Source organism: Mesorhizobium sp. M0166, from assembly GCF_040322255.1.
Classification (GTDB): Bacteria; Pseudomonadota; Alphaproteobacteria; order Rhizobiales; family Rhizobiaceae; genus Mesorhizobium.
Window position 1 is genome coordinate 57,672 of record NZ_JAMYTD010000023.1, and the last position, 44,222, is coordinate 101,893.

Sequence of the window (44,222 nt, forward strand, 5' to 3'; positions counted from 1 at the left end):
ATCGACCGCAAGCCGGTGCGCAAATACATTGCGCGCGGGCTCGAGGCTCCGGCCTACCCTGCCCCCTGAGTCACGACGAATATAACGCCGCTGCGGGGCTGGGGCCCTAGGGCAGACGCGTGGGGCCTTGTACCGCTGTTAGTGCACCTGAGGATGGCTGAATTCCTGGTTCCTGCCCCATCGAGCGGCGGATGGCGCGCGTGCGGGTGAACAGGTCGAACAGCTTATCGCCTTCGCCCCAGCGGATCGCCCGCTGGAGGGAGGCGAGATCCTCCGAAAATCGAGCCAGCATTTCGAGGATCGCCTCACGGTTGTGCAGGCATACGTCGGGCCACATGGTGGGATCCGAGCCGGCGAGGCGAGTGAAATCGCGGAAGCCGGAAGCCGAATATTTGACGATCTCGCATTTTGTCACCGCCTCCAAGTCGTCCGCCATACCGACGATGTTGTAGGCGATGATGTGCGGCAGGTGCGAGACGATCGCTAGCGTCATGTCATGGTGCTGCGGGTCCATCGTGTCTATGCTGGAGCCGCAACGGCGCCAGAATTGGCAGAGCTTCTCTAGCGCGGCGGGGTCGGTGCCTTCCAGCGGTGTCAAGATGCACCAGCGGTTCTCGAACAGTTCGGCAAAACCCGCGTCAGGGCCTGACATCTCCGTGCCGGTCAGCGGATGGCCGGGGATGAAGTGTACGCCCTCCGGTACGAAGCGCTGCATCTGAGCGATCACGGAGGCTTTGGTGGAACCGACATCGGTAAGGATAGCGCCCTTCTTAAGCACCGGTGCGATCTCCTCAACAACGGCGCCGGAGGCACCGACGGGCACGGAGACGATGACAAGGCCGGCCCCGCGCACCGCCTCCTTCGCTTCGGCTGTATAGTCGTCGCCGAGCTTCAGGTCCTCAGCCCGCTTCAGGGTCTCGGCGCTACGAGTTGTGATGGCGATATGGCCGCCCAGCCGCTCGCGGGAGATGACTCGCGCCAGTGAAGAGCCTATCAGACCGATGCCGACCAAAGCGATCTTTTCAAACAGGGGTTTTGACATAACTATCTTTTCAGGAATGCGGTGTGCGGCGACTAAGCCGCGATGGCTGCTTCGGTTCCGACCGTCATCCGCAACGCATTGGGAATGCGCTAGCCTGCAACCCGCCGCAGCATATAGCCGCCTGCCTTGAATAATCGTCGACCCCTTGCGGGCATGCGGATTGATCTTTGTCAGGCCTGCGATCCCGTCAGAAAACCCCGTCCCCTCTCCCGCTCTCGATGGCACCAATGTTCGGAGATGGTCACCTTTTGCCTGGTGCCACCTACGCCTGCGCGAACCGGTAAGGGCTGGCTCATTATTGCTGTTCGCCAATGGTCGGAAATGGTGTTATCGACCAACTGATTAAGTCGGCGGCACGCTCAAGTATCCCCTCGGTCCGAGCACGGCTGGGTGAAACGGCCATAACATGTCCTATATAGTCTCGGTAATCACCTTTCCTGACGATCGGCGCCTTGGGATCAACACACAATTTGACCTCGACGACACCTTGTACGGCAGCCGCCCGCCTGTCGCCATCGATCCAATCGAGGATGCCATCGCGATCAGGAAGTAGGCCCCGCCACCCCGCGACATTGGAATGCCTTCTGTGTAAATCCCATTCCTGGCCAATGACAAGCTTGATGTGCTCGGTGATGAGATCGATACCGTAAGCCAGCTGAACCGGTTTAGGTCCGCCACCAAGACGCGGATTGACTTCAATGACGACTGGGCCACGCTTCGTCCACCGGAGTTCAATGCACGTTGGCCCCCAGCCAAGGGCGAGCGCTGGCAAACAGCTCAGCGAAACATCGACAATACTTCTATACTCCTCGTCGGTCAGTAGGGCCGGAAATGTGCCCCCCCGAAAGACGAAATGCGGTGGGGGGCCGAAGTTGGCGGCCCCAATCCCAATGGCCTCATTTCCCATTATATGAGCTATATAGAAAGGGCCTTGCGCGAATTCTTCCACCAGCATTCGAGGCGAAGACCGCCATATGTGTTTCCCGCCTAACAGATAGGTCGTATGTTCGGCCAACTCATCGACGTTGCGGCACAATCGGACACCCATGCTGCCGACGCCTACGGCTGGCTTAAGAACAACGGGCAGGCCGATGTCCGCAGCAGCGCTTTCCACGTCCGGCGCATTGGCTGCCATGCGATAAGCAGGTACTGGAACGCCAGCCTGCGCGAGGAGTTGACGTTGAGCGAACTTGTCGCAGCATCGTTCGATGGACGCGGGGTTGGGTCCTGGCAGATGGAAGTGTCGGCAGAGCTTGCCAACTGTCGCATAGACCAACTCGTCGGAGCTCGTAATGCCAGCAATTGCATAGGTCGCATGTAGCCGGGAACACTCGTCGATCAGCGCATCGAGATTGTCTGTATCGATACGGATTGCCTCAAGGCCTTCCGCCGCAAGATAGTCTTGTTTAGTCGGATCAGCCGACAGCGTAATTGGATGAAGGCCAAGACGCTGGGCTGCTTTCACGTATAGCAGACCGTTGCTCCTTGTCCCTTCAAGCAGGATGAGCGCTCTTCTTGTCATGGGCTGTTAACTCCGGCGTTAGTTCTGAGCAGCGGTCCAAGGGGTAAAGCTGGCATTGGCCTTTTACGGAATGTACCACTGTCGGGTGTCTGCAGTTGCGAAGACTTGTGAATTTGTTTTGTAGGATCTGTTGCACGACTGAATGGGCCGATTTCTTCAGTGGTCATGCTGTATAGCAGGGCGTGGCCCAAGCCTGTCCGACACCGCCGGCTCGCCCAACGCTGTCCTGTTGGCAATCTGCGGCGCCCTGGGCCATGGAGTCTATTCTCCGGCATAGCTGCTCGGCCGCTTCAGGCCGGATTCTCGATGCGCTGTATCAGGGTAGAAGGAGGCAGCAACAATGCGCGCCCTGAGGGTTGTCGAGATCGAGCGGCTAAAAGCTTGGTGCGGTCCGCCGGCGCTCGCCGCCTCCGATAAGGAGGTCGTCACCGGCGTTGGTTCTCTGTTCCGCATATTCATCTGGCGCCAGGATTAAACGACTACGCAAGCGGAACTGGTCACGGCAGAGCGATTCCGTCCGGGTGAGCCAAAAGACGCCGCACAGCACCCTTTCGGGATCTTTCGGCTGCTGGCCAACGATGGACCGGCTCCCTCAAAATTGACTTTGTATCCAATCTACACTCGCTTGACTTTTTCGATGCTAAGTGATTCGATCAACCACGCATTTCACACTAGCTCGCACAGGAGTTGGAACCGTGATGACGTCTCTCCGCACATCGATCTATCTCGGCATCGTTGCGCGTTTGCCCTCCCTGGCACTGCTACAGCGCGCGCGCAAAAGCCAGACGGCCGCGCCACTGCGCGTTGGTTCGGCTCGGTCTCGACCTTGAACTACGTCAGGAGTAATGCCGAATATTGGGGGTTGGGGAACCTCATTCTCAAGCCACTGCTCATCCTGACAAAAGACGGGAAGGTGGGGTCCTGGCTGGCTGAATCTTGGAGGCAGCCAAACCCGACGACATACGTCTACAGACTGCCAAAGGACGTCCGGTTTTCCAGTGGCAACGAGCTGACGGCCGCCGACGTGGCTTTCTCGTTGAACTTCTATCGGGAGCCCGGGTCCACCAACGCGTACAACTTCCCGGCAACCCTTAAGGATATCACCGCTATCGACCGGTACACGGTGCAGATCTCGCTCAGCGAGCCGGACGCAGCTTGGGCAGTAGCGCCCGCGGGGCCGCAGCTCGGCATGTTCGAGAAGGCGTTCTATGAGCAACATGAGGCCTCGTTCGGGCAGCCCGAGACCGGTGTTGTCGGCACCGGACCGTGGCAGCTCAGCAGTTTCAACCCAACCAGCGGCGCGGAGCTGACAGTCAACCCGCACTACTGGAGGGGCCTCGTCCCGATCCAGAGCATTTCTTGGAAGTTCTTCTCCAGTGAGAGCAGCGAGGCCCTCGCATTCCGCGCCGGTGAGATAGATGTTGCCTTCCCTTCGGACAGGCGTTCGTTCGCCGCGACGTCCGGCATCAATCTCAAAACCGCACCAGGAGTGGCGAATCAAGCGCAGTTCACGATGAACACGCTTGTTGATCGGTGGGATGATGTGCACCTGCGCCGCGCGGTCGCCTATCCGTTGGCCAAACCGGTGCTGATCAGCGCGTACGGTGGTTATGCCCAGCCGGTGAACACCTTAATTCCGCCGACGATGCTGCTCCAACTCGGGAGTCAGAAGGAGGTCGCCGCGGCACTGAGCTCCGTATCTGACTACTCGTACGACCTGGGCAAGGCGAAGGAAGGAAATCCAACATGCCTCGCACATATGTTTCAAGGAGAGTTAGTGTGCCGATCCAGACGCCCAACAATCCAATGACGGATCTCAAAGCCCCTTTGTTGCCGTCTCATCGCGTCGACCCGGCACTGCTGGACCAGGCACGTGGGGAAATGCAGCGCGATGGAGTTCCGGGAATCGCACTCGGTGTCTACCATGACGGCTGCGCCGCGACCGCTGGCCTGGGTGTAACGAACGTGTTGCATCCGCAGCCAGTCGGCGGCGACACGTTGTTCCAGATCGCGTCAATCACCAAAACGTTCACCGCCACTGCCGTCTTGCAGCTCGTAGAGCAGGGGCGACTCAGCTTGAACGACCCGGTCCGCGCCCACCTGCCGCAGTTCACCGTCGCAGACGCAGATGTTTCAGCTGCCGTGACCATCCGCGATTGCTTGACCCACAGCTGCGGTTGGGAGGGAGACTTTTACGAGGACCCCGGCTGGGGCGATGACGCGCTGGCCGCCATGGTCGCGCGGATGCGCAAGCTGGTCCAGGTGACGCCACTGGGTCGGATGTGGTCGTACAACAATGCTGCCTTTTACGTTCTCGGGCGGATCCTTGAGGTGCTGCACGGTCGACCCTTTGAAGACGTGCTCGCCGAAGCCCTGCTCACACCTCTCGGTATCGACGGCACCTGCTTCTTCGCGCATGATCTGATCCATCGCAACTTCGCCGTAGGACATGCCGAGTTCGAGGGGCAGACAGTGATCGCACGGCCGTGGGCGATGCCCCGCTGCGGCAATCCCATTGGCGGCCTGATTGCAAGCGCCGACCACCTTATGCGCTACGCGCAGTTCCAGTTGGAGGGGGCGGCGGTGCTCAGCGACGCCATGCGGTTGGCCGCCTTCGAGCCGGCCGGTCCCTCGAGCGACACCCCCGCGATCGGCTTGGGCTGGTGGCTTGACGACACCACCGGAGAACGTGTCGTAAGCCACAGCGGTGGGGCCAACGGCCAACCCTGCCTTCTCGCGATGATCCCGTCACGGCGGTTTGCCTTGACCGTGCTGACCAACGGCAGCAACGGGTGGATCACAGCCCGGCGGCTCTTGAAGTGGGCGATGCGGACCTACTTCGACCTCGCCTCGCCCGAGCCTCAAGCTCAGACGGACTCCGATGCGGACTCCTGGCTGGGGACCTACGAGGCCCGCCTAGAACGTCGCGTGCTGCGCCGCGAGGGAGAGCGGCTCGTGCTCGATCTAACGGACGAGGAGTGGCTCGACGGTATGAATCCGCCTCCCATTTCGCGGTGCGGTCTGGAGGTCCAGCCGGCTGGTCGGGACACGATGCTTATCCAGCCAGGCAAGCGCGCGGAGCAGATCGGAAACTTCTTGCGCGATACGAATGGCGAGATCCGTTGGATGCGCATCGCCCACCGGGCCGCACTACGCAAGTGAACCCTGGGCACGCCTCGGCGCCCCCTACTGCGAGCCAGACATCACATCTCGACCGTTCAGGTTCAAGGTTCAAAGAGGCCATTGCTTTTGAGAAGCGCACAACATCGACGAACAGAAGTGCATCTTTGCAGGTCGCGGGAAAGCGAACTATTGGCCTATGATGAACTACTTAATCACACCCGATCAATATTTCATGACCTCGCCAGCAGCACGATCAATGAGATAAAATCGCTCGAGCGAGTTGGCTTTTTCTATGAGCGTCGGGTCGCCACGACGCCGGCAGATTTCCTTCAACCAGCCATACATATCCTCGCAGTGGACCTTGTGGAAAAAGTGAAGCTTCGCAAGAATCGCGACGATCTCTCGATAATTGGCCTCACTGATAATCTCAGATAATCCCAGAATGGATGCGAGCGCTTCATTGGTCCACTCCTTGCGGATGTCGACCCTGGCATTTCTTGCCAATGGCTCTTCGACATTTCTTGCAACCTCGTCCAGAGGGCGAGTCCCCTCGATGTCGACCACAAGATGTAATCGTGGTGTTGGTGAGAAACATCCCGCGCTGTGCGACAGGCTTGCATCAAGGAACCAGATCTCACCTAGTCTCATGTGGAATATATTATTCTCCTCTGTATTTGCACACCTCTCATTAGTGTCTATAACTAAGTGCAATCTAATAAACTTCCCGTCTAGTTCTAAGTAATCGCGGTGAGGAATTATACAAGCATTTTCTGATATGCGGATGGTCCGCGCGTAACGTATAGAGTCCCTATCAAAGTGATTTTCTAACAATTCATTGAGATAGGGCAAGGATTGGCCGAGAGGTGTTGCCACTGCTGGGCTCTCGTGGACGACCACTCTCTCCTCCTCCTGCTTCCCCGACCGATTGCGGAGCATGCAGAATTCCCACCGCCCGCACGCGAAATCCGAATATTCGGTCGAGAACTTGGACTTCGCCAAGACGGCCAAATCATCTGCCAGTCGCCTTTGGTCAAGCTGGACCACACCCAATAGCTGCGTTGTCATTATCTAGCCTCCGAATTTGCTCACTTCGAAAATCAGGCAGCCTCTGTGCGACTTATCCTATGGGATATGCGCGTTGTGCCTCGTTCCTGGCCTCTTCCTTAAGGAAGCCATATGGCTCATTCTGCATGGCGCGAACCAATATGGACTCCATGTCTTTCACGCTGACGAGCCTTGCGTAGGTTCCACCCAGCTCGAAGTCACGCCTGACGTCCTTCAATTCATGATCGTCGCGAGCGACGTCACGCGCAAGAAACCTATACTCGGGCCTTCCCACAACATCGCGAACATAGATCGATGATGAGACGTTCAGCGGCCCGGTCCCGAAATCAACGATACCGTCGATGTCGGTCGTCTTCATGTACGGCACATGCGCCAACAATTCGCAGCGGTGCACATGGGTAGCGACCGGGGTACCTAGGCCCATGACAAAGCCTCCAAGCTGGCTGATCAATCCAAAAATCGAGTCGTCACCGAACGGACTACATTTCCACCAGTCGGCTTCACACAATTCCTGCGTTCTCGGGCCGGTCACGACCATTGAGTAAGCGGGATGTTTGGTGCGCCCAGCAGGAAGTTCTCGCATCAGGAGATCTGCCAACACCCCTGCTTCTGATTTGGTTTGCTTCCAATGAAAACGCTGCGTAGTGCAGTAGCTCAAAGTGAACGCTGGGAGAATAACGGTAGACGATGCGGAGATGCGCTCTATCCCTTCAAGAAGGATGGTCGCCGCCTCCTTGGCAGTCACATTTCTTAAAGCTGCAAGCGATGAATGCAGTACGACCACGCTCGGGTCCTGATTTTCAATGTATTCGACTATTTGTTCCAACTCGTCCTTAAGTTCGGCCTGCTGTCCGCCCTTGCCTGTAGTGCTCGCATGAGATTCGCTGCGATCTACGGATTGAATTCGCGTTGACCACTCCCTGAGCGACAGATCTTGCTCTTGATAGACGTCCTCGCCAAACATGAGGTTTGCCTCGGCCAACTCGAGTTGGATGTCGAGGAAGTTCAATGAATCTATCTCGCACTCTCGAGCCATTATGTCGGGAAAGACCCATATTCCCTTGGCGGCGTGTACCGCTCGCAGCAAGTGATCCAACGGTGATCCAGCCGACTGTTCAGTCTGCGGTGTGGTAGGTTTGATGTTACCCCGGAGCGCCTCCTTGGCAATTTTCTGAAGAGCGCGCTGATTGAGTTTTCCATTGGCGGTAAAAGGGAACCCGGCTAGAGGCACGACAAGCCTCGGAACACGATCATCCGGCAGGACATCCGTCAGTCGCCGATGAACTTTCATCACGTCGGCGTCCGCAGGCGTCACCATGCAGACCAGATCCTGGCCCTGATCGTCGCCTTTATCCACTACGACCACCGCTGAGTCGATGCATAGGCCTGTCCCGTCGATAGCGCTGGTAATCTCCCCTTTTTCCAGCCGGGTTCCTCGATACTTGATCTGATCGTCGTTTCTTCCAATAAATCGCAATCCGCTATCTACGGACGCCACGACATAGTCTCCCGTGCGGTACAGAATTTCTTTGCCGTTAGCAGTCGAGAATGGCACGAAGCGAAGTTTCGACTGCGCTTCATCCGCAACGTAGCGTTGGGACGCCTGCACGCCTCCCACCCAGAGCTCGCCCTCAACGTCAAAACCAACGTTGGCTTTGTTTTCGTCAAGAACATAGAAATCAACGTTGAGCGCTGGTTTTCCGATAAACATCGGCAGGTCTGCATCACCACGACGGCAATAGTGATAGCTCACGGCAACACAGCACTCGGTTGGGCCGTAGCTGTTTATTAGCGTCGCGCTGGGAAGCACCTTGTAAAATCGCCGCCGAACAGAATCGGGCAGGGATTCGCCATTGCAAACAATGAACTTTAGATCGACTAACCGTTGCGCTAAATAAGGGAGCCGTTCGAGAGTTCCAAGGAAGCGTCGCAGCAACGTTGGAACCATCTGAATGACGTTCGTACGGCTTTGAACTAGGAATTCGATTGTTTGAACGATCTGCGCATTTAGTTGCGTGGTAGGTAAAACGATTGTGCCGCCGGTCGCGAATGGTACGAAGAACTCCGGAATCGAGACATCGAATGCTGGCCGTGTAAGCTGCGAGATGCTGGTGCACTCCGAGAAGTCGACCATGTCGATGTACCAGTCGACCAAATTTAGAAGAGCTCCGTGGGAAACCGGCACCCCTTTCGGGATTCCAGTGCTCCCGGAGGTGTGCATGATGTATGCTATGTCTGAGAAGCCCGAGTTGATGCCCTCGCCCATCGGAATGCCCTCAACGCGCATCAAACCACTTGGATCCGAACTAACGGTCGCTTTGGCGTTCGTATTGCGGATTATGTGGTCCAACCGGGCGTTGGAATCCGATGGATCAACAGGCACGTAGGCAACACCCAGCATTTGGGTAGCAAGAATGACGGTGACAAGATCAACCGATCGCGGGAGGTTGACTACTACCGCATCGCCAGGGCGGATGCCGATGGCTTCGAACCGCCCAATAAGACTTGACGCGGACGTCCCCAACTCCCGATAGCTTACGTCGCCGCGCTCATTCGTACGCACGGCAATGTTCGATGGAAATTTGTCCAAAGTCCTAGCGATAATATCTGGCAATTTGTCCTGACCAAAGCGTGACGACCGGCTCGGACCGGATAGGGTCGGGATCAGGCTTTGCATCGTGTGCGTCTCCATTACAATTTCCGTTCAGCCCTGAGGCTTTCAGGTATCAACTTGGGAGCTTTGCTCGGTGACGAGGTCTGGTCGAAGTCAAGGCCGCGAGAGGGCGGCCAATCTCATTTTTCGCTCAGCATCACGACATGGGACCTTCAACAATCGTGCCAAATAAGCCTGAGAGAGCCGAAAAAATGTATCCGCCTAGTTCAATGGTTTACGGCGGGAACAGCCCGAACGCTGTCGTGTCGTGGCCGATAGATCCGACAGCAGTTGTCGGTTACCCGACGTCTTCCGACAATGGGATACTTCGCGATGTATCTGGAGATCGCTTTATCAGATTCGCTATGCGAACCCACGCAGCCAGCAGCCGTCTCAGGAGAAGTCACGCCTATGCCGCCGGATCACGGACTGGACCGCCTGATGGCATCACAATTCAGGAGGCTGCCTGCGGGAGCGCGCGGGAGTTTGGCTCTGGTTTCCCGAGCCTCCGTGCGAATATGCAAAAGAAAGAGCCGAAGATGTTTCGCCCCGCCAATAAGTCGTCGAGCTCGAAATTCGTGGCTTACGAAGTCCCCGCATCCTAGATAAGATGGCCCTTGCGCCAGCTTGCTGCGCGGCACGAAAAACCGCGTTGATCGTATTTCGGCTCGGCCTCTGCACGGACCTTATGATTCTTTAGCCGTTGGCTTTGGGTACGCGTTTGCCAATTTGAGGCGCGCGCCTGTTCGGTTGAGAACATCCACTTGAAGGGACGCCACTGGTGTTCCGCAGGTGCTCCCAGGCAGCAGTCTCTGGAACGAGGCGATCGTAGCTTTCAAATCCGACGATCGAGGCACCGGCCGCCCAGAACGCCGATTTCGATCTCGACCATGTTGAGGCAGTTGGCGTGCGGGTCGACAGATTGTCGAGCACCATCCTGACGCGTTCGGCTTGGGGGGGTAATGTCGACGAGGTCGCGCATGCAGCGGGCGGAGTCGTCGGCCGCGCGCCGATCGGTAATCTTCACCTTGCGCGAAGCCGCTCGCGAGCGCGCCGTTAATAGCGCTGTAGCTGCTACGCGGGAGCGGCGAGGGTGTGGCATCCTTTGGCGCTGTCGAACCTACCAAAGGAGCGCCCCCATGTCGGAAGCATTTGACGCGACCCGGTCCCTCGCCCCTTCGACCAAGGTACGACGTTGGTTGTTGTGGTCGAGATGAGCCAATCGAAGTGGCTGGTCGCAGCGATTGTTCCAGGACTTGAGCGCCGAACGCTCAAGAGACTTGATCCTGATCCGCAGATACAGCTGAAGCTGTTGCATTGCTGGCGCAAACGAAGCCGAGCAGTCAGGACAACTGATTAAGCGGATCACGGTTGCCTACGAGGCTGGACGCGACGACTTCTGGCTGGCGCGCTGGCTGCAGGGCCGGGCCGTCGAGGCTCATGTGACCCATCCCTCGAGCGTCGCAGTGTCGCGCGAACACCGGCGCGCCAAGACCGATCGCCTCGACACCGAGCTTTTGATGCGCGCCTTTCTCGGCTGGTTGCGCGGCGAGTGGCGCCACTGCAGTATGGCGGAGATTCCCACAGTCGATGAGGAGGACGCACGGCGGCCGAACCGCGAGCGGGACAGCCTAGTGCGAGCGAACGCAGATTGTGAACCGCATCAAGGCAATCCTCGCCCGCTTTGGCATTCGCGCCTTCAAACCTATTTTGCGCAATGCCAAGCAGCTGGAATCTCTGCGCACCGTGGAAGGCACTTTGGTGCCAGAGAACACGCGCGCCGAACTGAGCCGCAACTATACCGAATGCGGCTGCTACACGAACAGATCCGCGAGATCGAACGCGAGCGCTTGCGCCCCGCTTCCACGGTACCTGCGGCGGAGCAAGGGGCGCATGCGATGGTTCGTCTCCTCGCGCGGGTCATCGGGATTGGCGTCGAGACGGCAGACATGCTGGTCCATGAGATTTTGTCGCGCGACTTACGCGATCGAAGAGCAAGCCCGGGACGCGGGTCTCACCGGGCGCGGCAAACGCCGGCGCGAGAAAGGGCTCGCACGGGCCGGCAATGCGCGCGTTCGCCACGGCATGATCCTGCTGGGGTGGCGCTTTCTACAATACCAAAAGGACAGCGCCATTGCCCAATGGTTTACGGCGCGCACCGCCGATGGTCGCGGCGGCACGCGCAAGACAATGATCGTGGCACTGGGGCGCAAACTGTTGATAGCACTATGGCGACTGGTCACGACTGGTGAAATCCCGACAGGCGTCGTTTTGGCGCTCCATGATGCCAGAGGAGGGAGACAGCCGATCCGGCGGACCGGAAGAGGTCTGCTGGCAAGGATTTTCCGAGGTCGCGGTGCCATCGCGGGCTCACGTGAACTTGTCGTATCGGTCATTTTCTTTGAAGCCAGAGTATACTAGTTTAGCCAGTTTTGACGCTCGGTTATATTGTGTGTTTGACGAGATTCCCCGCCTCTTCAGCGCCGCCAGACGCCAGTGCGATATCATTCTTATCTGCGTTGCAAAAACAGCGTTTAAACTCTACTCATTAAAAGCAGCATCAAATGGACATCTGGTAAGATTTTCTACGCCGTTCTCGGTGATAAGGACCTGCTCTTCAAGCTTCACGCCCTCATGCCCCCCCAGGGCGCCGATGTACGCCTCAACGCAAAGCGTCATTCCCGGCTCGAGCACATAGTCGAATGCTCCCGGGATGAAATCTTCCGGATACCGGATGGCCGGATATTCGTCGCAAAGGCCGATGCCGTGCATCATAATACTGTAGCGCTGGTCTACAAATTCCTGGGGGAGCTTGTGACCCCATTGCGTAAGTTCGGTGAACGAGACGCCGGGCTTAAGCAGGGCCATGTTTGTCGTCACGTGCTCATAGGCTATAGCATGCAGCCTTCGCTGTTCGTCACTCGGCCGGCCGTCGCCACAGTACCAGGTTCGGGAGAAATCGGCGCACATGCCGTAAGGCCCGACCATGTCGGTATCGAAGGCGACAAGATCTCCTGAGGCAACGCGACGTGGCCCGGCTTCCTGCATCCACGGATTTGTACGAGGGCCGGACGTTAGAAGCCGCGTCTCGATCCATTCGCCGCCGCGGGCGATGTTCTCAGCATGAAGAACCGACCACAGTTCGGTTTCGGCTATCCCTGGCCGGAGCTGCTCTCGCATCTTGGTAACCGCGACTTCGCAAGTAGCTAGCGAGCATCGCATCGCATTGATTTCATCGATCCCCTTGATCGCTCTAGCGTGTTCCATAAGCTGGATACCATTGCAGACTTCAATCCCGAGGGCGTCCAGCGCGCGTATGCCCGAAATTTCAATCCTGTCGACGGCAAGACGACGATTTTTGCCGCCAAAGCGGCGCATCAGTTCGTCAACCTGTCCAGCGAACTCCTTTGCGATGGCCTCTCCCTTGTCGCCGGCGGCGAAGTAGAAAAAGCCCGCCCCGCCTTCCCGGATCTCATTGATGAGCGGGAAGTAGCTCGACAGGTGACTGCAGCGGTGAAAGTCCCAGAGAACGACATACCCGTCCGCCGATACGAAAACGGCTCGAGACGGATTGTGCATGGTCCAGATTTGCATATTCGAGGAATCAGTCGCATATCGAATATTCAGCGGATCGAAGCACAGTACGCTGGCGTAGTCCCGCTGACGTAGCTGCTGAATGATGCGGCCGAGCCGCGTTTTCCGCATCCGCTCCAGATTCGGCGGCGTCAGACCCAGCGCGGACCACTCGGCAAACGCGATATCGGTCGGACCGATCTCCACTCGATCATTGTTATCGATACTTCCGTCCGGCTTCAGAGCACTCGCCCCTCGTGTCGGATCAATTTTTCGGTTCACGATAGAAAAAGAGGACACTTTGAAGGTTTCCCAATTGCATGAACGCCGACCGTTCGCCGGCAGGATTACGCGCCAACTTTAAGTTACCGAAGGCGGAAAAAACTCGCCATGTGAATTCAGCTGACCAATCTGCTGGCCAGCAGCTATAGCCATGTCACTTCGATACCGGCGAGACTTCCAAAATAGCCACAAATCGTAGCCTCCTGAAGCGATTCAATTGATTCCTGATCCAAGGGTTTATGCCCGCTGGCGCGGGCAAGACTTTGCTCCCACTGGAAAGGCCAGCGACAGCCAATCCCGGCTGTTCGTCGTCGCTGTCACTCCGGCGTCATCCAATACCACGGGTAGGCCCTGGGCAGAGACAGCCGGGCTTGCAATGGCGCTGTCGGAAAGGTCTCCATGCCGGTCAGCGGAGCTCTTCATGATAGTTCGCGCTTCGATTGGGTTGATCTGGTTTGGGGCCAGTCGTGGCCATTAGGACCGGAGCGGTGCCAAACGGGTTTCGCATTTTCCAAATGCGGGAAAGTGTCGACATACTTTCCGAATTTGTAGGCTCCGCAAGTGATCGGCTTGTATCGTGCCGGGTTCGCCTCTGAGACGCAGCTCTCCAGGGGCGCGAAAACAGCGTCATGGTCGGCGTCGATGAAAAACGGGATCGAATAGCGTTCCCGCCCGGAGGTGTTCACCACCCGATGCAGGTTGGCCACATAAAGGTCGTTGGTTAGCTTCTGCACGAGGTCCCCAATGTTGACGACGAAAGTGCCCGGGATCGGCCTCCCCTCGACCCAAACACCATTCCGGTTCATCACCTGAAGCCCGCCGACGCTATCCTGCGCGAGGATGGCCACATTGCCAAAATCGGTATGCGCGCCGATACCGATCATCTTCTCGTCCACGACTCCGGTCTGCGGCGGATAGTGTTGCAAGCGTTGGATCGTGATTGGATCCTTCATTCGCGGCTCGAAGAAGTCTGATGGAAGATCAAGGCTGAGTGCTATGCCGCTCAGAATCCTCTTCGAAAGCTCCTTCATTGCTTCGTAATAGGCCAACACGGTCTCTTGGAAACTGGGTAGCGTGACCGGCCACTGGTTGGGCCCAAAGAACGGCCCTTCGACACTCCGCCGCTCGGAGCCGATGTCGAAGCACTCTTTAAAATCCTTGGTTTTGCACGGATCGGTGTTCTCGCCGAAGAACTCAATATAACCGCGTAACGCGACGCCGGAATTGCTGATGTGCAACTTCATCTTCTCGTCGATTGGCAGGTTGAAGAACGCCTGAGCCTGTGCAAAGGTCTCGTCCACCAATTCCACAGATACACCGTGATTCTTGATATACATGAAACCGGCATTGGTCAGCGCCCATCGAATTTCCTTGGCCACGCTTCGTGCGTCGCTTCCATCGAGCAGCGGGCCCACATCGATGATTGGGAGTTTGTCGAAAGGCTGACGGTGGGAGCGAAGCCTATCGTCGAGCTGCAGTTTCGATTTGGTCATTGAACTTCATCCGCTTTTCAGAGTCAGAATTCCTGGCCCAGTAGTTGACAACTGAGTTTGGTTCTTGCCGGCTCGCATGTTCGCAAAGCGGCACACAAATCGCCGCTACCTAACGAAATCCGGCAGCGACTATTGATCTCAATGAACGTAACTGTGGCGTTGCGAATAAGCAAGTTAAACTTCATTTAAGATAAATAGAACTTTATATTTCTACTATTGCAGAAATTTTAAACTTTTCTTATATTACAGTTGACGTTCGTGCATAGTTATAACGTACCTCTGCACAGTCGAGTTTCTTGCCTTGCGTCCGCGAAAATTTTTCGACAAGGCGGACATCACGCTGCGCACGGAGTTCGCTTGATCGACCGCAGCCGGCAAAGGGGGTAAAGAGCTCCTGTGGTTGCCGCCCGTAATGCAAGAAGTTTCCAACCCTTCGATGTGATCGAGAGCAGTCTTAATGTCAGGCCGTTGCTTGCGGCGTTTCCAGAAGCCGCTGGCCGGTACGGTGATCCGCCGATCAGGTCCAAATCTCATCTGCGAGCACGTTGGCTCTTTGGCTCAAGCTGGTTTTCCTGATCCAGAGCTGTTCGATCGATTAACGTTTTTGTCAGTCACGACCGACTGTCTCCTGCTCGAATCTTTGGCCGCCGTTCCTTCCACGGCCTGGCTTCCTCAAGATCGCGTGCGACGCGAACTAAAGTAGACTCATCTCCAAAGCGGCCGACGATTTGAATGCCGATCGGCAACCCTTGGCTACTTTCGCCCAAGGGCAAGGATACCGCAGGTTGCCCAGTGATATTGAAAATGGGCAGGAAGCAGCCCTTGTAGCTACGGCGCACCCACTCTTCCAGGGAAAGCGTTGTATCGGTAAGAGCCCAAGTGCCGCCATGCGCATGAGGCAGGATTGAACAGGTAGGGGTCAACAGAATGTCTAAGGCATCGATCGCCTTCCCCACCTGCAGCTTCATTTGCTTCCTGGCCTCTTCAAGCTCCCGGGACATCGACAGAACACGTTCACAATCGGCCAATAAACGCTTTCCACGTTCGTAATATTTCAGATTGATCGGCTCCAAGGTATCCGGGCCAATAGTGCGGCCCATGGCCCGCGCTTCAGCTTCGCGCGAACTCGCGCCTAGATCGTGGGCGAGGAAAACCATTTTGATGTACTCATCGAAGTCAAACGGTGGCTTGATCTCAGTCACTTGGTGACCCATCTCCTCCAGAAGTGAGGCGGTCGAATCCACCACTTCCAGGATCTCCGGCTCCACGGGGATCCAGCCCCACGTAGTCCTTGCGACCCCCACCCGCAGCATACCTGTGCGCTGCGAGAGTTCCTCAATATACGGACGCGTTGGCTGGACGATTATGAACTCATCGCCGGCACGGGGGCCGGAAAACGCATCCAACGCTGCAGCCATATCGCGCACGGTTCGACTGTAAACGAAATCTCGGCTCCTCGAGGTGTCGCGATTGTCGCCGGAGATGCGCCCCCGGGAGGGAAGAAGCCCCAGAACTCCACCCCACGCCGCGGGCACTCGTAGCGACCCGGCGGCGTCGTTGCAATGTGCCACCGGAGTGATACCGGCAGTCACCGCCGCTGCAGCGCCCCCGGATGAACCGCCTGCCGTGCGCTTCAAATTCCAGGGGTTGCGGGTAAAACCATGCAGAAAACTTTCGGTCGCTCCGCATGCGCCAAACTCCGGTACAGCCGTTCTTCCGACAGTCCGAAGGCCTGCCTTACGGGCGAGATCAAAAAAGACGCTGTCATTTGGAGCGCGATAGCCCTTGAAAAGTCGGCTTCCCTGCTCTTGGAGACGGCCGGCTTCGGTGGGCCCGAGATCCTTGCGAAGGAACGGCACGCCTTGAAAAAAACCTGTATCCGCGCCTGGAACAGTTTCAGCGTCCTCATAGAATTCAAGAACCGCGTTGACACGAGGGTTGACATCATTGTGAGCCTCGCGGGCTAAGCGTATCAGTTCTCCTGAAGTCACCTGCCGGGTCTTCAAAAAAGACGCCAGACCCGTAGCATCGTATTGTACGTATTCACTGAGATTCATTTTGATATCCCCAGAAGCGTGCGAATGCAGCGGTTTGCTTTAAGATTGAGACTGCGCCGTGCCAAAAGAGAGCGGGATGCAGCCCTTCCATATGCTGCCAGTCATCCAGCCTCTCCTTGAGGATTAGTAGTTGCGAAGTTGCCGAGGAGGCAAACGGAAGTACCTAGGCACGGAATCGAAGTGACGCCAGCGGCGAGGCATACGAGGCGCCTTGGGTATCAGCCAGCGGTAATTTTGAAGTGGCTGCAATGGCCCGACTCGGCGTTGAAACGAAAGTAGGTCCGGCTCGGCGGCGTGAGGATGCGGGATCGGCCTGGCGGAAAGCGACGTTTTGGTGATTGCAATCATCGGAAACAGGCCCAGCTCGTACTATCAGACATGTTGATGCATCGGGCATGCCAACAGAAGGATTCGTTCGAAAACAACGAATTCGCGAGTGGCATTCTCGCCTGGCGCCGAACAATTGTCCAATTTCAGTCATGACGGGCCCCTATGCGGGCCGGTATCTGACAATCAGAGGAAAACGATCTGACGCGGCACTTTCGCCTAATTGACTGTTCAGCGTGGCGAGGCGCATTTTGCGAAGGGGCCACACGTGCCATGAAGATTGCCAACACGGCCGGGCGCAGCCTCCAGGATTGCGGCGAGCTCGGCTCGCTGGCCGCCGGGCTGGTGATCCAGCCGATCGGCCCGCGGCCGGGGCAGAATCTGCGCATTGAGGCCGAGCAGTCGGCCATTGAGGCCGAGCAGGCGGGATTGCTTTACACGGACGCTTCAAGGAGAACCCCGATCTCCCCTTGTGAAGGCTGCGGAAGGAAAGTGCGCGGGAATGGTTTTCCTCAGCAACCGAGCACATACGGAACAACGGCAGCATCTCCTGGCAAGTCACTTAAGCCGAGACGTCTCATTTCTGGAGCCACATACTTGGCCATCACAAACGGACCACGCAGATTGACCGCTATAAGTCGGTCCAAATCGTCGACCGTCTGTTCGTCGATGGACCTCTGCATGATGATGCCAGCATTGTTGACCAGTACATCGATCCTGCCAAACTTCTCAAGGACCTCGTCAACAAACACACGAATCCACGAATCGACGGCACATTCCTGACGTCAAGACACATGAACGCGAGCCTCTCGAAGTCGACGGGAGGAGAGCGCTCGTCCACAACAGGTCGCCGACGAGCCATCGCCCCTTCATCAGCGCCCCTTTCGGCAGTTGCCCACCCTAATACCTTGATTGCCCCCAGTGACGACGGCAACTTTTGATAGCCGCTTACCCAAAAATTCCTCCTATCCTGCAGTGAAGCCGCCATCTATCGGAAGAGCAGCCCCTGTGATGTGCCTGGCTGCCTCGCTCGCGAGGTACAGCGTCAAGCTAGCGATTTCTTTGGGAGTGGCCAGGCGACCCTGGGGTATCAAATCAACATTCTTTTTTAGGATCTCCTCGGAGCTAATCAGCTTACCATAGGCAGACACCAGCATGGGCGTCTCAACGGCGCCAGGGCAGACCGCATTGATTCTGATTTGCTCGTTCGCATGGTCAAGGGCCATGGCGCGCGTCAGCAGAACGACCGCGCCCTTCGACGCACAATAGGCGGCAAGCCCGGAGCAGCCAACCAGCCCAACAGTCGATGCTATGTTGACAATGCTGCCACCGCCGGTTCTCGTCATAGCCTTGACCGCAGCGCGGCTAAAGTAGAACACGCCATTAACATTTGTCTCGAATGTCCGAAGCCAATCATCATCAGTGGTCTCGACGGCGCTCCCACGCCGTATGATGCCTGCGCTGTTGACCAAGACGCTGACCTTTCCGAACCACTCTATGCTTGAAGCAATCACCTGATCGGCGAAGGCGGAGTCAGTCACATCGCCTAGCAGCAATTCGGCCGGACAATTGAGTTTCTGAACCGACGCTAGAGTTCGTGCGCCCCGCTCTCGATCGCGGCCGACCAATACGAGTGACGCCTTGGTTGCGGCGAAGGCCTTTACGACGGCCTCCCCTATCCCCGATGTTGCGCCAGTAACAATAACGACCTTCCTAGAATGCGTCATAGTGATTGCCCATTCGAAGTCATGTTTGACCAACCTGAGGGAATGTTTGCGCCCATAGCGAGCGCGCTAGCGCGCCCAGCAACTGGCCCAGCAGCGCCAGACATGAGCCACACACAAACTTACTCGCGTGAAAGGTGTGGACAATTTCAAAGCGCTGGCAGAGGAATACTTGCTCCTACGTCGAGCCGCCTTTCCTATCCAGTCGACGCCACGACGGGCGCCTCCTTCAGGAGATAAAAAACATCGTTGATCACGAACCCGTCGAGACTTGCGGCCCGGGCATAAGCTAGCAAGTCGCTTGCACGATTGATGAAGCCGGTACCGTTGAAGTTCAGCGATGTATTGCAAAGAACACCGACCCCGCTTTTCGCCTTGAACGAGGTAAGCAGCTGAAACATGCGAGTATTCTCCGCCCGCGAAACTGTCTGGGCCCGCGCTGTGCCGTCCACATGCGTGACGGCCTCCAACCGGCTATCGAGAACCCTCTGGAAAAAAAGCATGTAGGGGGACGGACGTGCTAAGTCGAAGTGGAGCCCAACGTCCTCCTCCAGGCAAACCGGTGCGATCGGGCGGAAACCCTCCCGGTTCTTAATGCGGTTTAGGCGCTCGTGGATTGCCTTTGAAAAAGGTGCTGCGAGAATTGATCGGTTTCCGAGCGCCCGCGGCCCGATTTCGCAGTTCCCCTGCACCCAGCCAATCACTTTGCCGCTGAGCAGCGCCGAGGCTACTTGGTCGTAGTCGAGTGAATGGACCTCGAGCTCGCTCCGGTCGATCTCATCAAGTATGAAAGGTTGGCCTGAATAGACGTTCCATTTGATCTTCGCTTTGCCCGTGAAATGCCGCATCGCATCGACGGCGGTCCCGATGGCCGAGCCCGTATCATTGGCGCATGGCGGAATAAAAACGTCGGAAAAAAGATTCGTTTCGAGCCAGCGGCGATTCCATTCGCAATTCAATCCGCACCCGCCGGAAATCAGCAGAGGGTAGCCCTTTGTGAGGTTCTTTTTCGCAAAGGCGTGAAACGAATCGAAAATGGCGTCCGAAACTCGCCTGGCTACGTTTGTGAACTTCTGATGGGTCACGCCAATATTGTAGTAGGGTGAATTCCGCAAATCCTCCTTGCCAAGGGGGTAAACGTCGCTTGGGAGCAGGAAATCGATTAGCGCCTGCTCGTCTCGGTCAGCCGGTCCGGTCTCCCCGTAAGCACAAAGGGCCATTAGTTTGCCGGCGTCGCCTATGCGCGTTGGTCCTTTGGGAGAACTGAATTTCGGATCGGCTAGCGCATAAAGGAAAGCATATTTCTCACCAGGATTCGCCATCACTTTTCCCTGATGTACCACCTGCAGCTGCTCATCAATTTCATAGAAATCGCCGCACCAGCCTTCCCAGATCAGCACGTAACAGGGTGTCCCGGCGGGGAACGGCGACATTCCGTAGGAGCTCCAGAGATGCGAGCGCTCGTGCGTCGAATAGTAGAAATGCACTTTACGGCCGAAAATGTGGCGTTTGCAGACAACCTCTGATTGCTTGTCTATGCCGTAGTAGCCCACACTAGCTGAGATGTGGCCCGGGAACTTCGGCCATCCACTAACAGCAAATACATCCGGAATGCTGTCCAGACGGCCTGCGGCGTCAAGGACCGTCGTCGGGTTAATATTGGAATATCTCGGAAAGCTATCCTTCTCAGCCTCGTATGAATAAATTAGCTCGCCCGCCGATGCATCCAACGCTGCAATTGTGCCATCATGACCCGGTTTGAACGACATTATTCGCATGTTTTATTACTCCGGAGAATTCCTCGTTAGCCGCCATCGGAACAACGCAAGCAAACGGCGCGTTAGTTCGTGGTGATGACGATCCTCATTAGCGGCGCGACCTCTTCGCACCCCTTGTAATATGAAGCCGATGTTGGTTTCTGAGTTTTATCCAATCATCCACCTCAGATCCGAATGCTGTTTATTATCCCGCAGGGAAGGTTTGTAAATGCATACTCGATAAGGATTTTTAAAGTATTTATAAAGAGATATTGTTCTTCTGTGACTATTCGTTACGGCTCCGCCTGTCCGTTGCGGCGGTGTTCGCATCTATGGTGCGGAAGAAATGACGGTTGGCAATTTTCAATTGCGTGAATCGGAGGCCCGGGTTGACTGGGCCGGACCGATACAGGTTCTGCCGCAAAGCGCCTATCCGGGGGCTGTGACAGATGCGAGCCCGGCGGGAGTTTGACGGTCAGAACGGGTAGTGTTGATCACAGCGGGACGACACCGGTGTGCCGTCACCAAAGGACTGAGAGTCCCATGGCGGAAACCAGTATCGCTCGTTCGCTCAAACCGGAATCGCCAGCGACTATTAGCTCTGCGACGCATGACCCGTCACCCGCTGCGAGGCGTCGACATCTTCGCCAACGTGGTGAAGGTGCGCTCGGACCCACGGGGCGCTATCTCGTCATCGACAAGTCGTTTCATCGACAATCGCAGCTGCGCTAGGTCGATTCGAAACGAGCGATTATCGCAGGTGACGGCACTACGACCGCCACCCTGCTTCCCAAGACGACAGTCAACATCCGGTTTCTGGACGCGGCCGCCGTGTCAGCTACGAGGAAATGGCACAGCTGATCCTGGGCATCGATCCCAGAACATGGCGAAAGGCGGCCAGAAGCCGTCTCGACCGCGGGAACTGGCTCATTATGACCGCCTACAAGGAATTGTTCGCTAGCTGACGTGGCAGGCAATTCAGCACCTCGTCAACCCAGGAAGCTCGTGTAGCCGCCGTTCATGAGCGCCCTGCCACGACGAATGGCGCGACGGATGCGGTCACGCAAGTTTCGTAGATCCGCCCAATCGGCCTGGACACGCGCCTGGCCGACCAGCACTTCGGCAATGTCGCGATACGAGGCTCCGGCGAGCGAGCCGTCAAGGGCGCGAAGAACAAGTGTTCCCCCTCAACGTGCGGTCAAGAATGCCTGCATCCCATCGAAAATTCCGAGAATGGCTTCGCGGACCACGGATTCCCCCAAAGATCCCAGCGCTTTCAGAGATTCGATCGCGTCGGCAATATCCAGCTTGACGGCGAGGTCGAGTTCGATTTCGCGCGCCTTTGCCATATTTCCAAGCTTTCCGGAGCCGCTTCGGCACCAAGCCGATCGGGTTCCGCCTCGACCGTCGCGCCCGAAAGACGGTTCAGGTGGGTCGTCCAGCTCTCCAGTGAGTTACATAGATCGTCGCCGGCGCTGAGCGATTCGGTGACAGGACAAATTTCGACGAGGTCGGTGCTCCTGGTATGCGGATCTATTCGGAAGATTTCAGCAAATCCGCCGGCTCGACCTCCAACACTCGGTTTTGCTACTGTGTCGATGCTGGCCGCATAAACCGAGCGCTCAAGTGCGCTGATATAGGTTCGGTAACACCAGCTTCATGCGCCGGCTGCCCCTCAGCAAAACTGGGAACGTATCGCGGAACATGGTCGGTCCGGTCGACGGCAACAGGCGTACGCAGCGTCGACGCCATCGCCGCGCAGCAACAGATAGTGCGGCTTGAGCGCATCGAAACGGTCGGTCTCATACCCGCCGCTGGTCCGTACGTCCCAGTCGAGCCGCTCCTTGAAGACGCGATGGCGCAGACGGTGCATGGCATGCAGGTCGTCAGCAAAATCGTCGTAGCTATCGGGTGCAAACAGCATGATCATGTGGGCCTCCTTGCAAGAATGCCCCTTGCATCGGAGACCAGGCGTGAAGCCGCGTCTACCTGTGCAGCCGCACAGGTAGAAAGCGGGTTGGCCAGCCGAGAATTGCCGTCGCAAGCTGGGTTAGGGCGTTGACGGTAGCTTTCTTCAAGCGTTCTCGGCGGGAGAACGACGGGTCCAAATGTTGTGCGCAATTCACCGGTTGCCAGGCGGATCTGCCGCGCCAACCACTGCAGGCCTATTCGCGATGCGCCGGCGAACCGCACACGACACGGTCCTCGCCGAGCTGCCCACGGCACGCATGTGAAACCAGGTCCCCTGCCCGGAGAACGCCGCATAAGCAGAAAGCGCTGGAGGCGAACAGCCTCGCTAAGACCTGTGCGGCTGCACTGCTAACTGCGAAGTGTCAGTGATACGGAGAATTCGAGCCGCCCAGCAACACGTTGGCTTGCCTGGTTGTTTCCACTCAGAGCTTTTCGCGGACATTGTCGAGGCGGAAGGCGGCGTTGCGGCGGACGATAGCGAGGATGCGGCCAATCGCGCAGACTTGCGCTTCGCAGCCTGCAGGCACTCGAATTCGCGAGGTGCCAATTGTATCCCGTTGACGATCTAATCGGCCGAGAGCTGGCGGCGAGCATAAATGTGAAAGCAGCTCGCCATGACAACTTCAGCCGCTGGATGGTCATGATCGTATCGAATCCCTGATGATGGTCGCCCCCGCGATGCTGGTGAGCCTTATGGTATTGGGCATCACCAATCCCTGGATGATTCTCGCACGCAGCTTTCTCGACGGTTGCGATCGCGCTGAGCGTCCGGCCTGGCGAGCCTCAATCGGCGATATTCTAGAGCGCCGCCACTTGCCGGCGGCCGTGACGCTCCTCATCGTCGGGTTCAAGCAGTATCGGTCCGGCCGCTTGGGGGGATCATCATGGCCGCCTTTGGGCCTGTCGCCAGCGTTCGCGCTCACCACGCTTGGCCTCGTCGCTCCTCTCACCGCCTTGTGGCGTAAAAAGTGGAAGGTCCAGGCTTCATCTCTGCCGCGCTAAGCGCGCATGGTCTGCGTTTCACGGCTAGGCGAACAGTCTCGCTAAGACACCCTGTGCGGCTGCACTGCTAACTGCGAAATGTCAGTGACGCGAATGATCCGACGGCCAGCATCGCGATCGCTCGGTTGATTGTTTCCACCTCGAGCTTCTCGCGGACATTGTCGAGATGAAAGGAGGCTATTCGCCGTACAATTCCGAGGATGCGGCCGATTGCCCACGGAGACTTGCCTTTCGCAGCCCACTGCAGGCACTCGTATTCGCGAGCGTCAATTGTATCCCGTTGATGATCCGATTAGCCGAGAGCTTGCGGCGCGCATAAATATGAAAGCAGCTCGCCATGCACCGCAATATCTGCTCATGGCCCTGAGCGAATATTTCTTACTTGCTTTTGAACATTCAGCAAACCGCGGGCGTTGTCGAGCGCATCCGGGTCGCCCAACGTCCCGGTAGCGATCGCGTAACAGAAAGGTCAGCGCGCCGCGCCTTGCCCTTGACGGGCCACCGTGCGCGCCGGCAGGATGCAATGATCGAGCGCACGATCAGGCGGCCTTCGGCATGATGTCTTGTCGCGTCCAGCGGAACTCTGTGCCGTCGCGCCACATGCGATGCATGATCACTGCCAGCCGGCGAGCCAATGCGACAATTGCCTTCTCTCGGCCGCGCCGCCTGGCCACATTCATCGCCCACTCGCTCAGCCACGACCCATTTCGTCACGCGCTAGCAGCGTCTGCGCGGCTTCGTAAAGTAGCTTTCGCATCATGCCGTCGCCGCAGCGGGATCCGGCCGATGCGGCGGCTTTCGCCCAGCGTAGTCCCAAGAGCGGGCCGTCCGCCTTCGAATTGCGGAAGCGGGCCGGAATGTCGATGGTCGCCGTATAGGCCAGCGCCACCACCGGACCGACGCCAGGTATCGTCGTCAGCCGCCGGCAGACTGCATCATCGCGGGCGATGGCAAGCAGCTTGCGGTGAAGCGCGGCAAACTTCTCGCGAAGCCTGCTGCGCGCCTCGAGCAGCGGTTCGGGCAGAATCGGTGAGCTCGCGGATGGGGTGCTCGAACTTGACGGCCGACCATCCCAACCTTGAGACCGAAGTTGCGCAACAGCCCGCGGATGTCGTTTTCGGTGGCGATCGCCTTATCCTGCAAGAGTTTGCGCGCCATCAGCCGGGCCCGGCGCTTCTGGCTTGTCAGTGTCTTAATATGGACCGGGCGAAACGGATTGACCCGCATCAGCTGGGCAATGCTACGGGCGTCAATGCGGTCGGATTTGTTCAGCTGCGCCTCCAGGAAGGCCTTGCTGTGGCGGTTTTCGATGCATACCACCGGCAGGCCGGCTTCGGTCAAGCGGCTGAACAGCCATTGCGACAATGGCCCGGCTTCGAGCCCGATCCGATCAGAGGTCCAGGCGGGATCCGAGAGCACCCGCACAAGATCCTCGGGATGGCTCTCCACCTTCATCTCCCGGCAGAGATCGCGGTCTCTTTCACCGCGACGTCAATTCGGCATAGTGCTGCGCTTCTCCCTGATGCTTGTGGCTGCGGGCATGCAGACCACGTTTAACCATCAGCTCGAAGCGCAGCACCTTCCACCTATCCACCATGGGTCGTCGCCCGAAGACAAGGCTGAAGCCGAATACTCCATCTCGGATGGGCACAGCCCCTGATCCCGAAGCGGGCGGGCGAGCGCGTCAAGACCAGCCGGCGGGACCCGGTCACCCTGGCGCGACTGCATCGGGCGGGCGAACTGATCGGTGTGTGGGCGCCCGACGTGGTCCAAGAGGCTGTCCGCGATCTGGTCCGGGCCCGCGAAGCCGCAGCCGACGACCTGCGCTGGAAACGAAGCTTTGTCACGAGGGAGGTGCAGCGCATTCTTGCCCAATGCGATGATGCGAACAGGTGACAATGCGGCTGTTGCTTCTTCGGGTTCTCCTTCCAGCGATTTGACTGCCGTGGCTGCAGAATTTCTTGGTAGGCTCGAGGCGGTAGCCGCGCGACGGCTAAATGACCAGGCGTGTGAGATCGCTTCGCGGCCCCGGCCAGCCAATTATCGGCTCGGGCATCCAGTTCTCAGAGATTGCCCGAGAGAAGAAGCGCGTGGGCCGGTCCAGTTGCGGGCCGACGCGTCTCGAGAGACGTTTTGAAATACCGCGGTCCACGCTGCATTGGTGGCAGCGGCATTATGATGTGGTTGCCTTTCGCAGAGGCTCCCGCGAGCATGTATTTCCCCTGGCTCAGTTCATCGACGGCAGGCCTGTGCCCGGAATCAGGCAGGTCCTTTCCTCGATCTCCGATCCCAGATTGGCTTGGCTGTGCCTGATCAGCCCCTCGCCACTGCTCAAGGGTCGCATTCCTATCGAATCGCTCAGAGAAGGCATGAACGCAGAAGTCGTTGCATCCGCCCAGGCAATTTCTCTGATTGGACCTATCCGACGATTGGCAGGATGCCGATGGCTATCCGCGTTTTTGTACGTGCTCACAAAGCATATGTACCAGTTGTGCGATTTGCGCAAATGTATAGTTGTCCAATTCGTGCAAGTAACACCGGGAATTTAGTGACATTAATACAACTGATACTTCTATAATTGGTCGTAAAATGGAATTTGAACTTGCAATGATTCGCCCGGTGAATAGCGTTCGAGCCGGGAAGGATGCTCTGCGATGCGCATCTTTTTCGATCGTGGGGACAGGGAGCGGTTCGTCCATCGACGTCCTCGCTCCTTTCAAATCATTGAATGGAGATCAAGTATGAACATCAAGAGCCTTCTTCTCGGCTCCGCTGCGGCCCTGATCGCAGTTTCCGGCACCCGCGCCGCCGATGCGGTGACCGTCGCTGAGCCGGAACCGGCTGAATACGTCAAGATCTGCGACGTGTACGGCTTGGGCTACTTCTACATCCCCGGCACCGAAACCTGCCTGCGCATCGGCGGCTATGTCCGTTACGACATCAGCGCTGGGGACGTTGGTTCCTACGACGGGGCGCGGACCCACGACGTCCAAGACGGTAGCGACCAGGGCACCTGGCGCAAGAACGCCCGCTTTGACCTACGGACTTGGACCGGCCAGGAAACCGAACTCGGTACTTTGAAGACATACACTGAGACCCAATTCAATTTCGGTAACCGCAACGCTTATTCGGGTCCTGACAGCCCCCAGAACTATGCCTTCAATAGGAGCATCACCCTGAACTTCGCCTGGATCCAACTCGGTGGCCTTCGCGTCGGCAAGGACGAATCGGCCTTCGATACGTTTATCGGCTATGCCGGCAACGTCATCCAGGACACGCTGGTCCCGTACGGCGATTTCGACACCAACGTCGTCCAGTACTACTTCGACGCCGGCAATGGCTTCTCCGCCGTGGTATCGCTCGAAGAGGGTTCTGGTGTCGTCGGCACGATCGACAGCTACGTTCCGCATCTTGTCGGCGGCGTGAAGTACACGCAGGGCTGGGGCGCCATCAGCGGCGTCGTGGCTTACGACAGCAACTACGAAGAGGTAGCCGGCAAGGTCCGCTTGGATGTGAACGCCACCAACGAACTGTCGCTGTTCATTATGGCTGGCTATGGTACCGACGACAACCTAACCGATGGGACCTACGCTATTCCTGCCGGTGGCCGCGGCTTCTACAAGCAATGGGGTGGCAACTGGGCCGTCTGGGGCGGCGGCACCTACAAATTCAACGAGAAGACCTCTTTCAACCTTCAGGCGGCGTATGACGAGTGGAAGAACCTCGGCATTGCCGCCAATATCGCCTACGATCTCGTCCCTGGTCTGACGATCACGGCCGAAGTCGACTATCTCCACGCTGGCAAGTTCGGGGATGTGGACTTCTCTAACTGGACCAATGCCGACAAGAAGAACAGCATCGGCGGCCTGCTCCGCTTCAAGCGCTCGTTCTGAGGATTGAAGAGCCCGTTCCCGCGTTCGAAGCGGTAGCTGCGAGCCTCCAATTCGCGGCTGAACCATTGTGGTGGCTTGTAGAGATTTTCGGCGGATTGCTTGATCACGGACCTCCAATCCGAGCATTTCGTCGATGAGAAGGGCGCCCTGTTCCCGGGCGCCCTTCTTAAGGGTTATCATCCCTCGCGCAACCGAGAGGATCGCGCGCAACCGTGAGGCGAACCGCTCTTCGATGCCAGAACGGCAAAGCGGCGCTGGCGGCAGCGCAACCTTAAAAAGCAAAAGTGTCCAGCAGCCGGCCATCCTCTTCTTCGGGAACCGTCCTTCGGCAACAAGATCGGCCGCGAGATCTGTCTTTTTGAGTGAGCTTTCGAGCGGGCCTCGCGCAGAATCTCCACTTCCAGCGTCTTGCGGCCAAGCATGCGTTCAAGTTCGCGCACGCGCTCTTCGAGCTTCTTTACCTCGGAATTGCCGACGACAGGCTCGTCTGAATCCACGGCTGCACCTCCCTCGCTCAACAACCTGCGCCAACGATAAAGAAGGTTGGGCGCAACGCCATGACGCCTGGCGGTCGACGATACCGTCTCGCCGGCCTCAAAACTCTCCTCGATGATCTGCAGCTTTTGCTCGGTTGTCCATCGCCGGCGGCGGACGTCGCCTTGTGATCACTTCGATGCATCGATACTCGTTGAACATAAGGCAAAGTCGAGCGACCATTCCGCTATATCCGCGAGGACTTCTTCCTGACCCGCAGCTTCCGCAATCTCGACGACCTGAACGAGCAATTGCAAGCGCGGCGGAGCAGCCGGCACTTCAATCTCTCCCGGCCGTTCCCTTCGACGCGCTTCTCAAGCTGGAGCGTCGCGTCAGCCATGATGGTCTCGTCTCGATCGGCGGCAACTACTATAGCGTTCCCGATCGCACCCGGCGCCTTGTCGAAGTTCACCAGCTTGCCGACTGCATCCGCATCCTGGACGAAGGCAGGCTGGTTGCCAGCAATCCTGTGCTCGAGGGGCGACGCCAATATCGGATCGATCCGGCTCATCGTCAGGGGGCAGCTCGCCTGCTGCGAGGAAGAGCGCCCCGGATATTATCGTCGGCCGTCTCGGCGACCATGTCGCCCGGCGCTCGCTCGACTTCTATCAGGCCGTCGCCGAACAACTGGCGATCGAGGGGAGCCGGCCATGACCATGCACGCATCCACGATCGACAGCATCAGGAAGAGCTTGGTCGGGCTGCGCATGCCACGGGCGCTCGAAGCACTTGACGCCACCCTGCGGCGCATTGAGCAGGGCGAGATCGACGGCATCCAGGCCTTCGACGAACTTCTGGTCGAAGAACTGTCTCTACGCGAAAGTCGGCGCATCAAGGCTGCTCTGATGATGGCGCGCCTGACCACCGTCAAGACGCTCGCCGGCTTCGACTTCGCTTTCCAGCCATCGCTCGACAAAAACCGCATCATCGCGCTGGCACTTTTTTGAAGGGTAGTTCGAAGCGATCGACTTCGCGACCGTTTTGAGGCTTGGGATGCTTCGGAAGCGAGGGCTGTTTAAGTCTGAGAAGCACTGGGCTGGCCATTATTCGCCAGCCAGCAGGCTGACAGGTGCTGAGATCCAACCTCGATGGGGGGCGGCTCCTCTGCTTTGCAGCGGTCGAAGGCCAGTGGGCAACGCGGATGGAACCGACAGCCCTTCGGCACGCGCGCGGCACTGGGAACCTCGCCCTGCAGGGCCGGCAGCTCGGCGCGACCTGCATTGCCGCCAATCTGCGGTGTGGCGTTGCGCAGGGCGACGGTATACGGATGGCGGGGATTGAAAGTGATCTCGTCGGCGCTGCCGATTTCGACCAATTTTCCAAGATATAAGACGGCAATCCGATCGGCGATTAACCAGGCAAGCGGTAGGTCGTGGGTAATGAACAACAGCGCCATGTTGTGCTTGTCGCGCAGGTCAACCAGGACCTGAAGAATCTGTGCGCGTATCGAGACATCGAGCATCGAGACAGGTTCATCAGCGACGATAAGCTCTGGCCTCACGGCAAGCGCTCCGGCAATCACGACCCTCTGGCGCTGACCGCCAGATAGCTCGTGTGGGAAGCGGGCGAAGAAATCCCTGGGAGGATTGAGGCCGGCGCATGCAAGAGCTTCGCCCACCCGCTCTGCGAGCTGTTTGCTATTATCGACCAGTCTCAGGGAACGGAGTGGCTCCGCCACGATATCGAATACGGTGTGTCGTGGATTGAGCGCCTGATAGGCATCCTGAAAGATCATTTGCACGCGATGCCGGTAAGGACGTAAAGCCGAGAAGCTTTGCACCGACGTCATATCGCGGCCTTCGAACAGCAACCTGCCGCCCGTCGGCTGGGCGAGCTTGGTGATGACGCGGCCCACCGTCGTCTTACCGCTTCCCGATTCCCCGACTAGGGCCACGATCTCACCCGGTCCGACGTTGAGGTCGATCCCGTCCACCGCGCGTACGGCGCCGGCAGGTCGGCCCAGGATACGGTCGAACAGTCCCCCCTGGATAGGAAAATGAACCTGCAGGCTCTCGAGACGCAGGATGTCGGCGGTGTCAGGCATGAGCTGCGACCTTGTCTTCTTGCGAGGACCGGTGAAGGTGACAAGCGACGCGTCCCCGCCCGAACTTATCGAGGCTGGGGACTTCGGTCGCGCAAATCCCCATAGCTGACGGGCAACGCGGATGGAAAGCGCAGCCGGGAGGTCGATTGATCAAGTTGGGGGGATTGCCGGGTATTGGCCGAATGATCCGTTTGCCGCTCGCCGGGTTGGGGATCGAGTCGATGAGCAGTCTGGTGTACGGATGTTTGGGCTGGGCGAAGATCTCGGCGACAGTGCCATCCTCGACGATGCGGCCGGCGTACATGATCATGACGCGATCACAACACTCAGCCACCACAGAAAGATCGTGGGTGATCAAAATGAGGGCGAGGTTAAGTCGCGATCGCAGCTCACCCAGCAGTTTGAGGATCTGAGCCTGTGTAATGACGTCCAGTGCCGTCGTCGGCTCATCGCCGATGATGATCGAGGGGCGACACGCGAGTGCCATGGCGATCATCACCCTTTGACGCATACCGCCCGATAATTCGTGAGGATAGGCAGCGCCGCGATCCGCCGGAATGCCGACGAACTCGAGCAGTTCTTTTGCCCGCGCGGTCGCCTCGCCACGCGACATGCCAAGCTTCAGCATACACGGCTCAGCAATCTGCATGATAATGCGGTGTACAGGGTTGAGGGCATTCATCGCGCCCTGGAAGACAACCGAAGTTTCGCCCCAGCGATGTGGCCGCATGGCGGCATCGTCATCGATCGGCAGTCGCTCTCCGCGATAGCGTACCTCGCCCTCGGTTACTCGCGCGTTGGGTGATAGCAGACCCGCAATGGCCATTGCAGTCGTAGTCTTCCCACTGCCAGATTCTCCGACGAGGCCTACAGCCTCTCCAGCCCGGAGCACGAAGGTCACATTGTCGATCGCTCGCAATGACACGCCCTTGAGCCCATAGTCGACAGAGAGCCGGTTGATTTCCAGAAGCGGTGCCTTGTCTTGAGGGCAGTCTATCATGGAATGACCCTCCGCCGTGGGTTGAAGGTGTCGTCGAGGGCATTTCCAATCAGGACGAAGCTAAGGGAAACCGTGAGGACGCACACTCCGGGAGCACCGAGATACCACCAGGCTCCAGCACTGGCCGCACCGGCGCGCTGAGCCTGTGAAAGCAAAGTACCCCAGGAAGGCTGCAACGGATCGCCAAGCCCGAGAAACGAGAGCGATGTCTCAATATAAATTGCGCCGGCGACGACCAGAGCACCATTGGCTGCGATTTGCGGCACGAGGTTGGGGAGGATGTGCCGCACCATGATGCTGAGATTGCTGCTGCCCGCAACGCGCGCGCGGTCAACGAATGTTCGTTCCTTAAGCGACAGTGTCTGGCTGCGAACGATACGCGCAACGAAGGCCCAGCTTGTCATGCCAATAACGACAATGATCACGAAAAGAGAAGGACGAAAGCCGAGGATGTTTCGGCCCCGCCCCATCACCTCCAGGATCACAGGCGTGATGACCAACGCAAGCACGAAGCTCGGCATGACAAAAAAGAAATCCGTGAAGCGCATCAGCCAGACGTCAACCCTGCCACCATAGTAGCCAGCCATCATACCGATGGTAGTTCCGACGACAAGGCTGATCACAGTCGCCAATAGCGCAATCACAAGCGAGATCCGGGCACCATGGACGACCAGATTGAGCACGTCGCGCCCCACCTCATCGGTCCCCAGAAGATGCTGGCTTTGAGGCGGAGCGAGGAAGTCACCCGTTGCTGTGGCTACGGTCTCAAATGGGCCCACGAGAATACTGGGCACCGCAGCGAGCACAAGGAAGAACACGAGACACAACAGGCCGAACTGAGCCCCACCATAGCCAAGAAACTTGCGTAAAAAGCCCTTGATCGCTCGCGCCCGGCCACGCGGGGAATACCGAACAATCCTTTCACTCATTGCCGGACTCTCGGATCAAGAATGCCGTAGGAAAGATCGGCGACGAGGTTTGCAACAACAATCGACGCTCCGAGCAACAGGAAAATTCCTTGAAGGACTGGGTAGTCCCGCGCGTTGAGCGCCTCGACCGTGAGTCCGCCGATCCCTGGCCAGGCGAAAACAGCCTCGACTGTAATGGCACCTGCCACCACATAGCCAAGATTAAGGCTAATCAACGTCACGACCGGCAGCATTGCATTGCGAAATGCATGACGCATCAGCATCTGTCTGCCGGTCAGCCCCTTGGCGCGCGCGGTCACCATGTAGTCCTCGGTAACAACGTCGCTCATCGCGGCACGCGCGACAACAACGTATTGGCCGATCAGTCCAAGGGCCACCGCCGTGACCGGAAGCACGAGATGCCGCAGGTAATCGAGCAACCAATCAAGGGAACCGCCGATAGCACCAGGTGAATATGCACCATAGCCGGGAAGCCAGCCCAATGCCGTACTGAAGATCACCACCAGGAGCATGCCGAGCCAGAAAGACGGCGTAGAATAGAGCGCCAGAGAGGCTCCCGTGACGATATGGTCGACAGCTCCTCCCCGGCGCCAACCCGCATATAGGCCAAGCATAACCCCGCTAACGATGGCGATAAATTGGGCCAGACCGACTAGGGCGACGGTGGCCGGCAAGCGGTCCAAAATCAGTTCAGCGACATGCCTTCCCCTGAACTTGAAGCTGTAGCCGAAATCGCCACGTAGAGTTGCCGACAAGTAGTCGACCACTTGGTCTGGTAATAGCGGCCGATCAAGGCCCCAGTTCTGGCGCTGCGCCTCCATCTGCTCAGCGGTCACGCTGGCGCGCGCACCGCCAAGCAGAAGCGCTGCAGGGTCGCCGGGAACAACCCTGAACAAGATGAAATTCAAAGTCGCCACCATTACAAGCGTCACCACCGCCCTTAGCAGAATGCTAGCAATGCGCCGGCTCGCGCCGCGTCCCTGACCACTTGCAACCATCTTAGAGGGGCCTCAGGCGATCGAACGGAAAGTACCCCGTCATCGACATCATGTCCTGTGTCCCCCAGCCCTCGAAGCAATCCTTGCGACGGGCTTCGAGCAGGGTGGGATAATCTAGGATGATGTAAGGTGCCTCGGCGTAAATGAGCCGTACCGCCTGGTCGACCAACTCCTGGCTTTTCTTGAGGTCGACGGTGACCTTGATCTCCGACAGGAGCTTGTCGAATTTGTCATTTGTCCAGTACGATCTGTTATGGCTGCCGATGGCCTTGCTGCTGCCGAGGATAAGCAAGTCTTGAGGCATGGCAGATAGCCAGCTGTTATCAATGAGCAGATCCCAGCCTCCGCCCCCATTCTCCACAGTTGCCCAACGGGCACGTAACGCGCCGGCGTCGACCTGCGACACGGATACGGGGATGCCAATTTGTCCGAGCCACCCAGCAATCAGCTGCACGGCCGCGATCGGGATCTCGATATTGGCCGAAGGTCCAGTTATCAGCTCAAGCTGAAAGCTGTTTCCTTCCTTGTCCTCTCGCACGCCGTCGCCGTTCGAGTCTTTATAGCCAGCAGCATCGAGCCGGCGGCCTGCCTCGGCTAGATCGAAGTGGCGCCTGATATCATTTAGGTCCGAGTAGTAATCGGTCGCTACGGGCATCACCAATCCAACGCCGGGGTCGCCGTGCCCGCGCATGGCGCGATCGACGATGGCCTTCTGATCGATCGCGTAACCGATCGCATCGCGAAACGCCGGATCCTGCAGCGCTTTGGTGCTTCCCGCCCCCTTACCGGAGAGAGTGTTGAAGGCCAAAAAATCCCGCTGCTCGATGCGTGATTCACCGACCAGGATGTCAGGGTCCTTCGAGAGGTCGGCCCACTGGGCCGCCGTCAGGTAGAAGCCATAATCGAGGTCTCCGCTCTTCAGACCCTGCGCGATGAGATCGGCCGATTTGAAGAAGTGGAAGATCAGGCCGGACGTCTTCGGCTGCCCCGTCCGGAAATACTTGTTCGGCGTGAAACGGGCGAATTGACCCTGCTGGAATTCCTCGACGATCATGGGCCCCGTGCCTACCAGCGGCGGATCGTTGCGGAAGGTGCTGCGCGCATCGGCATAGCTGATGTCCTTCCAGATGTGCTCTGGAACAATCATGATCAGGTTGTCGATTGGCCAACGGGTGGGAACTTTGGTCACCATCTGCAAAGTCTCGTCGTCGAGGGCCGTGATCGACTCAACGTTTTGCAAACCGTCCGTGTTGTTCCAGCCGATGTTCAACTCGTCAGGCTTGCCGATAGAATCACGCAGGTAATTATAGGTGAATGCGGCATCGCGGGCCGTGGCAGGTTGGCCGTCTGACCACTTCATGCCAGGCCAGACCTTGAAGGTCCACGTGAGGTTGTCGTCCGCAACGGACCACGCCGTCGCAAATCCCTTCCGATCATCGTGGCGTTGGGCGTCCACGAAGACCAGGAAGTCATAGGTGAAAGCCTGCGGCCAGAACGAGCTCCAGGTCGCAAAGGGGTTCATCGAATCGGGCGAAGCGGTTGCGGCAATGCGCACAATGTGATCACTGCACGACCCGGCGAAGGCGCTTGAGGTCAAGACCCAAGGCGCCGCCGATCCCATTAGCATCGCCTTCACGACGGCACGACGACTAAATGACCACTCGTTCATTCTTTCCTCCCTGAATGACAGTTTGTTTTTCAGTGTGCACTTGCAGGTCGGATAAACCGTGTTGCTACCGACCGTGGTCTCTCGTTGTGATTGTCTATGATTGTCTTTCCGATTAGACGAGATCGCGGGGGATCGTCTTCGACCACGACCTGCAGAAGATGCGCTCCCCACTTTCGAAAGCGTCGAAGTTAATCTGCAGTTGAAAGGCCGACTTGGTAGCGGTCATAACTGTCCGTCCCTCCAAGGCCGTCTGCCAGGCTCCCCGGCCCCGCTCGTATCGGTAGTAGATTTCCGTGCGGGCCGATGTCGGATCGTTTTCGGCGACCGAATAGATCTGGTGTTTTTTAAAGCCAAGGACCGTGCCGATCGGGTCGAGACGCCAGGTGCCATTGTCGCGCTTGAGTGTGACGGTCACCTTTTTCGACGCAGGGTCAATCCGAATATACCGCTCGACATTGCCGGGCTTCAGCACCGTGGTCGGCATAGGAGAAGAACCCTCCGGCTCGCCAAATGCTGGCAACTCGTCGTCACCGGGTTGAGGCATTCGGATCGGCAATTGCAGACCGCTTGCTCCTGTCTGCACAGTTAATGTAGCGCGCTCCGGCGCGGGGAAGGCGATCGGCCAATAGGCGGTGGACACAGACAGCCGGATCCGATGGCCCGGCGGAAAGGTGTAGCCGACCTCGTTCATTGCCAAGCGGATGCGATATGATTTTCCAGCGTCCATCGGCTGGGGCTCTTCGTGGCTGTCGCGCTGCGACAGGTTGAGCAGTCCATAGGTGACCCGAGTGACTTCACCTGACGTGCTGACATCGGATAGCCGCACCGCAAGGATCGCAGTCGGCTTGTCGCACCTGATCTCCATTTCAAGAACAGGCGCACCCAGAATTGGCACGGCCTCAGTCAAGAGTTCGCTGTCAAAGACCAAGGAGCCGCCGTCGTCCCACCGCTGATCCAGCGGCAGATCCGGAGCAAGCGCACCTCCGCCCGCGAGGGCATAGGCGCACCATTCGCCGCCCGCGATTCCAACGGTTGCGGGTGAACATATCTCAAGAGCGGCGTCCGGCAGCGCCTGCTCGAACAACCGGCCCGTTCCCAGCCCGAAGACCCTTGACGTTACATGCGGTGACGGCCAACTGGGGTCAGCGACCCAGCGCCCAGGCCACTCATCATAAGACGCCGCAGGCTCAACCCAATCGAGCATCCAGCTCCGCAGCATCGGTTCCTGCATGATACCGGTATCCTTGCCCTTCAACCAGTGATCCCACCAGCGAACACATTCCTGCAGGTAGCCAATGGCGGGTCCAGGAGCACCCAAATGGGGGTATCTGTGCCCCCAAGGCCCAACCAGCCCTTTCCGTGGCCCCTTTAGCTTCGACAGAAGTCGGAAAATGACGTTGGAGTAACCATCGGTCCAACCGCCGGTCGCGTAGACCGCGCAATCAATCGCACTGTAATCTTCGCAGATCGAGCCATGCTTCCAGAAATCATCTCGGCGCTGATGAGTAATCCAATCAATAAATGTCGGACGTGCGTTTTCCAGCCGTTCCATCCAAATCGCGCGCCAGCGCTCCTCGCCGACGATCTCCGGATCGGGTGATTGCGCCATCTGAACGAAACATGACGTACCCCAGCCCAACGTATCATTGAGAAGGCATCCACCCATGTGATGCCCGTCATCAGCGTAGCGATCGTCGGTGGAGCAGTGGGTAATAATCGCCTTCAGGCCATTGGGCTTGCGCGCCGCGACTTGCAAGGCACTGAACCCACCCCACGAGATGCCGATCATACCCACACTGCCGCTGCACCAGGCCTGTCGCGTGATCCATTCGATGGCCTCGACAGCATCGTCCTGCTCTCGCTTGACGTACTCGTCCTCAAATAGACCGTCGGAATCGCCAGTGCCGCGGATATCTATACGGATGCTCGCATAGCCATGCGAAGCGAAATAGGGGAACATCCGTTCGTCCCCCACAGCGGTGCTATCCCGTTTGCGGTAAGGAATGTAGTCGAGAATTGCTGGAACCGGGTTGGATGCCGCGTCCTCCGGCAGCCAGATTTTTGCAGCTAAACGCGTCCCGTCGGCAAGCGGTATCCATACATTCTCGATTAACGTGATAGGTAGCGGTCCAAGCGCAATCTTCATCGTTTGCCGTCCATTTAAAAAAATTCCGCATTTTCCATCCCCTTTGTGTCCCGGCCGAACGGGAGACGGCATGAGAGCTATTTACTCTTGGCGGAGGGGCGTTTGTGCCCAAAATGAGTTGGCTGCTGAAATATAGCTGCAGAAAATCGGCTCAGTTTGAAATGCCGCCGCAATCTTTGGGCTGCGCGGCAGTTCATTTTTGGTAGCACCGCACGAGCCGCCTCACATTGTCGCTACTGGGTATTGGGACGTCACCGTGCTCTTGGACGGCGCCGAAATCCTGAAGCGGCTTCCGCGCGCCATTCGGAAACCGACGACTCACATCATCGACTGGTTCCACATCGCCATGAAGATCCAGCCCATGCAGCAGATCGCTGATCACATGATCCGATCCCAGTCTGGTTTTGCTGAAATACTTCCGACCGCCGGCAAGGACATCAGAGCCGTGAAGTGGCGTCTGTGGCAAGGTCGCGTGGATCGCGCGATCCAAGACCTGGAGCAGCTCTCTTGGCAAGCTTAAATGTTTCGCAAAGAGAAGGCGAGCTTTGCCTCGGGTCTCAGCTCCTCACCTACGTCCCGTTCGAACCGCAGTGCGATCGTGAATTACTGAAAGCGCTACCAAGCCGGACTTCGCGTTGCCACGACCCTTGCCGAATCGGTGGCCAATTCCGTGATCGCCAAACGCATGGTCAAGTGGTCAAGAAGCAGCAGATACGGTGGTCTCTACACCGTGGCTGACATGCTGATGCAGGTTCGAACAGCCGAGGTGAATAGAGAGCTTACCGACCGAGTGCGGGCACGATCCGAAGGTAAGGTGCTCAGGGCGTGTTCCGATGGCGACCTCACCAAACTCGACACCACTTCCGTCGCGCGCGCCGTGGAAATTGACGTGTCGAAATTGTTACTCACAGCTCACGCATTACAAGCCGGGTTCGGAATGGGGCTGGGAGTTGGAGGCGGCAGAAAAGATCGAGCAGATCGATCCGACGAATCTTCGCTTCCGTCTGGAGAAAGGCATCACGTTCACCGGCGGCTACGGCGAAATGACCGCTAGGGACGCTAAATTCTACTTCGAGCGCTTGTTCAAGAACAATTCGCCCAGCAAGCCCAATTGGGGTTCATTCGACATGTCGAGTTAGAAGACGACTATACCGGCGTGATCGTATTCAAGACACCATATGTAGCTGTTTGGCTCATTCCGCTACCTCTCTTGACGCGCAATGAGGGATGGTCCGGCCCGAAGCCAGGCTTTGACGAAATCCGAATCGTTCCGATCGACGATCTTATGGCCCGCGAACGTGTTTATCGGGCGGGTGACGTCGATTTCACTTATATCAGTCTGAATTCGCTTGCGAGCTTCAAGAGCAATCCGCCCGTAAACACCAGGTCGAGGAAAGGCCATCGCTCTGGTATTATTGGGTTGGCATGAACATGGATCACTCGAAGCTGAAGGACATTAATGTCCGGAAGGCGATCCAATGGGCGATCAATCGCCGCAGATCCTGGATGCCGCCTATGCGGGCCAAGTCAACGTGGCGACAGGCACGATTGCTCCCGGCTCGTCGGGCACCGTGAAAAGGCGCTCATACCGCCAGAAGGCGATCTCGCAAAGGTGAAGGAGTTTTTTGAAAAAGGCCGGCGTGAGCGAGCTGACCTTGAGCATCGACTGCCGCGTTAATTGCATTGCGCGAGCCCTTGCGTTGAATCTGGACTTGATCATTGCCGATGAGCCGACCGCGGCCTCGACGTTTCAGTGCAGGGGAAGCGCTCAATCTTCTCGCGCGGCTTCAGGACGAACTCAGCATGGCGATCCTGATCATCACGCACAATCTTAACCTGGTGCGCCACATGACCGACCGCATGGCCATCATGTATCTTGGGCGCTTTGTCGAGGTTAGCTCGACCGAACGCATCTTCGATCTTCCGCACCATCCTTATACCGAGGCACCCTCGCCCTTTTTTTAATTCTTTGAGTGGAGATCAAAATGAACATCAAAAGCCTTCTTCTCAGCTCCGCTGCGGCCGTGATCGCACTTTCCGGTGCGCGCGCCGCCGACGCCTTCATCGTCGCCGAGCGGAACCAGTATCCCTGGCAACGAAACCTGCCTGCGCATCGGTGCGTATGTACGCTGGGATGCTTCGGCTGGCCAGGAAGGTTCGTTCAACGGCCGCCGTGCTGTCGACCATGGAGACGGCAGCATCAACGATACCTGGTACAGGAGGGCCGCTTCTCGCTGACGACCTGGAATGGTCAGGGAACAGAGCTCGGCAGGTTGAAGACCTACACTCAAACCAGCTCAGCTATACCGTCGGTTCTGTCGCAAACTTAGAAATGGGATAGTGAACGGCCATTTCGGCCTGTCCGTTAGGCGCGAGGATTTCGAACTGCTCGGCGATCGACGGGCTCGGATGTCGCTTACGCATATATGAATCATCTCGACGCCGGAGAGGATAACCACGCGCTCACCTGCGACTTGAAGCCGAGCATGGATCGAAAGCGACGCTTAATACGCCTGTGATCCTGTTCGGTCCGATTGTTGAGATACCGACTTTTGCGGCGTCCCGATCTCATCAATCACATACGACCCGTCGTCTCGATGAACCGACAGGGTCGTTCTTTGGTTTTCGAAGTCCTCTTTCACATCTCGGGTTTGGCTTCCTTGTTGCCTAACCGTCACCGGAGCCTGGGGCGCATGGTCAGCCGGAAGGAATTTTACGTTCGCCAGTCCGCGCTCGGATATCAGCACCGGAAGCTCAACCGAGCGCTTCGCGACGTCGATGGTTGCTTTTTCGTCGTGGGGAATCGGGAGGGGATGCTGTCCTTCAGCAACGACATTCACGTGATTGAATAATGCAAGGTAATATGGCGCGCGAAGCCGAGATGTATAAGAATAAGTTAGGATTGTCACGAAAATGGCGCGTGCTACCCTGAATAGGCTTTCATAGGCTCACAACGACCAACCGACGTTCGATGCTTCGTTAGTTGGGCTTCATGTCGAGGAAAAGTCTCGTGCAGCCAAGATGACTTCTGCAGCCAAATCTTGTCTGAGCATTTCTATGGGAATTCGACCGTTAAGCCGAGATGACGGGCGGGTCAGCCAAAGCCACGCCGGTCTGGGATTGGCGATCAAGGACAGCACTTGTCGTATCCCTGGCGCAGGCCTGCCGTCGATGAACTGAGCCAAGGGGAACACATGCTTCCGGGCGCCTTTCCGGAACGCGACTACGTCGTTGTGCCGTTGCCACCAATGCAGTGTCGATCGCGGTATGCCGAAGCGTTGTTCCAGGTATGTTGGCCCTGCAACTGCGCCCGCCCAGTCTTCAATGCGCAGGCAATCGCTTTGCTGATCTCGCGCTTTTAGGACTGTGCACTCACGCGCGCCCTCGGTTCGAACCGTGAGAGGAGCCGCGTCACCAGCGCTTTCATTGGAACGACGCACTGCTTCGGCGGCTAGCCTGCGGACAAATTCAGAGGCAAGGGCAGTCAAATCGTTATGAAGGGTTTGTTGAGGCGTTCCAGAAAACAAATCGCCGGCGGCAACATCCTTCATAATCTCCTGAACCAGAGCGCGCTGGACTTCCTTGGCAACCAAGCTTGAAAGCTCGTCCTGACGAGGCTCAGAGTTAAATGGTTTTGTCATGTTTGGCTCCCCTGCCCGTAAGAGTCAGCTTGATCCCCTGCCCGATCAAAATGTGATGGAGGGCCATGTATGTGGAAAAAAGAAAAGTGAGGCCAGATGGTCTCACGGGCGAAAGACGAAGCGTTATCCGAGCGATCGCACCGATGAGGAAGGAGAGCGGATTGCACCGCTGCCGCCGAAGCCGCCCAGGCGTGGCCGCAGACTGAGCGTTGACCTGCGCCAGGTTCTCAACGCGATCCGCTTTATGACTTATGGAGCCGGCGGCTGGCGGATGCTCCCGAAGGACTTTCCGCCATGACAGACGGTCCACTGGTAGTTCCGGTGCTTTGTAAGGCTGATGCTGTTTCGCACGATCCACTATATAGCCCTGATGGACGACCGCGAGTGGGCCGGACGCGAAGCCTGCCCGAGCGCCGGTTTTGTCGCCAGCCAGACCGTCAAGGCAGATGCGCCGGGCGCCTCGCGAGCTTATGATGCGACCAAGAAGACGATTGGGCACGAGCGCCACACCGCGGTCGACACTGATGGGGGGCTGCTGACGGTCAACCTCAAGGCGGCCGACATCACCGACAAGGCTGTCTTCCTCGATTTCGTCATCGAAGTGGCGTGCGTTCCCGATGCCGAGGCCGGCGTCAAGGTGCTGCTCAGGCATTGGACGATCGAAAGAACGTTCAGCTGGCTGATACGCTGACGCAGCCTCTATCGCGACCACGAACGCCGCATCGACGTCTCCGAAGCAATGATCCACGTCGCCGCGGCCAGTCTTTTGCTGCGCAGAATCAGCCGTTGAGCAAATGTCGCTGGCGGCGTCAGAGCCCCCTCTGCACGAGCCACATTGCTCGTTTTTCTCGAGCTCATCGCGTCTACTTGTCCGCTCGATCACACCGGATGCTCCACATGGCGCAAGCTGCGGCATCGACCTCTCGTTCTCCAAAGAATGACGTACCGGGACGCATCAGTGAAAACACATACACCTGGTGGAGGAGCGTTTGCGCCCAAAATGCGTGGGCCCCTGAAATACGGTCTGCAGAAACCGCGGCGGTTTGAAATGCCTCGCGCGGTACCCGTGACCCGGATATTTTTCCACCTAAGGAAGGCAGATGTCAGAGAATGTCGCCAAACAGGTGAAGCGCGCCAGAAAGGTCCCCGGCCGCCGATGATTGGAGGCGGAGATGTGTTGTTGTACACTGTGATGCCGATCAGTTTCAAAACGCGGCGTCTCGTGGGGGAGATATTTCACAAGAAGCATGGTTTCGGAATGGATCGTTCGTCGTGAACAGCTATTCTTAATGCGAGGCTCAAAGAAAAGTTTCGTCGGTACAACCGCGCCCGCCTCGGCGCAAACTAAGGGGCTCCAGCGCAAGCTCGCTATGGCGGTGGGGCACTATCCCGGATGGCTTCGAATGTCTGTGTGTGGCAGTGGTGGTCATGCGTGCGCGTTCGCCGGGCATCCGTTCCAATATGACCGCAGTGCATTGCAAACATCGGTCTCACACTATACCGACTTGTTCAACTCTCCAGTGATGCCCCCAAATCATCGTAGCGAAATTGCAGGCGCTGCCGCGGCATTCGCTTCGATTGGGATAATTCGCTCAACAAGAGAAAGCGATGACGTCATCCCATACATTGAATGCCATTTTCGAGTATATCGATTGGAACCGCGCGAAGTCTCTCGAGCGCCTGATCGAGTATCTTCATCCAAGCATTAGTGCGACAGCGTGGGCATCGACCAAGTGGGTGTCATCGTGGTCGGCACGGCGACTGAGACAGGACTCGAAACCAGCCTGATGCCGATGGCGGGATACCCGATGGTCGTCGCGCGCTGGGAAAATCCCCCGGGAAAGCCCACGGTATTGCTCTACGGCCATTGCGACGTGCGCCGGCTGACCCGATCGACAAATGGCCTCGCCGCCGTTGGGGCCGACCATTGGCGACGGTCGCCTGTGCGCATGCGGCGTGGGCGACAATAAGGGCCAGCATTTTGCGCAGATCCTGGCAATTGAGTCCCACCTCAAGGTGCATGCTGGAAGGCGAAGAGGAGATAGGCAGCCGGCCCAAATCCGACATCCTACTTTCGACAAGGCGGTCGGGATAGGTGAATGCCGATGCTAGGCAGCCGCGCCCCGTTCGGCAAGACGTCGGGAGTTTAGCACGAGTCTCTAACCTAGCTTATTCACGAACGAACTATAGGACGGTGGTGCGGCAGATGCCAAAGATCAACGCCAGGCGCTTGCTCTCGGAACTCAGACGTTTTGCACAATTCGGCGCGTACCAGACGGGTGTCCATCGTCCGACCTATTCGAAAGAGGACATGGACAGCCGGCGCTGGCTTGCGCAGCAATATGAAGCCGTGGGTCTTCATGCGCATATCGATGGGGTGGGCAATGTGTTCGGCACCCCGGTCTCGAAACGGCGATTCCTATTGATCGGGTCGCATGCAGAGTCGGAGAATCATGCCGGATGGCTCGACGGGGCGCTTGGCGTGATGTACGGCCTTGAGATTGCCCGGGCTTTTGCGGAAACACCGGACTGCGCTGGCCTTCCCATCGCCCCAGTTGCCTGGGCGGATGAAGAAGGCCACTATGTATCGCTGCTCGGTAGCCGTTCATTCATCGGTGACATTGACGAGGCGGAGATTGACAGCGCTGTGAACCTCCATCACGGGCTGCCGCTCAGGGAAGCGCTCCGTACGGCCGGCCTGGCCGGCGTTCCCCGATCTCTGGTCGAAACGGAACGCTGCGCCGGTTATCTGGAAGCACACATAGAACAGGGAGACGCGCTGGAAGCATCGGGCAACCGGATCGGCGTTGTCACGAGCATCGTCGGGCTATGGCAGTACTCAATCGTCTTTCGCGGCATCCAAAATCACGCCGGTACGACGCGCATGGCTATCCGAAAGGATGCCGGCGTCGCTGCGGCGACGCTGGCCATTGCCATTGCCGAACGCTTTCCGAAGTTGGCCGGGCCGCGTTCCGTCTGGACCACAGGCCGTATTAACCTGGAGCCTGGCGCTCCCAGCATAATTCCGGGCAAGGCAGAGATGCTGTTCCAGTTTCGGGATTCAGACATGCCGGTGCTTGAGCGCCTCGATGCGGCGCTAAGGCAACTGGTCGAAGAGACCGCGATCAGAACCGGCTGCCGCGCGGAGATCGAGCGGACCGAAACTGGCAAGCCATGGCATATGGATGCGGCCTTCCAGGCAGCGATAGAGAATGCCGCCGCACGTCATGCACCCGGCGCCTATGTGAGAATGCCAAGTGGTGCCAGTCACGACGCACAGGTCGTGGCTCGGAAGCTGAGAGCCGCTATGCTTTTCGTGCCAAGCATCGGCGGTATCAGCCATCACTGGACCGAAAACACAGACGATGCAGACCTGGTACTCGGCTGTCAGGTGCTGGCTGATGCGGCCGAAACGATCCTGCGTGGCGAAAGCAGGTAGCGGCTGGTATCCGAGGGGCGAGACCGGCCCTTCCGGCTGTCAATAGCGGCTGATTCCCAAGGCCGATCTACGTGGGGTGCTGACCACGCGACCAACGTGATCGGGGTGATCGGGAACGAAGTTGTAGGCCTGAGCAGCCTTTGTGCTGTTACGGGGTGGTAGTGAGGGTCAATCGACCAGCCCGGTCCCTGCCAACCTGCCAAGCGCGCTCATAGCGGTCAATATAGGGATAGATGCGTGCCGCGACTGGCGCCTAGACTAGTTTCCGTCCACAAACGTCAAACTGTTGATTTTATTGCCTAAATCGTGACTTTGCGCGGGCAAGGCCCGGCGGTTTC

General features: G+C 57.9%; 32 protein-coding genes and 12 pseudogenes (1 of these 44 only partly in view). 19 read left to right on the plus strand and 25 right to left on the minus strand.

Features of this window, described 5'->3' with window-relative positions; genetic code table 11:
* A pseudogene (locus NKJ46_RS22870) lies at positions 1-57 on the plus strand (IS21 family transposase); its annotated part reaches 105 nt to the left of the window's first position; the annotation flags it as partial.
* A gap of 49 nt (positions 58-106) precedes the next feature.
* Here NKJ46_RS22870 and NKJ46_RS22875 read toward each other — a convergent pair.
* Positions 107-1,042 (minus strand): prephenate/arogenate dehydrogenase family protein, encoded by a 936-nt coding sequence (locus NKJ46_RS22875; protein ID WP_352667818.1) that lies wholly within the window; start codon positions 1,040-1,042, stop codon positions 107-109.
* A 295-nt stretch (positions 1,043-1,337) separates the two neighbouring features.
* The gene (locus NKJ46_RS22880; RefSeq protein ID WP_352667819.1) at positions 1,338-2,564 is read right to left on the minus strand and encodes an ATP-grasp domain-containing protein; all 1,227 of its coding nucleotides are present in this window, start codon (positions 2,562-2,564) and stop codon (positions 1,338-1,340) included.
* 340 nt (positions 2,565-2,904) lie between these two features.
* Here NKJ46_RS22880 and NKJ46_RS22885 point away from each other — a divergent pair, with 340 nt between their 5' ends.
* The 3 genes from NKJ46_RS22885 (at position 2,905) to NKJ46_RS22895 (ending at position 5,726) form a co-directional block, all read left to right on the plus strand.
* The gene (locus NKJ46_RS22885) at positions 2,905-3,039 is read left to right on the plus strand and encodes a hypothetical protein (protein WP_352667820.1); all 135 of its coding nucleotides are present in this window, start codon (positions 2,905-2,907) and stop codon (positions 3,037-3,039) included.
* Between the two features lie 351 nt (positions 3,040-3,390).
* A complete protein-coding gene (locus NKJ46_RS22890) occupies positions 3,391-4,374 on the plus strand; it encodes an ABC transporter substrate-binding protein (protein ID WP_352667821.1) in 984 nt (327 codons plus the stop codon).
* The gene (locus NKJ46_RS22895) at positions 4,344-5,726 is read left to right on the plus strand and encodes a serine hydrolase domain-containing protein (protein ID WP_352667822.1); all 1,383 of its coding nucleotides are present in this window, start codon (positions 4,344-4,346) and stop codon (positions 5,724-5,726) included. Before NKJ46_RS22890 ends, NKJ46_RS22895 begins: the two co-directional genes overlap by 31 nt.
* A 183-nt stretch (positions 5,727-5,909) precedes the next feature.
* On the opposite strand, the gene NKJ46_RS22900 is transcribed toward NKJ46_RS22895, so the two are convergent.
* The 3 genes from NKJ46_RS22900 to NKJ46_RS34820 form a co-directional block, all read right to left on the minus strand.
* The gene (locus NKJ46_RS22900) at positions 5,910-6,752 is read right to left on the minus strand and encodes an aspartyl/asparaginyl beta-hydroxylase domain-containing protein (protein WP_352667823.1); all 843 of its coding nucleotides are present in this window, start codon (positions 6,750-6,752) and stop codon (positions 5,910-5,912) included.
* 52 nt (positions 6,753-6,804) lie between these two features.
* Positions 6,805-9,444, minus strand: a complete 2,640-nt coding sequence (locus NKJ46_RS22905) for an AMP-binding protein (protein ID WP_352667825.1) — start codon at positions 9,442-9,444, stop codon at positions 6,805-6,807.
* Positions 9,445-10,240: 796 nt separating this feature from the next.
* The gene (locus NKJ46_RS34820) at positions 10,241-10,432 is read right to left on the minus strand and encodes a hypothetical protein (protein ID WP_502903441.1); all 192 of its coding nucleotides are present in this window, start codon (positions 10,430-10,432) and stop codon (positions 10,241-10,243) included.
* 626 nt (positions 10,433-11,058) lie between these two features.
* Here NKJ46_RS34820 and NKJ46_RS22915 point away from each other — a divergent pair.
* Positions 11,059-11,826, plus strand: a complete 768-nt coding sequence (locus NKJ46_RS22915) for a hypothetical protein (RefSeq protein ID WP_352667827.1) — start codon at positions 11,059-11,061, stop codon at positions 11,824-11,826.
* Positions 11,827-11,946: 120 nt separating this feature from the next.
* Here NKJ46_RS22915 and dddP read toward each other — a convergent pair whose 3' ends face one another.
* From dddP to NKJ46_RS22930, 3 genes are all read right to left on the minus strand, one after another.
* On the minus strand, positions 11,947-13,278 hold the full coding sequence (gene dddP / locus NKJ46_RS22920; protein ID WP_352667829.1) for a dimethylsulfonioproprionate lyase DddP: 1,332 nt from the start codon (positions 13,276-13,278) through the stop codon (positions 11,947-11,949).
* 401 nt (positions 13,279-13,679) lie between these two features.
* Positions 13,680-14,753, minus strand: coding sequence for an isopenicillin N synthase family dioxygenase (locus NKJ46_RS22925; RefSeq protein WP_352667830.1), 1,074 nt, complete (start codon positions 14,751-14,753; stop codon positions 13,680-13,682).
* A 611-nt stretch (positions 14,754-15,364) separates the two neighbouring features.
* Positions 15,365-16,810 (minus strand): amidase, encoded by a 1,446-nt coding sequence (locus NKJ46_RS22930; protein WP_352667832.1) that lies wholly within the window; start codon positions 16,808-16,810, stop codon positions 15,365-15,367.
* Positions 16,811-17,425: 615 nt separating this feature from the next.
* Here NKJ46_RS22930 and NKJ46_RS34825 point away from each other — a divergent pair.
* Positions 17,426-17,548 (plus strand): annotated as a pseudogene (locus tag NKJ46_RS34825) (adenosine kinase); the annotation flags it as partial.
* Between the two features lie 101 nt (positions 17,549-17,649).
* Here NKJ46_RS34825 and NKJ46_RS22935 read toward each other — a convergent pair.
* The 6 genes and pseudogenes from NKJ46_RS22935 to NKJ46_RS22960 form a co-directional block, all read right to left on the minus strand.
* Positions 17,650-17,889, minus strand: a complete 240-nt coding sequence (locus NKJ46_RS22935; protein ID WP_352667833.1) for an SDR family NAD(P)-dependent oxidoreductase — start codon at positions 17,887-17,889, stop codon at positions 17,650-17,652.
* Between the two features lie 213 nt (positions 17,890-18,102).
* On the minus strand, positions 18,103-18,864 hold the full coding sequence (locus NKJ46_RS22940) for an SDR family NAD(P)-dependent oxidoreductase (protein ID WP_352667835.1): 762 nt from the start codon (positions 18,862-18,864) through the stop codon (positions 18,103-18,105).
* A 194-nt stretch (positions 18,865-19,058) separates the two neighbouring features.
* Positions 19,059-20,639 carry a carbamoyltransferase C-terminal domain-containing protein gene (locus NKJ46_RS22945; RefSeq protein WP_352667836.1) on the minus strand — a complete coding sequence of 527 codons (1,581 nt, stop codon included), beginning with the start codon at positions 20,637-20,639 and terminating at the stop codon, positions 19,059-19,061.
* 968 nt (positions 20,640-21,607) lie between these two features.
* Positions 21,608-21,784, minus strand: a pseudogene (locus NKJ46_RS22950) (DNA -binding domain-containing protein); the annotation flags it as partial.
* A gap of 21 nt (positions 21,785-21,805) precedes the next feature.
* Complete coding sequence (locus NKJ46_RS22955) at positions 21,806-21,967, minus strand: hypothetical protein (RefSeq protein WP_352667838.1); 162 nt, start codon at positions 21,965-21,967, stop codon at positions 21,806-21,808.
* Between the two features lie 327 nt (positions 21,968-22,294).
* Positions 22,295-22,548 (minus strand): annotated as a pseudogene (locus NKJ46_RS22960) (acyl-homoserine-lactone synthase); the annotation flags it as partial.
* Positions 22,549-23,249: 701 nt separating this feature from the next.
* Here NKJ46_RS22960 and NKJ46_RS22965 point away from each other — a divergent pair.
* Positions 23,250-23,591, plus strand: a complete 342-nt coding sequence (locus NKJ46_RS22965; RefSeq protein ID WP_352667840.1) for an MFS transporter — start codon at positions 23,250-23,252, stop codon at positions 23,589-23,591.
* Positions 23,592-23,658: 67 nt separating this feature from the next.
* On the opposite strand, the gene NKJ46_RS22970 is transcribed toward NKJ46_RS22965, so the two are convergent.
* On the minus strand, positions 23,659-23,862 hold the full coding sequence (locus NKJ46_RS22970) for a helix-turn-helix domain-containing protein (RefSeq protein WP_352667864.1): 204 nt from the start codon (positions 23,860-23,862) through the stop codon (positions 23,659-23,661).
* Positions 23,863-24,130: 268 nt separating this feature from the next.
* Positions 24,131-25,087 (minus strand): annotated as a pseudogene (locus NKJ46_RS22975) (IS110 family RNA-guided transposase).
* Between the two features lie 151 nt (positions 25,088-25,238).
* On the opposite strand from NKJ46_RS22975, the pseudogene NKJ46_RS22980 reads away from it, so the two are divergent.
* The 3 genes and pseudogenes from NKJ46_RS22980 to NKJ46_RS22985 all read left to right on the plus strand — a co-directional run.
* Positions 25,239-25,427: pseudogene (locus tag NKJ46_RS22980) on the plus strand (IS110 family transposase); the annotation flags it as partial.
* Positions 25,428-25,588: 161 nt separating this feature from the next.
* A complete protein-coding gene (locus tag NKJ46_RS34830; protein ID WP_502903442.1) occupies positions 25,589-26,140 on the plus strand; it encodes an antitoxin Xre/MbcA/ParS-like domain-containing protein in 552 nt (183 codons plus the stop codon).
* Positions 26,141-26,332: 192 nt separating this feature from the next.
* On the plus strand, positions 26,333-27,484 hold the full coding sequence (locus tag NKJ46_RS22985; RefSeq protein ID WP_352667841.1) for a porin: 1,152 nt from the start codon (positions 26,333-26,335) through the stop codon (positions 27,482-27,484).
* Between the two features lie 297 nt (positions 27,485-27,781).
* Here NKJ46_RS22985 and NKJ46_RS22990 read toward each other — a convergent pair.
* Positions 27,782-28,180 (minus strand): annotated as a pseudogene (locus NKJ46_RS22990) (transposase); the annotation flags it as partial.
* A 2-nt stretch (positions 28,181-28,182) separates the two neighbouring features.
* Between NKJ46_RS22990 and NKJ46_RS22995 the strand changes: the two are divergent.
* Positions 28,183-28,672: pseudogene (locus NKJ46_RS22995) on the plus strand (Mu transposase domain-containing protein); the annotation flags it as partial.
* Positions 28,669-28,956, plus strand: a pseudogene (locus tag NKJ46_RS23000) (ATP-binding protein); the annotation flags it as partial. The pseudogenes NKJ46_RS22995 and NKJ46_RS23000, both read left to right, overlap by 4 nt.
* A gap of 77 nt (positions 28,957-29,033) precedes the next feature.
* On the opposite strand, the gene NKJ46_RS23005 reads toward NKJ46_RS23000, so the two are convergent.
* From NKJ46_RS23005 to NKJ46_RS23030, 6 genes are all read right to left on the minus strand, one after another.
* On the minus strand, positions 29,034-30,062 hold the full coding sequence (locus tag NKJ46_RS23005) for an ABC transporter ATP-binding protein (protein WP_352667843.1): 1,029 nt from the start codon (positions 30,060-30,062) through the stop codon (positions 29,034-29,036).
* Positions 30,055-31,062, minus strand: coding sequence for an ABC transporter ATP-binding protein (locus tag NKJ46_RS23010; protein WP_352667844.1), 1,008 nt, complete (start codon positions 31,060-31,062; stop codon positions 30,055-30,057). The genes NKJ46_RS23005 and NKJ46_RS23010 overlap by 8 nt, the downstream gene beginning before the upstream one ends.
* Positions 31,059-31,991 (minus strand): ABC transporter permease, encoded by a 933-nt coding sequence (locus tag NKJ46_RS23015; RefSeq protein ID WP_352667845.1) that lies wholly within the window; start codon positions 31,989-31,991, stop codon positions 31,059-31,061. The genes NKJ46_RS23010 and NKJ46_RS23015 overlap by 4 nt, the downstream gene beginning before the upstream one ends.
* On the minus strand, positions 31,988-32,989 hold the full coding sequence (locus tag NKJ46_RS23020) for an ABC transporter permease (protein ID WP_352667846.1): 1,002 nt from the start codon (positions 32,987-32,989) through the stop codon (positions 31,988-31,990). The genes NKJ46_RS23015 and NKJ46_RS23020 overlap by 4 nt, the downstream gene beginning before the upstream one ends.
* Position 32,990: 1 nt before the next feature.
* The gene (locus tag NKJ46_RS23025; protein WP_352667847.1) at positions 32,991-34,658 is read right to left on the minus strand and encodes an ABC transporter substrate-binding protein; all 1,668 of its coding nucleotides are present in this window, start codon (positions 34,656-34,658) and stop codon (positions 32,991-32,993) included.
* A 112-nt stretch (positions 34,659-34,770) separates the two neighbouring features.
* Positions 34,771-36,804, minus strand: a complete 2,034-nt coding sequence (locus tag NKJ46_RS23030) for a CocE/NonD family hydrolase (RefSeq protein WP_352667849.1) — start codon at positions 36,802-36,804, stop codon at positions 34,771-34,773.
* A gap of 262 nt (positions 36,805-37,066) precedes the next feature.
* On the opposite strand from NKJ46_RS23030, the gene NKJ46_RS23035 reads away from it, so the two are divergent.
* The 5 genes and pseudogenes from NKJ46_RS23035 to NKJ46_RS23055 form a co-directional block, all read left to right on the plus strand.
* On the plus strand, positions 37,067-37,324 hold the full coding sequence (locus NKJ46_RS23035; RefSeq protein WP_352667851.1) for a hypothetical protein: 258 nt from the start codon (positions 37,067-37,069) through the stop codon (positions 37,322-37,324).
* A 313-nt stretch (positions 37,325-37,637) separates the two neighbouring features.
* On the plus strand, positions 37,638-37,943 hold the full coding sequence (locus tag NKJ46_RS23040; protein WP_352667854.1) for a hypothetical protein: 306 nt from the start codon (positions 37,638-37,640) through the stop codon (positions 37,941-37,943).
* Between the two features lie 339 nt (positions 37,944-38,282).
* Positions 38,283-38,420: a hypothetical protein gene (locus NKJ46_RS23045; RefSeq protein WP_352667868.1), complete on the plus strand. Its 138-nt coding sequence runs from the start codon at positions 38,283-38,285 to the stop codon at positions 38,418-38,420.
* A gap of 187 nt (positions 38,421-38,607) precedes the next feature.
* Complete coding sequence (locus NKJ46_RS23050; protein ID WP_352667856.1) at positions 38,608-38,769, plus strand: hypothetical protein; 162 nt, start codon at positions 38,608-38,610, stop codon at positions 38,767-38,769.
* A 20-nt stretch (positions 38,770-38,789) separates the two neighbouring features.
* Positions 38,790-39,098, plus strand: a pseudogene (locus NKJ46_RS23055) (porin); the annotation flags it as partial.
* A gap of 129 nt (positions 39,099-39,227) precedes the next feature.
* Here the strand turns inward: NKJ46_RS23055 and NKJ46_RS34835 are convergent.
* Positions 39,228-39,361 (minus strand): annotated as a pseudogene (locus NKJ46_RS34835) (DDE-type integrase/transposase/recombinase); the annotation flags it as partial.
* 433 nt (positions 39,362-39,794) lie between these two features.
* Positions 39,795-40,445 (minus strand): antitoxin Xre/MbcA/ParS-like domain-containing protein, encoded by a 651-nt coding sequence (locus NKJ46_RS23065; protein WP_352667857.1) that lies wholly within the window; start codon positions 40,443-40,445, stop codon positions 39,795-39,797.
* A 69-nt stretch (positions 40,446-40,514) separates the two neighbouring features.
* On the opposite strand from NKJ46_RS23065, the pseudogene NKJ46_RS23070 reads away from it, so the two are divergent.
* A pseudogene (locus NKJ46_RS23070) lies at positions 40,515-41,235 on the plus strand (transposase).
* 1,416 nt (positions 41,236-42,651) lie between these two features.
* Entirely contained in the window at positions 42,652-43,884 is a 1,233-nt protein-coding gene (locus tag NKJ46_RS23075; protein ID WP_352667858.1) for a hydantoinase/carbamoylase family amidase, read from the plus strand.
* The last annotated feature ends 338 nt before the right edge of the window (positions 43,885-44,222 follow it).

Coding starts and splice junctions, on each gene's coding strand:
- NKJ46_RS23020 (WP_352667846.1), bottom strand. CDS start 32,989: ATGGTTGCAAGTGGTCAGGGACGCGGCGCGAGCCGGCGCATTGCTAGC.
- NKJ46_RS23040 (WP_352667854.1), top strand. CDS start 37,638: ATGGCGACCTCACCAAACTCGACACCACTTCCGTCGCGCGCGCCGTGG.
- NKJ46_RS23015 (WP_352667845.1), bottom strand. CDS start 31,991: ATGAGTGAAAGGATTGTTCGGTATTCCCCGCGTGGCCGGGCGCGAGCG.
- NKJ46_RS22985 (WP_352667841.1), top strand. CDS start 26,333: ATGAACATCAAGAGCCTTCTTCTCGGCTCCGCTGCGGCCCTGATCGCA.
- NKJ46_RS22940 (WP_352667835.1), bottom strand. CDS start 18,864: ATGACGCATTCTAGGAAGGTCGTTATTGTTACTGGCGCAACATCGGGG.
- NKJ46_RS22925 (WP_352667830.1), bottom strand. CDS start 14,753: ATGACCAAATCGAAACTGCAGCTCGACGATAGGCTTCGCTCCCACCGT.
- NKJ46_RS22945 (WP_352667836.1), bottom strand. CDS start 20,639: ATGCGAATAATGTCGTTCAAACCGGGTCATGATGGCACAATTGCAGCG.
- NKJ46_RS23005 (WP_352667843.1), bottom strand. CDS start 30,062: ATGCCTGACACCGCCGACATCCTGCGTCTCGAGAGCCTGCAGGTTCAT.
- NKJ46_RS23065 (WP_352667857.1), bottom strand. CDS start 40,445: ATGACAAAACCATTTAACTCTGAGCCTCGTCAGGACGAGCTTTCAAGC.
- NKJ46_RS22965 (WP_352667840.1), top strand. CDS start 23,250: ATGATGGTCGCCCCCGCGATGCTGGTGAGCCTTATGGTATTGGGCATC.
- NKJ46_RS23025 (WP_352667847.1), bottom strand. CDS start 34,658: ATGAACGAGTGGTCATTTAGTCGTCGTGCCGTCGTGAAGGCGATGCTA.
- NKJ46_RS23050 (WP_352667856.1), top strand. CDS start 38,608: ATGGCGATCCTGATCATCACGCACAATCTTAACCTGGTGCGCCACATG.
- NKJ46_RS23045 (WP_352667868.1), top strand. CDS start 38,283: ATGGGCGATCAATCGCCGCAGATCCTGGATGCCGCCTATGCGGGCCAA.
- NKJ46_RS22930 (WP_352667832.1), bottom strand. CDS start 16,810: ATGAATCTCAGTGAATACGTACAATACGATGCTACGGGTCTGGCGTCT.
- NKJ46_RS23010 (WP_352667844.1), bottom strand. CDS start 31,062: ATGATAGACTGCCCTCAAGACAAGGCACCGCTTCTGGAAATCAACCGG.
- NKJ46_RS22875 (WP_352667818.1), bottom strand. CDS start 1,042: ATGTCAAAACCCCTGTTTGAAAAGATCGCTTTGGTCGGCATCGGTCTG.
- NKJ46_RS22900 (WP_352667823.1), bottom strand. CDS start 6,752: ATGACAACGCAGCTATTGGGTGTGGTCCAGCTTGACCAAAGGCGACTG.
- NKJ46_RS22955 (WP_352667838.1), bottom strand. CDS start 21,967: ATGGCAAAGGCGCGCGAAATCGAACTCGACCTCGCCGTCAAGCTGGAT.
- NKJ46_RS23030 (WP_352667849.1), bottom strand. CDS start 36,804: ATGAAGATTGCGCTTGGACCGCTACCTATCACGTTAATCGAGAATGTA.
- NKJ46_RS22905 (WP_352667825.1), bottom strand. CDS start 9,444: ATGGAGACGCACACGATGCAAAGCCTGATCCCGACCCTATCCGGTCCG.
- NKJ46_RS22880 (WP_352667819.1), bottom strand. CDS start 2,564: ATGACAAGAAGAGCGCTCATCCTGCTTGAAGGGACAAGGAGCAACGGT.
- NKJ46_RS22885 (WP_352667820.1), top strand. CDS start 2,905: ATGCGCGCCCTGAGGGTTGTCGAGATCGAGCGGCTAAAAGCTTGGTGC.
- NKJ46_RS23075 (WP_352667858.1), top strand. CDS start 42,652: ATGCCAAAGATCAACGCCAGGCGCTTGCTCTCGGAACTCAGACGTTTT.
- NKJ46_RS34830 (WP_502903442.1), top strand. CDS start 25,589: ATGACCAGGCGTGTGAGATCGCTTCGCGGCCCCGGCCAGCCAATTATC.